Consider the following 50184-nt stretch of genomic DNA (forward strand, 5'->3'; position numbering starts at 1 on the left):
CCCCCCGTCCGTGGGGGCGCCCCTCCTCCTTGCTAGCGAGCGTCCTCGCTGTCGATGCCGAGACCTGGCAGCAGGCCCGGCAGGAGTGGCGGAATGGTCACGTCCGGCACGTCCGAGCCCGACTGGCCGTCCGTCGACGTCGTCGGTGTGCCGGTCGGGGACGGGGCGAGCAGTCCTCCGGTGCTGCCGAGCAGGCCGTCGTCCTCGGGGGAGCCGGTGCCGGTGTCCGCGTTCGGTGCGGCTCCCGTGCTCGAACCGGACGGGTGCGGTGCGGGGACGGCACCCGTGGGGGACGCGTCCTGGGGGGACTGCGGATGCTGGGCGTCGGTGCCTGCGGTGCCCTGCGGGGGACTCGTCCTGCTGCGGGGGCCTTCGGAGCCGACCGCCCCCTTCTCGGGGATGCGGGGAAGGACCGACTGGAGCGGCTCGACCTCTTCGTCTATGGCGTCGAAGACGTCCGTCACCTGGCTGCCGACGTCCGCGAGCTGGACGGGGAGCCGGTCGCGCAGGCCGTTCCAGGTGTTTCGGTGGGACTGGGCGAAGGAGTTCAGCCGGGCCATCGGGCCGATCTCGCCGTCCTGGTCGTACGCCTGCCGGAGCAGTCGGTGTCCCTCGCTGGCGTCGTGCGTCACTCCGCTCAGGACGCGGCGGATCTCGGTGAGGGACTCGTGGTCGAGGTCCCCGGCACGACCGCGCTCCATGAGCCTGCGGGCCTCGCTGAGGCGGGTGGAGGCCTGGTCGAGGTAGATGCCGCCGCGGTCCGCGTCGTCGTCCGCCATGCCCAGCTTGATGTCTTCCATGCCGCGCTTGAGCCCGTAGAGCGAGTCACCGGGCAGGGCGTCGGAACTGGCAGCGGCGACCCCGCCGAAGGCGCCCGCCGCCACACCGACCGTCAGGCCGCCGGCGGCGAGGCCCTTGGTCCAGCGGGAGCGGGGGCGCAGCTTCCGGAAGGGGGACGCCCGGTGGGTCCCCTTGGTGGCGGACGTCCGTTGCTCCGGGACCGTGGCGCCCGCGGTCGCGCCGCCCTCCATGAGCATCGCTTCCATGGCGGCGACCAGCTGTGCTCGCTGCACCACCTTGACCTCGGGGTCGAGCTGTGGCCTCGGCAATTCGTCGAGACCGTTCGCCAAGGCCAACAGTCGATCCGGTTCGGCCGGTTCGGCCGTCTCCGGCGGGGTCTCGGACCATTCGGCCGCCGCGCCCTCGGACGCCCGGTCCTCCAGGGCTTGGGCGAAGGCGTTCGCCCGCCGGTGCGCCGATACGTTCGCGATCACTGGCGGCACCTCCTCTCGTCATGACGGTCGACTCCCCGGGGTGTCCGGAAGGTTGCACGCCTTGAACACATCCACACGAAAGAGTGAGTGGCTGCGGACATGGCGTGACCACAGGGAGCCTGCATCCCGCACAACGAGCGGCGCGGCACTTGGGTTACGCGCGAAAGATGATCGGACCAGTGCGTCATCGAGTCGTCACCGACTGTGAGTTGGGTGGAGGTTGTGGGATGTGGGGGGTAGGGCGGAAGAACGCGTGTGGGGGGCGCGGAGCGGTCAGCGGGCGTCGTCCGGGAGAAGGCGGGCCAGGGTGCGGACGGCCCGGTACTGGAGGGTCTTGATGGCGCCCTCGTTCTTGCCCATGACCCGGGCGGTCTCGGCGACCGAGAGCCCCTGGAGGAAGCGCAGGGTCACGCACTCCTGCTGTTGGGGGTTGAGGCGGCGGACCGCGTCGAGGAGGGCGGCGTTGGAGAGGGACTCCAGGACCGAGTCCTCGGGGCTGCGCTCGACCTCGTTGGCGTCGAGCATCTCGCCGGTCGTCACTTCGAGGCGGAAGCGGCTCGACTTGAAGTGGTCGGCGACCAGGTTCCGGGCGATGGTGACGAGCCAGGCGCCGAAGTCCCGGCCCTGCCAGGTGAAGGTGGAGATCCGGCGGAGGGCGCGCAGGAACGTCTCACTGGTGAGGTCCTCCGCGGTCGCCTTCCCGCCGACGCGGTAGTAGATGTAGCGGTAGACCGTGTCGCTGTACTGGTCGTACAGGCGGCCGAAGGCCTCGGCCTCGCCGGCCTGGGCGCGCTCGACGAGGTCCATCATGCGGGCGCTGTCGCTGTCCGCGGTGGGGCGGCGGGCGGTGGTCGAGGTTCCGGAGCGGGTGCCCCGTCTGCTCACGGCGGCACCGCCGTCGGCCAGGGCGTAGCAAGGGCCGACGGGTGCCGGGGCGGCGAAGGCGAAGGCGGGGACGGGGCCGGCGTACGCGGTGGGGACGAAGCCGCGCAAGTGGTCGAGGACCGTTGCGCGCAGCGTAGCCAGGCCCGAGGTGTCAACCCCGACGTGTGGGTACACGGGACTCCCAGAGGCAGAGCTTCCATCACGTTCAGTGCAGGACCGTTCACCCGTCGTGGCGACGCGAGGGGTCCTTTGTGCGTCTGAGGAGAATAACGCTTCGTACAGGCAGCACTACACCCAGTTGCTCAAATCACCGATTAGGTCGCATCGCTCGCTGCTTGTAGTCGGTTTAAGTCGCGCTTGGTGACCGGTTGTTGATCGTTTCGCTTTCGACTGTGACTGTGCGGGGGATGTGTTGTGCTCAAGTGGGGAGCTGGGGAGTGATCGGGGCCGCTGTGGGGTAAGAAGGCCGGAATGCCTGCGGGGCGACGTGTGCGGAGCTGTTCGACCACGGACGGGTGAGTGGTCGTGGTCCGGGGTTGTCGCAGGCGGTCGCAGCCGAAACGTATCGGCAGAACGGCCGTACTCGATCGGGCGTCCGGTCCCCGTGCTTCCGGAGCGTCAGTGCCGGCGGCGGTGCAGGGCGACGGCGGCGGCGGTGCCGCCGGCCAGCGCGCCGAGCCCCGCGGCGGCGGGGATGCCGACCTTGGCCGCCTTGCGGCCGGTCCGGTAGTCGCGCAACCGCCAGTCCCGGTCCTTCGCGTGCTTGCGCAGCTTGGTGTCCGGGTTGATCGCGTACGGGTGGCCCACCAGCGACAGCATCGGGATGTCGTTGTGCGAGTCGCTGTACGCGGCGCAACGGCCCAGGTCGAGGCCCTCGGCGGTGGCGAGGGCCCGGACCGCTTCGGCCTTGGCCGGTCCGTGCAGGGGTTCGCCCACCAGCTTGCCCGTGTAGACGCCGTCGACGGACTCGGCGACCGTGCCGAGCGCGCCGGTCAGGCCGAGTCGGCGGGCGATGATGGTGGCCGTCTCCACCGGGGCGGCCGTGACCAGCCAGACCTTCTGGCCCGCGTCCAGGTGCGCCTGGGCGAGGCCGCGGGTGCCGGGCCAGATGCGGTCGGCCATGTACTCGTCGTAGATCTCCTCGCCGATCGACATCAGTTCGGAGACGCGATGGCCCTTGACGATGGACAGGGCGCTGTCGCGCGCGTCCTGCATGTGGTCCGGGTCCTCGACGCCGGCGAGCCGGAACCAGGCCTGCTGCCAGGCGAAGCGGGCGAGCTCGCGGCGTTGGAAGAACTTCCGCTTGTACAGGCCGCGACCGAAGTGGAAGATCGCGGCGCCCTGCATCACGGTGTTGTCGAGGTCGAAGAACGCGGCCGCACGCACATCGCCGACGACCGGGAACTCGGGCTCGGCGAGCTCGGTTTCGGCGGCGGCGGACTCCTCGCGCTCCTGCTCCAGTTGGAGAGAGGACTTGCGTGCTGCCTCGGCAGCGGCCTCGCCTGCCAGGACGCTGCGCGCGGTCGCGGAGCGCCTACGGGGGGTGAGCCATCCCAGAGTGGCCATGCCGTTGAGCATAGCCAGTCTGTTCGGTACTTCCCGACTTGTGAGGATGCCGTGGTGTGAACAGTCTGCGCCGAGCGTGTCGCCGGGGTTACCGGGCCGCGCAGAATGGACGACATGTTCGGACGCGCGAAGAAGAAGGACGGCGGGGCGGGACGGGATCCCGGGGCCCGTCTGGTGACGCTGATCGGCAAGCCGGGATGCCATCTCTGCGACGACGCCCGGGAGGTGATCGCGGCCGTGTGTACGGAGACCGGGGCGTCCTGGGAGGAGAAGGACATCACCCGCGACGAGGAACTCCACCGGGCGTACTGGGAGCAGATTCCCGTGGTCCTCGTCGACGGGGAGCAGCACACCTTCTGGCGCGTGGACGCCGGGCGGCTCCGGCGGGCGCTGGGTGCGTGACCGAAAGACGGCCACCGGCACGGGTGTTTTCTTGCATTTCAGGGGTGGGCGAGTGAGGGGAGTGCGTGGCTTTGCCCCCTTCGGAATTCCAACGCGCTGACGTGCTCCGCGGTTCCGTGACGACGCGAACCGGCCGCGTGACCCCGGTCACTTTGGCCGGACAAAACGGACACCATCTTTGTGCACGCGTTCACAAAGACATAGCCTGCATTCGACGGGGCGGTCTTGGGACGCATGGCCGCCTACAGCCCCGCTCATCCCGCAGGAGCACCGTGGCAACTGGCCGAACTCACCGACCGGCGACCCGTAGCCGAGGAATTCCCGAGGCCACCGTCGCCCGCCTTCCGCTGTACTTGCGCGCACTCACCGCGCTTTCGGAGCGTTCCGTACCCACGGTCTCCTCCGAGGAGCTCGCTGCTGCCGCGGGGGTCAACTCCGCCAAGCTGCGCAAGGACTTCAGCTACCTCGGCTCGTACGGCACCCGCGGTGTCGGCTACGACGTCGAGTACCTCGTCTACCAGATCTCCCGCGAGTTGGGGCTCACCCAGGACTGGCCCGTTGTCATCGTCGGCATCGGCAACCTCGGTGCGGCCCTCGCCGGCTACGGCGGTTTCGCGTCCCGTGGCTTCCGCGTCGCCGCGCTGATCGACGCCGATCCCGCCATGACCGGCAAGCCGGTCGCCGGGATCCCCGTCCAGCACAGCGATGACCTGGAGAAGATCATCAGTGAGGACGGCGTCTCCATCGGCGTCATCGCGACCCCGGCCGGTGTCGCCCAGCAGGTCTGCGACCGTCTGGTGGCGGCCGGTGTCACCTCCATCCTGAACTTCGCCCCGACCGTGCTCTCCGTGCCCGACGGCGTGGACGTGCGCAAGGTCGACCTCTCCATCGAACTGCAGATCCTCGCCTTCCACGAGCAGCGCAAGGCCGGCGAGGAGTCGAGCGTCGAGGACCTCCCCGGTGCGGGTGCCGAGGTGGAGCAGACCGCGGCCCCGGCGCCGCCGGCGCCCCGCACCACCACCAACGGCGGCAGCCGCAAGGGACCGGACGGAGACGTGCCCGCGGTGATGCCGGCATGAGCCTCCTCGTCGTCGGACTGAGCCACCGCAGCGCCCCGGTCTCCATCCTGGAGCGGGCCTCGCTGTCGGCGGACACCCAGGCCAAACTGCTCCAGGACACCCTCGCCGCCGAACCGGCGACCGAGGGAACCGTCCTGGCCACCTGCAACCGCATCGAGCTCTACGCCGACGTGGACAAGTTCCACGCCGGTGTCGCCGAGCTGTCCACGCTCCTCGCGCAGCACAGCGGCATCGGCCTGGACGAGCTCACCCCCTACCTCTACGTGCACTACGAGGACCGGGCCGTCCACCACCTCTTCTCGGTGGCCTGCGGGCTGGACTCCATGGTCGTGGGCGAGGGGCAGATCCTCGGCCAGATCAAGGACGCCCTCGCCCTCGGTCAGGACCTCCACACCGCCGGCCGTCTCCTCAACGACCTGTTCCAGCAGGCGCTGCGGGTCGGCAAGCGCGCGCACAGCGAGACCGGCATCGACCGGGCGGGACAGTCGCTCGTCACCTTCGGCCTGGAGCAGCTCGCACACGGCGCCGACGTCGAGACCTGGGCCGCGGGCAAGAAGGCGCTCGTCATCGGCGCCGGCTCCATGTCCTCCCTGGCCGCCGCCACGCTCGCGCGCTCCGGCGTCTCCGAGGTCGTCATCGCCAACCGCACCCTGGCCCGCGCCGAGCGGCTCGCGCAGATCCTCACCGAGCCCGGCGCGGGAACGGGAGTGGCCGCACGCGCTGCCGATATGGTTGCCGTCGGCGACGAACTGACACGTGCCGACGTCGTCATCTCCTGCACCGGCGCCACCGGGCTCGTCCTCACCGGCGAGGCCGTCGGGACCGCCGTGCAGGACCGCACGGCCCCGCTCTTCCTGCTCGACCTCGCCATGCCCCGCGACATCGACGCCGCCGCCCACCGCATCCCCGGCGTCCGGCTCGTCGACATCGAATCGCTCGCCGAGGCCTCCGCCGACGCGCCCATGGCGGCCGACGTCGACCGGGTGCGGGGCCTCGTCTCGGACGAGGTCGCCGCCTTCGGCGCCGCCCAGCGGGCCGCCCACATCACCCCGACCGTGGTCGCCCTGCGCACCATGGCGGCCGACGTGGTCGCCAGCGAGGTCGCCCGCCTGGAAGGCCGCCTCCCCGGCCTCGACGACAAGCAGCGCGCCGAGATCACCCAGACCGTGCGCCGCGTCGTCGACAAGCTCCTGCACGCGCCGACCGTGCGGGTCAAGCAGCTGGCCAGCGAGCCCGGCGGTGCCGGGTACGCGGACGCGCTGCGGACACTCTTCGACCTCGACCCGGAGACGGTGGCTTCCGTCAGCCGGGCCGACCTGAATGACGCCGACGTCAAGAACCGAGGGCGAGTATGACCGAGAGGGCACTGAGGCTCGGGACCAGGCGCAGCAAGCTCGCCATGGCCCAGTCCGGGCACGTGGCCGACGCGGTCCGGCAGCTGACCGGCCGGCCCGTCGAGCTCGTGGAGATCACGACGTACGGGGACACCTCCCGGGAGCACCTCGCGCAGATCGGCGGCACCGGCGTCTTCGTCGCCGCCCTCCGCGACGCGCTGCTCGCCGGCGAGGTCGACTTCGCCGTGCACTCCCTGAAGGACCTGCCGACCGCCCAGCACCCCGACCTGGTGCTGGCCGCGATCCCGACGCGCGAAGACCCGCGCGACGTGCTGATCGCGCGCGAAGGGCTGGCGCTCGACCGGCTGCCCGCGGGTGCCCGCGTCGGCACCGGTTCCCCGCGGCGCATGGCCCAGCTCCACGCGCATGCGCGCAGCCACGGCCTGGAACTCACCTGCGTCCCCATCCGGGGCAACGTCGACACCCGCGTCGGCTACGTCCGCAAGGGGGAGCTGGACGCGGTCGTGTTGGCCGCGGCCGGACTCAACCGCATCGGCGGAACCGATGAGCTCCTCGACGGACTGACGGCCGAGCCGCTGCCCGTCGACACGGTGCTGCCCGCTCCCGGCCAGGGGGCCCTGGCCGTCGAATGCCTGGCGTCGAACACCGAACTCGTCGCCGCGCTCGCGCCGCTCGACGACCCGCGCACGCGGGCCGCCGTGACCGCCGAGCGATCCCTGCTCGCCGCCCTGGAGGCCGGCTGCTCCGCACCCGTGGGTGCGCTGGCCGACCTGCTGGCCGACGGCCCCGGTCTCGGGCAGGTTGTCACCGAAATGCGCCTGCGCGGCGTCGTCGGCACCACCGACGGCTCGACGCTGGTGCAGCTGTCCACCACCGGACCCGTACCCACCTCGCACGACGAGGCCCTGGCGCTCGGACGCGAACTCGCGGACGAGATGCTCGCCAAGGGTGCGGCCGGTCTTATGGGGGAGCGAGCACTTTGAGCCCCACCAGCCCGACCACCAGCCCCCTGTCCCAGGTCTTCGCGGGCCACGGACACGTCACGTTCCTCGGCGCAGGCCCGGGCGACCCCGGACTGTTGACCCTCAGGGCCGTCGAGGCCCTTGCGGGGGCGGACGTCCTGATCGCCGAGCCGGAGGTCCTCGAGGTCGTTCGCGGCCATGCGCGCGTGGGGGTGAGCACGCCGGAGCTGACGGTCGTTGACGAGGCGTCAACAGCCGCCGGCGTCCCCGTGTTGAGGGATGCGACCAATCTTGTCATGGAGGCCGCGAGGGGCGGCAAGCGGGTCGTCCGTGCAGTGACCGGCGACCCCGGACTTGACGGGAACGCCGGAGCCGAGATGCTCGCCTGCGCCGCCGAGGGCATCCCCTTCGAGGTCGTGCCCGGCGTCGCCACGGCCGTCGGCGTGCCCGCGTACGCCGGGGTGCCGCTGCGCGATGCGCAGGGCACGGACGTCCGCTTCGTCGACGCCCGTACCGCCGACGAGCGGTGCTGGGCCGAGGTCGGTGCCTCCGACGGCACCGTCGTCGTCTCGACCTCGCTGGACGCGGTGGCCGCTGCCGCCGGTGAGCTGGTGGCGGCAGGCCGTAAGCCGGACACCCCGCTCACCGTCACCATCGCCGGTACGACCACCCGCCAGCGCACCTGGAGCGCGACGCTGGGCACCATCGCCCAGGTCTTCAAGCAGGGCAAGGTCCTGCCCTCGCCCGAGGGGCACCGGCCGGTCATAGCCGTGGTCGGCGAGCGCAGCGCCCCGGCGCAGCGGGACCAGCTGTCGTGGTTCGAGTCGAAGCCCCTCTTCGGGTGGCGGGTCCTCGTGCCGCGCACCAAGGAACAGGCCGCGTCGCTCTCCGACCAGCTGCGTTCCTACGGCGCGGTGCCGCACGAGGTGCCGACGATCGCCGTCGAGCCGCCGCGCACCCCGCAGCAGATGGAGCGGGCGGTCAAGGGGCTCGTCACCGGCCGCTACGAGTGGATCGCCTTCACCTCGGTGAACGCGGTGAAGGCCGTCCGGGAGAAGTTCGAGGAGTACGGGCTCGACGCCCGTGCCTTCGCCGGCATCAAGGTCGCCGCCGTGGGCGAGCAGACCGCCGCCGCGCTGGTCGACTTCGGTGTGAAGCCGGACCTCGTGCCCAGCGGGGAGCAGTCCGCGGCAGGGCTGCTGGAGGACTGGCCGCCGTACGACCCGGTCTTCGACCCGATCGACCGCGTCTTCCTGCCGCGCGCCGACATCGCGACCGAGACCCTGGTCGCGGGCCTCATCGAGCTCGGGTGGGAGGTCGACGACGTCACCGCCTACCGGACCGTGCGGGCCTCGCCGCCGCCGGCGGACACCCGGGAGGCGATCAAGGGCGGCGGCTTCGACGCCGTGCTGTTCACGTCGTCGTCGACCGTGCGGAACCTGGTCGGCATCGCCGGCAAGCCGCACAACGTGACGGTGATCGCCTGCATCGGCCCCGCCACGGCCAAGACGGCCGAGGAACACGGACTGCGGGTGGACGTGCTCTCCCCGGAGCCGTCCGTCCACAAGCTCGCCGAGGCGCTGGCGGACTTCGGCACGCGGCGCCGGGAGGCGGCGCTGGAGGCCGGCGACCCGGTGACCCGGCCGAGCGAGCGGCGGCCTGGTGCGCGGCGGCGCCGGACGACGTAGGGATGCCCTTCGACGGGGTGCGGGTCCGGTTCGCGGGCCCGCACCCAGGTGCGTGGGGCCGGGGCGTCCGGCCCGGAGGTGAGCGGGCGCCGCGGGGGTCCGGCGGGGCGCATGCCCACAGGGCGTCGGTAAGGGCAGCCCGTCCGCGGGCGTAGCCTCGGAGCCATGAACTCGTACGGATCCTTTCCCGGGGCGCGTCCGCGGCGGTTGCGGACCTCGCCCGCCATGCGACGGATGGTCGCCGAGACGCGGCTGCACCCGGCCGACCTGATCCTGCCCGCGTTCGTGCGGGAGGGGATCACCGAGCCGGTGCCGATCGCCGCCATGCCGGGGGTCGTGCAGCACACCCGGGACACCCTGCGGAAGGCCGCGGTGGAGGCACTGGAGGCCGGAGTCTCCGGGATCATGCTCTTCGGAGTGCCCGAGGACGCGAAGAAGGACGCGGCGGGGACGGCCGGCACGGACCCCGACGGCATCCTGCAGGTCGCTATCCGGGACGTGCGGGCCGAGGTCGGCGACGAGCTGATCGTCATGTCGGACCTGTGCCTCGACGAGTACACCGACCACGGCCACTGCGGCGTCCTGACCGAGGACGGCCGCGTCGACAACGACGCCACGCTGGAGCGTTACGCGGAGATGGCGCAGGTCCAGGCCGACGCCGGGGTCCACGTCGTCGGCCCCTCCGGGATGATGGACGGGCAGGTCGGGGTCGTCCGGGACGCCCTGGACACCATCGGCAAGGAGGACGTGTCGATCCTCGCGTACACCGCGAAGTACTCCTCCGCCTTCTACGGACCCTTCCGGGAGGCCGTCGGCTCGTCGCTCAAGGGCGACCGCAAGACCTACCAGCAGGACCCGGCCAACCTCCGCGAGTCGATGCGCGAGCTGGCGCTCGACCTGGAGGAGGGCGCCGACATGGTGATGGTGAAGCCCGCGGGCCCGTACCTGGACGTGCTCGCCAAGGTCGCCGGGGCCGTGGACGTCCCCGTCGCCGCCTACCAGATCAGTGGTGAGTACGCGATGGTCGAGGCCGCCGCGGAGAAGGGCTGGATCGACCGGGACAAGGCGATCCTGGAGACCCTCACCGGCATCCGCCGGGCCGGTGCGCAGATGATCCTGACCTACTGGGCCACCGAAGTCGCGCAGAACCTGTCCGCCGGACGCTGAGCGCGTGCCGGGCGGACCCGGGTCCCCCGGGGTTCCGCACCGGAGCGTTTCCCGGGGCCCCGGCCGTCGCGCGGGCCGTCGCGCGCCCGGGTCACGCTGCCCGGGCCCCGGCGTCGCGCGGTGCGGCCGGTGGCCCCCGTGCGGGGCGAGTGGTGGGGCGGCGCGGGGCGGCGCACCCTGGAGGGGTAGCCGACAGGTACCTCGGTGGAGGTGGTCCTCATGATGCACACGCTCGTCGGATGGCACGTGGAGATGGAGTTCCAGGAGGAGGGCGACCGGACGCGGGCCGCGGCCATGGTCCGGCTCTCCGACGGCACCGAGTTCCGGGCCCACGGCACCGCGAACCGACACCCCTCCGATCCCGAGCAGTTGAGGGTGGGCGAGGAGATCGCCGGTGCCCGGGCGCTGATGGACCTCGCTTCGCAGCTGCTCCAGAAGGCCCACACGGAGATCGACGAGGTGTCGGGCCGCACCTCGCACGCCATCCGCTGATGACGAAGCCCCCGGCACGGAACACCGTGTCGGGGGCTTCGTTCCGTCGGGCGGTCAGAGGCGCTCGGGCGTCCTGATGCCCAGCAGGTCCATGCCCTGGTGGAGCGTGCGGGCGGTCAGCCCGCACAGGAAGAGACGGTTCTCGACCTGCTCGGGGGTGTCCGCCTTCAGGACGGGGCACTCCGAGTAGAACGTCGTGTAGTGCGAGGCCAGCTGGTACAGGTACGCGGCCAGCTTGTGCGGGGCGTACTCCGCGGCCGTCTCGGCGATCAGCTCGCCGAAGCCGTCCAGATGCAGCCCGAGCGCCCGCTCGGAGGGCGCGAGGGCCAGCTCCCGGTGCGCGGCCGGCTCGGCGTCGCCCGCCTTGCGGAGGATCGACTGGATCCGGGCGTACGCGTACTGCAGGTACACCGAGGTGTCGCCGTTCAGCGAGACCATCTGGTCCAGGTCGAACTTGTAGTCGCGGGCCGCCGAGGTCGACAGGTCCGCGTACTTCACCGCGCCGATGCCCACCTGGGCGCCGCGCTCGGCGATCTCCTCCTCCGTCAGGTCCTGGGCCTTCTCGCGGACCACGGCCGAGGCGCGGTCGATCGCCTCGTCCAGCAGGTCCACCAGCCGGACCGTTTCGCCCTCACGGGTCTTGAACGGCTTGCCGTCCTTGCCGAGGACCGTGCCGAAGGCCAGCTGGACGGCCTTCACGTCGTCGTTCAGCCAGCCGGCCCGGCGGGCCGTCTCGAAGACCATCTTGAAGTGCAGCGACTGGCGGGCGTCCACCACGTACAGCAGGGACGTGGCCTTCAGGTTCTGCACCCGGTCGCGGATCGCGGACAGGTCCGTCGCCGCGTAGCCGAAGCCGCCGTCGGACTTCTGGACGATCAGCGGCGTCGGATTGCCGTCCGGGCCCTTCACGTCGTCGAAGAACACGCACAGCGCACCCTCGGAGCGGACGGCGACGCCCGACTCCTCCAGCAGCCGGCAGGTCTCCGTCAGCATGTCGTTGTAGCCCGACTCGCCGACGACGTCGCCGTCCTGGATGTCCATGTCCAGCTTGTCGAAGACCGAGTAGAAGTAGATCTTCGACTCGTCGACGAACCGCTGCCAGAGCGCGAGCGTCTCCTCGTCACCGGCCTGCAGGTCCACCACCCGCGCACGGGCCCGGGTCTTGAACTCCTCGTCGGAGTCGAAGAGGGCGCGCGAGGCCTTGTAGAGCCGGTTCAGGTTCGACATGGCCTCTTCGCCGGAGACCTCGGTCTCCGAGGAGTGGTCCAGCTCGTGCGGGTGCTCGATCAGGTACTGGATGAGCATGCCGAACTGGGTGCCCCAGTCGCCGATGTGGTGGCGCCGGACCACCGTCTCGCCGGTGAACTCCAGGATCTCGACCATGGCGGCACCGATCACGGCCGACCGGAGGTGCCCGACGTGCATCTCCTTGGCCACGTTCGGCTGGGCGTAGTCGACCACGGTCGTGCCCGCCGACTCGTTGAACGGCACGCCGAGGCGGGCGTCGGCGGCGCGGGCCGCGAGGGTGTCGATGATCGCGGCGTCGGTGACCGTGATGTTCAGGAAGCCGGGGCCGGAGACCTCGATCTCCTTCAGGACGTCGTTGGCCGGGATCGCCCCGACGACCTTGGTGGCCAGCTCGCGCGGGTTGCCCTTGAGCTGCTTGGCCAGCGCCAGGATGCCGTTCGCCTGGAAGTCGGCCCGGTCGCTTCGTCGCAGCAGCGGGTCGGCGGACGCGGCGTCCGGCAGGGCTGCCGAGAGGCCGTCCGCGAGGCGCTGCTGCACGGTCGAAGCGAGGGAAGGGACCGAGGCCATGAGCTTCCGTTCCGTTGTAAAGGTGTCCGGTGGTCTATTTCGCTTGTCAAGTGTCCCATGGGAGAGCAACGTGTTTTCTCCGCCCGTGGACGACCGCGGGCCGTGGACAACCTCGGAGCGCATCGTTCCGTCTGGGACAATGGCAGGCGTAAAGCTGTAAGGCTTCGAGGCATTCGAGGAAGAAGGACGTACCGACCGTGGCTCAGAGCAGCACCGAGACCGACTGGGTCTCCCGTTTCGCGGACGAGGTCATCGCCGAGTCGGAGCGACGTGCGCCTGGCAAACCGGTCGTCGTCGCGTCCGGTCTCTCCCCGTCCGGCCCGATCCACCTCGGCAATCTGCGCGAGGTCATGACCCCGCACCTGGTCGCCGACGAGATCCGTCGCCGTGGACACGAGGTCCGGCACCTCATCTCCTGGGACGACTACGACCGCTACCGCAAGGTGCCGAACGGCATCGAGGGCATCGACGCGTCCTGGGCCGAGCACATCGGCAAGCCGCTGACCTCGGTTCCGGCCCCGGCCGGTTCGGCGCACCCCAACTGGGCCGAGCACTTCAAGGCCGCCATGGTGGAGTCGCTCGCCGAGCTGGGCGTCGAGTACGACCCGATCAGCCAGACCGAGCAGTACACCAAGGGCGCCTACCGCGAGCAGATCCTGCACGCGATGAGGCACCGCGGTGACATCGACGCCGTCCTCGACCAGTACCGGACGAAGAAGGCCCCGAAGAAGCAGTCCCAGAAGCCGGTCGACGAGGCCGAGCTGGAGGCCGCCGAGGGTTCCGGTGCGGCCGGCGAGGACGACGGCTCCGGCGGCGGCGCCGGCTACTTCCCGTACAAGCCCTACTGCGGGCAGTGCGAGAAGGACCTGACCACCGTCACCGCGTACGACGACGAGACCACCGAGCTCGGTTACACCTGCTCGGCCTGTGGCTTCGCCGAGACCGTCAAGCTCAGTGAGTTCAACCGCGGCAAGCTGGTGTGGAAGGTCGACTGGCCCATGCGCTGGGCCTACGAGGGCGTCATCTTCGAGCCCTCGGGCGTCGACCACTCCTCGCCCGGTTCGTCCTTCCAGGTCGGCGGGCAGATCGTCCGCATCTTCGACGGCGTCCAGCCCATCGGCCCCATGTACGCCTTCGTCGGCATCAGCGGCATGGCCAAGATGTCCTCCTCGAAGGGCGGCGTGCCCACCGCGGCCGACGCGCTGAAGATCATGGAGCCCCAGCTCCTGCGCTGGCTCTACGCCCGCCGCAGGCCCAACCAGTCCTTCAAGATCGCCTTCGACCAGGAGATCCAGCGGCTCTACGACGAGTGGGACAAGCTGGAGGCCAAGGTGGCCGACGGCAGCGTCCTCCCGGCCGACGCCGCCGCGCACGCCCGCGCCGCCCGTACCGCGGCCGGCGAGCTCCCGCGCACCCCGCGCCCGCTCCCGTACCGCACGCTCGCCTCCGTCGTCGACATCACCGCCGGCCACGACGAGCAGACCCTGCGGATCCTGACCGACCTCGATCCCGGGAACCCGGTCACCTCCCTCGACGAGGTCCGGCCGCGCCTGGACCGGGCCGAGAACTGGATCACCAGTCAGGTCCCGGCCGAACAGCGCACCATCGTCCGCGAGGAGCCCGACACCGAGCTCCTCGGGACCCTGGACGAGGAGGGCCGCGAGTCCCTGCGGCTGCTGCTGGAGGGGCTCGACACCCACTGGTCGCTGGACGGGCTCACCACCCTCGTCTACGGCGTCCCGAAGGTCATGGCCGGTCTCGACCCCGAGGCCAAGCCGACGCCCGAGCTGAAGCTCGCCCAGCGCGCCTTCTTCGCCCTGCTCTACAAGCTCCTGGTCAGCCGTGAGACCGGCCCGCGCCTGCCCACGCTGCTGCTTGCGGTCGGGGCGGAGCGGGTGCGCAAGCTGCTCGGGGCCTGAGGCCGAGGAAAGGGCCGCCCCCGGATCCTTCCGGAGGCGGCCCTTTCCGCTGTCCTTCCCCCGTCCGGAGCCGTCGGACGCCGTGTTCCGGGCGTCGGTCTCCGGTCGGGATCAGGCGGTGTCGTGCTCGGCCATGGCTTCCTGGACGCGCTTCTGGATGCCCGGGACCAGCCCGTACAGCAGGTCCGTGTCCGCGGCGGGGAACTCCTGGAGGCCGTAGTGGGCGGCCACCAGTTGCGCCAGTTCGGCGTCGCTCGGGAACTGGTCGTTGTCCTGCACGTACGACCACGTGATCTTGAAGACGTCCTCCTCGAACTCGTTCACGGGAGCCTGCGGCTCCTCGACGTATTCGGGGTAGGGGACGAACTCCTCCGGGCCCGACGGCGGAACGTCCTCCGGCCCCTGCGGCACCGGGACCGGCATGGGCTCCAGGCCCTCCACGATCTGCGGGTTGTACGTGCCCTCGTAGGACTCCGGAGAGACGGTCTGGGCCGCGAACCACTGGCTCTCGTGGGTCACCGGGCCCGCGGCCGGCATTCCGGCCGGAGCCTCGGCACCGACCGGGATCGGGGCCTGGACTCCGGAACCGGTTGGGGCCTGGACTCCGGTACCGGCCGGGGCCTGGGCCAGTACCGCCGGCTGTTGGAGCTGCGGAGGCTGGGCGTGGGGCTGTGCCGGCAGCACCGCCGGCTCGATGCCGGCCGCCGCGAGGCCCGCCGGGGCCGTCTCCGCCAGCGGCACGCCGTACCGGGCGAGCCGCAGCGGCATCAGCGCCTCCACCGGGGCCTTGCGCCGCCAGCCCCGTCCGAAGCGCGCCTGCAGCCGGGCCTGGTAGATCAAACGCTCCTGTTCCAGCTTGATGACCTGCTCGTACGAACGCAGCTCCCACAGCTTCATCCGGCGCCACAGCCGGAACGTCGGCACCGGAGAGAGCAGCCAGCGGGTGATCCGGACGCCCTCCATGTGCTTGTCGGCCGTGATGTCCGCGATCCGGCCCACCGCGTGCCGCGCCGCCTCCACGGCCACCACGAACAGCACCGGGATCACCGCGTGCATGCCGACGCCCAGCGGATCCGGCCAGGCAGCGGCACCGTTGAAGGCGATGGTGGCCGCCGTCAGCACCCAGGCGGTCTGGCGCAGCAGCGGGAACGGGATCCGCAGCCAGGTCAGCAGCAGGTCCAGGGCGAGCAGCACGCAGATGCCCGCGTCGATGCCGATCGGGAAGAAGTACGAGAAGGTGCCGAAGCCCTTTTGCAGGGCGAGTTCGCGCACGGCGGCGTACGAACCCGCGAAGCCGATCCCCGCGATGATCAGCGCACCGGCGATGACGAGGCCGATGAGTATTCGGTGTGTGCGTGTCAACTGCATCGCGGCCACCCGCGATCCCCTCCCGTCATTCGACTACCGGCGCGCACAGAGTGGCACACATGTGCGGAGCCCGGCCCTCGGGGGAAGGCCGGGCTCCGCATGTGTGTAGCCGTATGCGCCGTCATGCGGCTAATTGTCCGTGGTTACTTGTTGGCCGCGGCGACCGCGGCAACGGCTTCCTTGGCCGCCTTGACCGCACCGTCCGTGATGGACTTCTCCGACGGGGTGTCAGCGCCCGCGTAACCGGCGCCGTTGTACGAGAGCAGCACCAGCACATTGCCCGTCCGGGCCACGATCGACGCGTAGACGAAGTCCTCGTCGGTCTTGTGCAGCTGGTACACGACCGTCTGCGCCTCGTCGCCGATGCCCGTGGTCGTCGTCGTGCGCAGCTTCTTCGCGCCCGGGGTCTCCTGGACCTTCGTGATCTCCTTCGCCAGGTTCTGCTGCGCGCGCTCCTGACCGCTGCCGAGCGTGACGTCGGAGGCGTAGCGGTAGAAGGACACGTCGAGCCAGCGGTACTGCGAGCCGTCCACGCCCTTGTCGTCCAGACCGTTCCACGAGCAGCCGCCGCGGCTGTTGAGGTCGCTGGAGGCGGCCGGCGTGCCGTTCTTCGTCCTGGCCTTGGGCACCAGCGACTCCGTCGTCTTCGCCGAGATCGCCTTGCAGACGTCCGGCAGCTTCGCGAACTTCGCCGGCTCGACCGTCTTGGTGGACTGTGACGGGGAGGGCGTGGCCGACGCCGGCGCCGATGCGGACGCCTTGTCCTGCCCCTCCTTCCCGTCGGAGTCCGAGGAGCAGCCGGCGGCGACGAGCATCACCGGGACGGCGGCGCAGGCGAGTATGCGGGTGAGGCGCGTTCGCGGAGCTGATCGCTGCATGGTTCCTTCAGTCGCTTGTCGTACGGTCCGGTCTGCGGTCCCGGTCGGCGGTCGGGGACACGGAGCGGCCACGGCCACGGCGACACGTTACGTGGTCGCCGCGTGCTCGCGGAGCGGAGTCGACCGGCTACTCCTCCAGTCGTTCGGCGAGCTTCCGGGCCAGGTTCCGGGCCCTTTCCTGCAGCTCCTGGCTGTCGGGGGCCTCGGCGGAACCCGTGGTCTGCTCCTGGTAGGAGACCGTCACGAGCACGTTCGATGTGCGGAACACCACGTGGACGAGCCGCTGCTGCCTGCTCGTGCCGACCGTGCTGAGGACGTCGTCGACGTACGCGACGTCCCCGAGGCCTTCGAGGACGCGGGGTTCGAGGCCGGTCGCCGTCGTCGTGGCGGTCGGGTCGGCGGCGGGGACGTCGGCGCTCGACGCCGTGCTCGACGCCGTGCTCGACGCCGTGCTCGACGCCGTGCTCGACGGGGTGGCCCCCGTCGCCGGCTGACCCGAGGGGGAGGAGGTCCCGGTGGGGGTGGCTCCGGTGGCGGAAGCGTCCGTGGTGGCGGGCGGGGCCGTGGGCGGCAGCGGGATGCCCGCCGCGAGTTGTTTGCGGAGGTACACCTCCTGCGCACGGTCGTCATCGCTGACGGTCGCGTCGTACGACACCACCCGCTCGATGTCGAGGGAGAGGCGGTGCGAGAGCTCCAGGGTGTCGGCCTTCCAGGTGCAGCCGACGCGTCGGTCCGTGTCGTAGGTGACGGCGGCCACGCCCCGGTACGCCTTGTCGCGCTCGGCCTCGGACAGTTCGGCCGCACCCGGGAGCAGCTCCTTGAGGGTGGCCTGCGGTACGGCGCCGCAGGGCTCGAAGAGGGTGCGGTAGCGGCCGGGAGGTGCGGTGGCGGCGGCCGGGCCGGCCTTGGAGTCGACGGTGAGGTCGTCGGCGGGGGTGCCGGCGGAGCAGGCCGTGAGGCCGGCCGTCAGGCCGAGCGCGAGGAGGGCTGCGGACCGGGCCGTGGACCCGGCGAGGCGGGGCGCGTACCTCTTCAGCTGCACGTTCCCGGGCTCCTTTCGCCGATGCTCTTCCGAAAACTGTTTGCCGTGCGAACCCGGCTGATGGACACAATGTCTACCGCACGCGCAGCCGTTGATGCTGGCCCGCCGTCACCTGTACGGGCTTTGGTTCCGGTTTTGCGTTATTAAACTTATCGGGGGAATTGAGGGATTATGTCTTACGTCGAGGTTCCTGGCGCGAAAGTGCCGATCCGCATGTGGGCCGATCCCGCCTCCGTGGAGGGCGGCGCCATGCAGCAGTTGCAGAACGTGGCGACGCTGCCGTGGATCAAGGGCCTGGCCGTGATGCCGGACGTGCACTACGGCAAGGGAGCGACGGTCGGTTCGGTGATCGCGATGCGGGACGCGGTCTGTCCGGCGGCGGTCGGCGTGGACATCGGCTGCGGCATGTCGGCGGTCAAGACCTCCCTGACGGCCAACGACCTGCCGGGCGACCTGTCCCGGCTCCGCTCGAAGATCGAGCAGGCGATCCCGGTCGGGCGCGGGCTGCACCGCGAGGCGGTGGACCCGAAGCGGCTGCACCAGTTCCCCACGGCCGGTTGGGACGCCTTCTGGGCGGGGTTCGACACGGTCGCCGACCCGGTGAAGTTCCGCCGGGAGCGGGCGGGCCAGCAGATGGGAACGCTCGGCGGCGGCAACCACTACGTGGAGGTCTGCTTCGACGAGGCGGGCGCCATTTGGCTGATCCTGCACTCCGGCTCCCGCAACATCGGCAAGGAACTGGCCGAGCACCACATCGGGGTGGCCCAGAAGCTGCCCCACAACCAGGGTCTGGTCGACCGGGACCTGGCGGTGTTCGTCTCGGACACGCCCCAGATGGCGGACTACCGGAACGATCTGTACTGGGCGCAGGAGTACGCGCAGTACAACCGCGCGATCATGATGGCGCTCCTGAAGGAAGTGATCCGCAGGGAGTTCCGGAAGGCCAAGGTGACCTTCGAGACCGAGATCTCCTGCCACCACAACTACGTGGCGGAGGAGCGGTACGAGGGCGTGGACCTGCTGGTCACGCGGAAGGGGGCGATCCGTGCCGGGCGCGGCGAGTTCGGGATCATCCCCGGTTCGATGGGTACCAGCTCGTACATCGTGAAGGGCCTGGGCAACGAGAAGGCCTTCAACTCCGCTTCGCACGGTGCGGGGCGGAGGATGAGCCGGAGCGCGGCGAAGCGCCGCTTCACGGTGCGGGACCTGGAGGAACAGACGCGCGGGGTCGAGTGCCGCAAGGACTCCGGCGTGGTGGACGAGATCCCGGGCGCCTACAAGCCGATCGAGCAGGTGATGGAGCGGCAGCAGGACCTGGTCGAGGTGGTCGCCAAGCTGAAGCAGTTCATCTGCGTGAAGGGTTGAGGCCCCGGAAGCGTGCGGCGCACGGACCTCGTGGAACGGCCCCCGGCCCCTGCCGGGGGCCGTTCCACGTCGTGCCGCCGTGACGGGGGAACGCGCGGGCGGCGGGGCGCCCGGGCGTGATCAGAGTTCCCGGTGGACCTTCGTGTTGGAGGCCTGGGCGCGGGGGCGGACGACGAGCAGGTCGATGTTGACGTGCGGGGGACGGGTGCAGGCCCAGGTGATGGTGTCGGCCACGTCGTCGGCGGTGAGGGGTTCGGCGACGCCGGCGTAGACCTTGGCCGCCTTGTCGGCGTCGCCGCGGAAGCGGGTGGTGGCGAACTCGTCGGTCTTGACCATGCCGGGGGCGATCTCGATGACGCGGACCGGGGTGCCGACGATTTCCAGGCGGAGGGTCTCGGCGAGGACGCGGGCGCCGTTCTTGGCGGCGACGTAGCCGGCGCCGCCTTCGTAGGTGGAGTGGCCGGCGGTGGAGGAGAGGACGACCACCGTGCCGTCGCCGCTGGCGGTGAGGGCGGGCAGCAGGGCCTGGGTCATGTGGAGGGTGCCGAGGACGTTGACCTCGTACATCCGGCGCCAGTCCTCGGGGTCGCCGGTGGCGACGGGGTCGGCGCCGAGGGCGCCGCCGGCGTTGTTGACGAGGACGGCGAGGGTGCGGAAGGCGGTGGCGAACTCGTCGACGGCGGCGCGATCGGTGACGTCGAGGGCGTAGGCGGTGGCCTGGTGTCCGGCTTCGTTGATCTCGGCGGCGAGGTCTTCGATGCGGTCCTTGCGGCGGGCGGTGAGGACCACGCGGTAGCCGGCGGCGGCCAGCTGTCGGGCGGTTGCGGCCCCGATGCCGCTGCTCGCTCCGGTGACGACGGCGATGGGGGTGCCGGGGCCGGTCATGAGGTGCTCCTCGCGCAGGTGGTCGATGACGTCGATCGCCCGGTCAGGATAGGGCGGCGGTGGAATCGGCGGTCTCGCGGGGCAGGTGGGGTCAGGGCCGCCCCGACGGCACGGACGGGGGCCGGGTGACGTTCCTGCGGTCGGGGTGGCGGCCGTCGTCGCCCTGTCCCGGGAGGGGGCGGTCGGGGTGGCGGAACGGGCGATCGGCCGGGGGAGAGGGCAGGGACACGCGGGCTGATGAATCATCAGAATATCTGATGATTCATGGTTATTTTGGGTGTATGCGTGGATTGAGGAAGGTCGTGCTCGGGGCCGCCCTGGTGATCGCGGCGGTGGTGGGAGCGGGTGGAAGTGCGGGTGCCGTGGGTCCGGAGGGCGAGGCGGACCTGTCCCATCACGGACACGTCTCCCTGTGGGACGGGAAGGTCGGGGTCTGGTTGGTCAGTCAGAACCACGGCCCCTCCGACCTCCGTCAGGCGACGGTCCGGCTCGCCTTCTCCGAGCGGATGGCGGGCGGTCAGGAGCTGCCGCCGGCCTGTCTGTGGAGCAGTGACCGGGTGGTGTCCTGTCGGACGGGCGAGCTCCTGGCCGCAGGGGGCGCCGGCGAACTGGACCTCGACCTGTGGACCGCGGGTTTCCCGGACGAGATGACGGTCGAGATCACGACGGCCTGGCGGGACGGGGTCGCGGACCGGAACCCGGGGAACGATCGCCATCGGGTCCTGGTGCTCGCGACCGGTGACCCCTACGTCTTCTGAGTCCAGGGGCGTCCGGGCCCCGATCAGCGGCTCGCCCAGTGGACGTACCCGTCGGGGCGGACCAGGAGGGAGGCGCGCTTCGCCGGGTCCGTCCAGGTGGCCCGCACGAGGTGCTTCGGGGTGACGGGGGCGCTCGGGGGCAGGGCCGGAGCGGCTCCCTGAGGAGCGACGAGGACGAACTCGCCCCGGCGGAGGAGCTCGTAGAGCCGCCCCTCGCGCAGCTGGACGTCGGGGGCGCGGCGCCCCGAGGGGCGGTCGGCGCCGGGCGCGGGGGCGTAGGAGATGCCGATGCCGCTGATCATGCCCGCGGCCCGGCCCGAGGCGGGCGGAACCGCGTCGACGAGACGGGTGACGAGGGAGCGGGCGGCTCGGGTGAGTCGGGTGTGGGCCATGGCGAGGCGCACGATCGCGCCGCTGCTGCGGAGCACCATGGCGCCGACGGGGTGGCGCTCCGACTGGTAGCTGTCGAGGAGCGCCTCGGGGTCGGGGGCCTCGCCGCGGAGCGCGGCGGTGAGCTTCCAGGAGAGGTTGGCGGCGTCCTGGAGGCCGGTGTTCATCCCCTGGCCGCCGGCGGGGGAGTGGACGTGGGCGGCGTCTCCGGCGAGGAAGACGCGGCCCACGCGGTAGGCGGGGGCCTGGCGCTCGTCACTGTGGAAGCGGGAGATCCAGCGGGCGTCGTGCATGCCGTAATCGGTGCCGAGGGCCTGGCGGGTGATCTCGCGGACTTCGTCGAGGTCGACGGGGTCGCCGTCGGAGGCCTGGTGGGTGCGGTTCCAGCCCATCACCCGGTACCAGCCGTCGCCGAAGGGGGCGATGAAGGCGAAGGAGTCCCCGGAGCCGCTGACGGTCAGCGCCTTGGCGGGCTCCCGGGCCAGGCGGACGTCCGCCAGGACGATGGAACGGATCACCGAGCGGCCGGGGAAGGGCAGGCCGAGGGCGGTGCGGACGAAGCTGTGGACGCCGTCCGCGCCGACCAGGTAGCGGGCGCGGAGGGTCAGCGGGGTGCTGTCGGGCTCGGTGAGCTCGGTGGTGACGGCGTCGCCGTCCTGGTGCAGCGCGTGCAGCTCCGTGTCGTACCGGAAGGTGACGCCCGCGTCGATCGCCCGGCGCTCCAGCAGGCGCTCGACCTCGTACTGCGGGGTGACGAGCAGTTGGTTGAAGCGGCTGGGCAGCCGGGTCAGGTCCAGGGCCAGGTGGTCGAAGAGGGTGGCCTTGGTGAGTGCGGTGCCGGTGGTGAGGAGTTCGTCGGCGAGGCCGCGGGCGTCGAGCTGCTCCAGGGTCCGGGCGTGGACGCCGAAGGCGCGGGTCATGTTGCCGAGGCCGTGCGGCCGGCGCTCGACGAGGGTGACGTCGATGCCGCCGGCGGCGAGGTCGCCGGCGAGCAGGAGGCCGGTGGGGCCCGCGCCGATGACGAGTACGTCCGTGTCCGTGGTGCTCATGGCTTCCTCCAGGGTGCCCACGATCGTTTGCCAACAGTTGTTGGTCAACGCTTGTTGGCAACGGTAGGGCGCTCCTGATGGCCTGTCAACAGGTGTTGGCCTACAGTTGTTGGTATGACGACCGTCCGCCGCTCCGACACCACTCGGGCCGCCATCCTGGAGGCCGCCCGCGAGCGCTTCGCCTCCGACGGGTACGAGCGCGCCACCATCAGGGCCATCGCCCGCGACGCCGGGATCGACCCGTCGATGGTGATGCGCTACTACGGCAACAAGGAGGGGCTGTTCGCCGCCGCCTCCGAGGTCGACATCGACCTCCCCGAACTGTCCGCGCTGCCCGCCCGGCACATCGGGGCCGTCCTGGTCGCCCACTTCCTGGAGCGCTGGGAACGGGACGAGGTCCTCACCGCGATGCTGCGGGTGGGCGTGACCAACGATGCCGGGGCCGCCCGGATGCAGGCGATCTTCGCCGAGCAGCTCGGCCCGATCGCCCGGGGAGTCTGCCCCGACCCGGCGCAGGCCCCGCGCCGTGCGGCGCTCGTCGCGTCCCAGGTGCTCGGCATGGCGCTCGCCCGCTACGTCCTGCGCCTGCCGCCGGCCGTCGAGATGTCCGCCGACGAGGTCGTGGCCTGGTTGGGGCCCACCGTGCAGCGCTACCTGGTCGACGAGGCGCCCTGACCGGTGGGCACGCGGTGGGGTGCTCCGCGGTTCCCGCGGCTGCCGTGCGGCGGGACGCGACCCCCGTGTGACGCCACGCCCCCGTGCGGCGGACCTGCTGTGGCGGAGCCCGGCAGGCCGACCGGCCGCGTGGAGGCTCCCCGGCCGACGGGGGCCGGGGCGCGTTGCGAAGGAGAGCGGCTCCGTCCGCCCGGAGGGCGTCGCGGGCCGGGAGGGAGCGGCGGGACGCGTCCTAGCGGGCCGCCGCCCCGCCGAACTCCCGCACCGCCTCGGAGACGATCGCCTCCAGGCGGGCGTGGTGGGCGCCGCGCCAGTAGACCCGGCCGCACTCCACGCACTGCGCGAACACGTCGTAGGTCTTCTCGGTCCCCTGCTCCAACCGTTCGCGCACCGCGTCCTTGTCGGCCTCGCTCAATTCCCCGTTGCAAGCCGTGCAGCGGGTCCACGGCGCGAGCTGCGGTGCGAACCGTTCCAGTACGTCGCGGAGCTGGTCCTCGGGCCGGTCACTGTAGACGTAGGCGCCCGCCCACAGTTCGCGCCGGCGCAGCAGGCCGCGGTCCCGGGAGAGCATCACGCGCCGCTCGCTCGCGGAGAGCGCGGCGAGGGCGGGGTCGCCGATGTCCTCGCTCTCGTACGCCGCGTCCACGCCGAGCAGCCGCAGCCGCCGGGCCAGGGTGCCGAGGTGCACGTCGAGCAGGAACCGGAGCGGTGCGCCCGGCACCGGCTGCGGGCGGGCGACGTCCTCGACCTCGACGGTCTCGCCCGCGCCGGGGACGTGCGAGGCGTCGACGGGCCGGCCGTCGACCAGGAGCCGCCCGGCCTCGGTGAGCGGCACGCCCAGCGACTCCACGACGTGGCCCAGGGACGAGGCGCCGTCGGTCGTCAGGGAGGTGCGGCCCGAGCGCCGCTCCGCCGAGACGAAGACGTGCAGGCCGGGGGCGAAACTGATCTGGATCTCCGGTCCGTTCACGGGGAACAGGATGGCACCGGCCCCCGGCGGGCGGCCAGGGAATTCGGACGTGCGGCCGGCCGCCGACCGGCGCGCGGGCGCACCCCGCCGGGGAGAGCCGGGGAGAGCCGGGGAGAGTGCCGCGTCGGGGCGGAGGGGCCGCTCCCCGCCCCGGCGCCTCCGGGCGGCCGGGCGGTAGTGTCCCTGCATGAAGATCATCGATCTTGAGCAGGGGGACCCGCGGCTGGAGCGCGATCTCCTACCGGTCCTCCGTGAGCTCCGCCCCCATCTGACGCCCGGGCTCTTCCGCGAGGTCTACGAGGCCGGACACCCCCAGGGCTTGCGGTTCACCGCCGCCTACGCGGACGACGGCCGCTGCGTCGGTGCCGCCGGCTGGCGGATCGTCGTGAACACCAGCTCCCTGCGCCAGCTCTACGTCGACGACCTGGTGACGGCCGCCGCCGACCGCTCCGCTGGTGTCGGGCACGCGCTCCTCGACCATCTGGAGGGCCGTGCCCGCGCAGCCGGCTGCCGCGAGCTCAACCTGGACTCCGGTACCCAACGGACCCGGGCCCACCGCTTCTACCTGCGCGAGCGCTTCGACATCGTGGCCTTCAACTTCGCCCGGTCGCTCACTCCCCGGAACGACCCCCGCCCCGGGTAGCACCGCCGGTCGTCACGGCGTGACGGGCGCTCCGGCGGAGGAAGCGCGCTCCGGGCCGCGGTCCGGACCGCGGCGTGACGGCACCCGTCCCCGTGCCGCGGTTCAGCGCACCGACAGCCCCCGGGCGTAGGCGGTCGGTGACGCTCCGATCGTCGTCGTGAAGTCCCTCACCAGATGGGCCTGGTCGCTGTAGCCCAGCTCGGCGGCGAGTGCGGACCAGTCGGGGGCGCCCGTGGTTTCGGCGCGTTCCAGGGCCTCGTGGATCCGATAGCGCAGGATCACCCACTTCGGACCGACGCCGACGTGGCCGGCGAACAGGCGCTGGAGCGAGCGGGCCGACAGGCCGCTCGCGGAGGCCAGCCGGGACACCTTGCGGACCGTCCGGTCCGAGCGGATGAGGTCGACCAGTTCCATGGCCCGGGCGGCTGCCGGATCGGCTGCCGGGCCGCGGGCCAGCAGGAAGGCGTCGAGCGCCGCCACGCGTGCGCGGTCGTCGTCGGGGGAGAGCACGGCGCTCAGGGAACACGGATCCCCGGCCGCGGGGAACGCCTCGGCCAGCGGTACCCGGCGGCCTGTCCAGGTCGACACCGGCCGCTCGGGGGCGAAGGGGCGGAAGCCGCCGGGACGGAACTGCACCCCGCAGACCCGGCCCGCTTCCGTCAACTCCTGGGTGAACAGCCCGAGCCCCACCCCCGACACCTCGGCCGAGGAGCGGGCAGCCGCGGGGGCGGCGAGCGGTCCGTACCGCTGGAAGACGACGTTCACCGAAGGGTGCGGAACCACCTGGCTCGCGTACGGCTCCGGCAGTTCCCAGTCGATCAGCCAGTAGTGCTCCAGGTAGGGCCGCAGCTCCGGCGCCGGCGCGTACCGGCGGAAGCGCACCCGGGAGAACAGCTCGGCGGGATCGACGATGCCCCGGGTGTCCCGGCGCGGGCGGGGCGCGGAGGCGGACATGGTCCGCATGCTAGGCCGCGCCTCGGACAGCTCCTCCCGGCCCGCGACGCCCGGCCCGCGACGCCCGGCCCGCGACGCCCGGCCCGCGACGCCCGGCCGGCACGCCCGCTGCCTCCTCGGAGCCGTCCGGGGCGCGGGTCCCCCGGCCGCCGCGGTCAGCGCAGGCGGTCCGCCGTCCCCGGGGCGAGCCGGGAGACGACCTGGCCGAAGGCGCGCTCCTCCGCCGGCGTCAGCTCCACCGATTCCTGCGGGTGCCAGACGCGCGCCAAGGGGGCGCTCGCCCGCTCGCGACGGGCGTGGGCGCGCAGGCTCCAGGTCAGCCACGTCACCGTCGAGACGGCGAGCAGCCCGAAGAGGGTGATCACACGGGGATCCGAGAACGGGCCTGGCACGGACATGGCTCACTCCAGGGCGCGAGGGCCACCCGTACCCGGCGCGCCCCGGCAGGTGGCGTGCGTGCACGGAGGCATCGAAGGTTCCTAGTGCTTCCTCCCGACTTGTTCAGTTAACACCACACTGGGGGGCTTTCGGCAGGGGGCGAAACGGGCGCGGAGGGCCGACCGGTCGGCCGCTGCTCCGGGAGGCCCTCTTGTGCGGGCCGGGGAACCGCTCCAGGGTGACGGGCGAGGGAGGTTCCGGCCGGGGAGGGAGCAGGCGGATGTCCGACACGCAGGCGTGGGGGTTCACGGACGACAGGGGTGTGGAGCTGGGGGCGGCCCGTGCGCCGCAACGGGTGGTGGCGTACGCGCGGGCCGGTGCGGCGCTGTTCGACCTGGGGGTGACCCCGATCGCGGTGTACGGCTCCGGACACGACGGTGCGGCGCTCGACCCGGCCAAGGCGGGCGGTCTCGGGGCGGCCGGGGTGCCGTACCTCGGGCCGGGCCGTGCCCTGGACGAAGCGGTGCTGGAGGAGTTGCGCCCGGAGGTCATCGTCGACGTGACCTACGACGGCAAGAGCCCCTATGCGCTCGACGAGGCGGTCGCCGGGCGGCTCGGGGTCCCGCTCGTGGTGCTCTCCGTCGGCAACGAACTCGCCCTGCCGGCGATCCTCGGCCGTTTCGCCGCCCTGGGCAGGAGTCTGGGCATCGAACCGGCGGGGTCCGTTCCGGACGCGGAGCTCGATGCCGCCGAGGCCGCCCTGAGGGGCGTCGCCGCCCGGTCGGGGCTCGCGGTGCTGGCGCTCTCCGGGGCGGGGCCCGAACAGGTGCACCTGGCCCGCCCGGAGGCCTGGCCGGAGCTGGCGCGCCTCGCCGGGCTCGGCGTCCGCCTGCTCGATCCCGGCCCGGGGCCCGGTGCCAACTGGCTCACCGCGGACCGGTCCGCGGCCACCGGACTCCGCCCCGACCTGGTCCTCTTCGACGCCCGGGAACACGCCACCCCGCCGTGCGGGTTCCCGGCCGGAGTGCGTCTCGTCCCGTGGAGCCCGGAGATCCCGCCCAGCGCCGCCGGGTACGCCCGCTTCTTCCGCTTGCTGGCGGATGCGCTGGCGGCTTAGGGGGATCCTGAACGCCTTGCCCCGACCGACCGACCGACCGACCGTCCGTCCGTCCGGTCGGCCTTGGGTACCCCGGCACGTGCCGATCGGGCCGGGCGGGTGCCGGCCGGGCGTGCCTTCCGGGCCCCCTGCGGGCCCCTAGGGGGTGCCGAGGGGGACGCGGAGGGAGTCGGCGAACTCCTCCGCGCGGGCGAGTTGGGTCCGCAGTTCGGCGACCCGCTCCGCGGCGGCCCGTTCGTAGCGGCGGATGCGGGCCACGAGCGCGGCCCGCTCGTCCGGTTCGAGCGCGGAATCGGTGCCCGGCCGGTCGGCGGAGAGCCGGTCCAGGGCCGTGAGGAGTTCGCGGGTCTCGTCGAGGGTGAAGCCCAGCGGCTTCATCCGGCGGACCACCATCAGCCGCGAGACGTCCGCGTCGGTGTAGAGGGGGAAACCGCCCGGCGACGCCGCGGACGGGACGACCAGGCCGCAGTCCTCGTACTGGCGGATGGTCCGCAGGGACAGTTCGGTCCGTGCGGCGACCTCGCCGATCTGCATGGGCCGGCCGGTCGTGCGTACTGCACTCACGCGTCTGGTCCTTCCTCGAGCGGGGGTTCCCGGGGCGTGCGGGCTCCCCTCGGGCGCGGCTTCCGCGCATTACATACCATTCGTCCTAACTTCATCACTTATGAGGGCGAGAAGCGTGGCGAAACGCCTGCTCACGGGTGGTCGGTTGGACGGCCCGGGAGCGCGGAGGCCTCACTGCCCGGCGATCCGCCCCGACGAACCGCCCCCGGCCCGGCGATCCGCCCCGGCAGGCGCTGCCGGGAAGTCCGCCGGCCCCGGCGGCCCCGCCCGATTCCCACGGTCCGGCGTGCGGGCGGTCGGTACGACGCCCTCCGGCCGGTGCTGGAGGTCCTCCCGCACCCCGCCTCCGTCCGCGCCGGCAGAGGCGCACGGGGGCGGGGGCGTCAGCGGTGCGCCGGGCGGGCGCTCACGGCCACACCAGGCAGTACGGCTGGTGTCCCGCCTCGTGGAGGCGGACCGAGAAGTCCTGCCACTCGTGGAGCAGCTGGTACACGTCGAAGGCATCGCGCGGGCCGCCGCGGTCCGGCACCGTCGACCAGATGAAGGCGGCGGCGCCGACCGATTCCTCACCGATGCCGCGCAGCGGATCGACCACGGTCATCGGCAGCTTCACCACCGCGTAGTCGGGGTGCAGCACCACGAGCTCCAGCGGCGGCACCTTGTGGAGCGGCATGCCCTGTATGCCGGTCAGGACCATGGCGGCTATGGTCTCCGGCTTGATCTTGGTGAACATGCCGCCCATGCCGAGCTCGTCCCCGCCGAGCTCTTCGGGGCGCATCGAGATCGGGACCTGGGCCGCCGTCGCACTGTTGGGCGCGCCGAAGTACTTGTACGTCACCCCCAAGCTCCGGCCTCCGGTCGCAGGGGCCGATTCCGCGGCGGGTTCGGTCGTCGGCCGGCGCTCGGGCGCGGGGGTCTCCTCCCCCCGCCGGCGCCGGTGCCTCCCCCGCCGGGCAGACTCCGGACCCAGGTCGCCCGTCCCCTCGCCCGGTCCGCCACCGCGATGCATATCTCCACCCGACTGCTTTTTCTCGGCAACACGAACTCGCCGCGCAACCCGATCATCGTGTCAGTGACCTCCCCCGCGTTCGTACGGTGAAACACCTGTCCGCAAGAACGCCGTGGCCTCTGACACCATGGATTCCGTGAGTCATCCCTATGACGCCCCAGTTTCGCAGACGCGGAGGGCGAACGCCCCGGCGTAATACAGAAGATGTCCACCACCGTCCCTCCGTTCCCGATGTCGTGCCCGAAGTCGTTCTCGCAGGTCAGGATCACAGTGCCGTATTCATACGAAGCCCCAGTCTCACAGACGCTTTTCGACCGCGCTTCCCTCGTGACGCCCGGCGGCGTGAACTCACCGGTGCGTGCCTTCCGGGCCGTGGGTGGAACGCCCCGGTTCATGGTGTCCGGTACCGGTCCGTACCTCACGGATGCGGACGGTCGTGAGTACGTCGACCTCGTTTGCTCGTGGGGACCGATGATCCTCGGCCACGCGCACCCCGAGGTCACCTCCGCCGTGCAGGCCGCGGTGGCCCGCGGGACCTCCTTCGGCACGCCCGGCGAGGGCGAGGTCGCGCTCGCCGAGGAGATCGTCGCGCGGATCGAGCCGGTCGAGCAGGTGCGCCTGGTGTCCTCCGGCACGGAGGCCACGATGTCCGCGATCCGGCTCGCCCGCGGCTTCACCGGGCGCGCCAAGGTCGTCAAGTTCGCGGGCTGCTACCACGGTCACGTGGACGCGCTGCTCGCCGCGGCCGGTTCCGGCGTCGCCACCTTCGGCCTCCCCGACACGCCCGGCGTGACGGGCGCCCAGGCCGGGGACACCATCGTGCTGCCGTACAACGACCTGGAGGCCGTGCAGGAGGCCTTCCACCGGTACCCGGGCGAGATCGCTTGTGTGATCACCGAGGCGTCCCCGGGCAACATGGGCGTCGTTCCGCCGCTGCCCGGCTTCAACCAGGGCCTGAAGGACGCCTGCGCGAAGAACGGCGCGCTCTACGTCTCCGACGAGGTGATGACCGGTTTCCGCACCTCGCGGGCCGGCTGGTACGGCGTCGACGGGGTGAAGCCCGATCTGATGACCTTCGGCAAGGTCATGGGCGGCGGCTTCCCGGCGGCTGCCTTCGGCGGGCGTGCGGACGTCATGGGTCACCTGGCACCGGCCGGGCCGGTCTACCAGGCGGGCACCCTCTCCGGCAATCCGATCGCGACCGCTGCCGGCCTCGCCCAGCTGCGGCTGCTCGACCAGGCCGCGTACGACACGGTGGACGCGGTCTCCACGGAGATCCAGGGGCTGGTCACGGAAGCGCTGACCAAGGAGGGCGTGGCGCACCGCCTGCAGACCGCCTCCAACATGTTCTCGGTGTTCTTCACCGCGACCGAGGTGCGGAACTACGAGGACGCGAAGAAGCAGGAGGCCTTCCGCTTCAACGCCTTCTTCCACTCGATGCTGGCCGACGGCGTGTACCTGCCGCCGTCCGCCTTCGAGTCCTGGTTCGTGTCGACCGCGCACGACGAGCGGGCGATCGAGCGGATCGCCGCCGCCCTGCCGGCCGCCGCCCGCGCTGCTGCGGAGGCTTCGGCATGAGCGACGCGACCGAGGCGCCGAAGGGCGACCAGGACATCACCGTCGTCCATCTGATGCGGCACGGCGAGGTCCACAACCCCGACGGGGTGCTGTACGGCCGGCGGCCCGGATACCACCTCTCCGAGCTCGGCCGGCAGATGGCGGACCGGGTCGCCGAGCACCTGGCCGACCGGGACGTCACGCACGTCGTCGCCTCTCCGCTGGAGCGGGCGCAGGAGACGGCGGCGCCGATCGCGAAGACCCACGGGCTGGACCTGGCCACTGACGGGCGGCTCATCGAGGCGGCGAACGTCTTCGAGGGCAAGACCTTCGGCGTCGGTGACGGGGCCCTGCGCAAGCCGGGCAACTGGAAGCACCTCACCAACCCGTTCCGGCCGTCCTGGGGCGAGCCGTACGTGGAGCAGGTCGTCCGCATGATGGGCGCGCTCGATGCGGCGAAGGACGCGGCACGGGGGCACGAGGCGGTCTGCGTCAGCCACCAGTTGCCGATCTGGATCGTGCGCAGCTTCGTGGAGAAGCGGCGGCTCTGGCACGACCCCCGGCGGCGGCAGTGCACGTTGGCCTCGCTGACCTCGTTCACCTACCGCGGCGACGAGATCGTCTCGGTCGGGTACAGCGAGCCGGCCCGGGACCTCGTCCCGGCGCACCTCCTCGCCGGTGCGAAGCCGGTCAAGGGGAAGTCCAAGGCCTTCGGGGCGTAACCCCTCCACGGGTGCGCGGCGCCTCTGGACGGGGTGGCGCCGAAGGGGCACAGTCAGGGCGATCGGATGGTGATGTCCATGCCATCCGATCGCCCTGAAATTTTTATGTGATTTTCAGGAACCTCCGTGTTCCTCCCGGCATCTCACTCATTGTCGGTTTGGATGACGTTTCGGTCATACGTCAGCGCGAATGGGGATGTCATGCGCGGGATCAACGGGATCAGTCGAAGGGGGCTTCTCGGGGCGGGCGTTGGGGCCGCTGCGGCCATGGGCCTCGCTGCGTGCAGCGGCAACGATCGGGACCAGCCGGGGCGTTCGGGGCCCGGCAAGGGGGGAGGCGCCTCGACCGACCCGAGCGCACCCGCCCCGACCAAGAACGACGCCCGACCCATCGGCGACGGTTCCACCGCCGACACCGGCAAGCAGCCGCACCAGCCCGACACCCCGATCCCGCTCGAACCCGGCCAGACCCCGCCCCAGTTCGTGATCTTCTCCTGGGACGGCGCCGGCGAGGTCGGCAACGGCCTCTTCCCCCGCTTCCTCGAACTCGCCAAGAACCACGACGCGGCGATGACCTTCTTCCTCTCCGGGATCTACCTCCTCCCCGAGTCGAAGAAGGACCTCTACCGTCCGCCGAACAACCGGGTCGGCGCCTCCGACATCGGCTACCTCACCGACGCGCACATCAGGGACACCCTGAAGTACGTCCGGCAGGCCTGGCTCGAAGGCCACGAGATCGGCACCCACTTCAACGGGCACTTCTGCGGCGGCTCCGGCTCCGTCGGCAACTGGACCCCGGCCCAGTGGCAGAGCGAGATCGACCAGGCGGTGAAGTTCGTCACCGAGTGGAAGACCAACAGCGGCTGGACCGACCTCGACCCGCTGCCCTTCGACTACTCCAAGGAACTCGTCGGCGGTCGCACCCCCTGCCTCCTCGGCCAGGACAACCTGCTCCCCACCGCCAAGCGCCTCGGCTGGCGCTACGACGCCAGCTCGCCCGGCGGGCGACAGACCTGGCCGGTGAAGCGCCGGGGCATCTGGGACCTGCCGCTGCAGGCCGTGCCCTTCCCCGGGCACTCCTTCGAGGTCCTCTCCATGGACTACAACATGCTCGCCAACCAGTCGAAGAACACCACCAAGGGCATGCCCTCGCGCTATCCGGGCTGGCGCCGACAGGCGACCGACGCCTACCTCGCCGGTTTCCGCCGCGCCTACGAGTCGAACCGCGCCCCCTTCTTCATCGGCAATCACTTCGAGCAGTGGAACGGCGGCATCTACATGGACGCCGTCGAAGAGGCGCTCAAGGAAATGGCCGGAAAGAAGGAGGTCCGGCTCGTCTCCTTCAAGCAGTTCGTGGATTGGCTCGACGTCCAGGACCCGCTGATCCTCGAAAAGCTGCGCACCCTGGGGGTGGGCCAGAAGCCGGACGGCGGATGGAACGCCTTCCTCAGGCCCGCCGCTCCGGGCGCCCCTTCCACCCCGACCGCTTAGCCGATCTTGACAAGGGGCTTTACGGGCACGTAGGGGGGTGCCCAAGATCCCCCAAACGCCCATGCGAAACTTTTCACATGAGCCCTAGCCGCGCCCCTCGACGCACCCTGATCGCCGTCGGAGTGCTGACCGCCGCCCTCGCGCTTTCGGCCTGCGGCGGCAACAACGGCACCTCCGGCGGTGGCGGCAGCACCAACTTCGTCACCAACACCGGCGGCATCTCCACCGCTCCCCAGGGCAAGCGCGCGGCCACCGGGAAGCTCGCCGGCGAAACCCTGGACGGCAAGCAGCTCGACGTCGCCGACCTCAAGGGCAAGGTCGTCGTCCTCAACGCCTGGGGCTCCTGGTGCAGCCCCTGCCGGGCCGAGGCCCCCCACTTCGCGAAGGTGGCCGAGGACCTCAAGGGCCAGGGCGTCGAGTTCGTCGGCATCAACACCCGCGACGCCAACAAGCAGCCCGCGATCGCCTTCGAAGAGGACTACGGCATCCCGTACCCGAGCCTCTACGACCCGCAGGGCAAGCTGATCCTCTTCGGCTTCCCCAAGGGCACCCTCAGCCTCCAGGGCATCCCCTCCACCGTCGTGCTGGACAAGGAGGGGAAGATCGCCGCCCGTTCCCTCATGGCGCTCAACGAGGAGAAGCTCCGGTCGATGATCGAGCCCCTCCTCAAGGAGAAGTGAGCCCGTGAACGAGACGGTCACCAGCGGTGCCCTGCTGCTCGCCGTACCCCTCGCGGTCCTCGGCGGCCTGGTCTCCTTCTTCTCGCCGTGCGTGCTCCCGCTCGTCCCCGGCTACCTCTCCTACGTGACCGGCGTCACCGGCACCGACCTCGCCGAGAGCCGTCGCGGCCGGATGACCGCCGGTGCCGTCCTCTTCGTGCTCGGCTTCAGTGCGGTGTTCGTCTCCGGCGGTGCGCTCTTCGGCTACTTCGGCTCGACCCTCCAGGAGTACCGCGGGACGCTCACCACCGTGCTGGGTGTGCTCATGGTCCTCATGGGCGTCTTCTTCCTCGGTCTGATGCCCTGGTTCACCCAGCGCGAGTTCCGCTTCCACAAGAAGCCCGCCGCCGGACTGATCGGCGCCCCGCTGCTCGGCGCGCTCTTCGGCATCGGCTGGACCCCCTGCATCGGCCCGACCCTCGCCTCGGTCAACGCGCTCGCCCTGGAGCAGGCCAGCGCCGGGCGCGGAGCGATACTCGCCCTCGCCTACTGCCTCGGCCTCGGCGTGCCCTTCGTGCTCGCCGCCATCGCCTTCCGCAAGGCGCTCGGTGCGTTCGGGTGGGTCAAGAAGCACTACGTGTGGGTCATGCGGATCGGCGGCGGCATGATGATCGTCACCGGTGTCCTGCTCCTCACGGGCGTGTGGGACAGCATGGTCTCCACGATGCAGAGCTGGTCCAGCGGTTTCACGGTGGGGATCTGAGTTCCATGAGCAAGACCGATACGACGGAGCAGCAGGAGAACCTCGGCGAGGCCGGGGCCCAGCTCTCCACCGCCCCCACCGAAGACCGCGGCGAGACCGTCCTCGGCGGCCCCACCCTCGGGGTGGTCGGCTGGATCCGCTGGTTCTGGCGGCAACTGACCTCCATGCGGGTCGCGCTGATCCTGCTCTTCCTGCTCTCCCTGGGCGCCGTCCCCGGCTCCCTCATCCCGCAGAACAGTGCGGACGAGCTGAAGGTGCAGGCCTTCAAGGAAGCCCACGAGACCCTCACCCCGCTGTACGAGAAGCTCCAGTTCTTCGACGTCTACAGCTCGGTGTGGTTCTCCGCGATCTACATCCTGCTGTTCGTCTCCCTCATCGGCTGCATCGTGCCGCGCAGCTGGCAGTTCGTCGGACAGCTCCGCAGCCGCCCGCCGGGCGCCCCGCGGCGGCTCGACCGGCTCCCCGCGTACGCCACCTGGCGCACCGGGGCGGAGCCCGAGCAGGTCCGGACCGCTGCGCTCGCCGTCCTCAAGGGCCGCCGCTTCCGCGCCCACCCGGCGGAGAACGCGGTCGCCGCCGAGAAGGGCTATCTGCGCGAGGCCGGGAACCTGGCCTTCCACGTCGCCCTGATCGTCATGCTGGTCGCCTTCGCCTGGGGCCAGCTCCTCAAGTCCGAGGGCGGCAAGCTGATCGTCGAGGGCGACGGCTTCTCCAACACGCTCACCCAGTACGACGACTTCAAGTCCGGCTCCTTGTTCGGCATCGACGAGCTGGAGCCCTTCAACTTCACGCTCGACTCCTTCACCGGCACCTATGAGAAGAGCGGACCTCAGCGCGGCACCCCGCGCACCTTCGAGGCGGCCGTCACCTACTCGCGGGGCGGTGCGGACGAGAAGGCGGTCATCCGGGTCAACGAGCCGCTCAAGGTGGGCGACTCCAAGGTCTATCTGATCGCCCACGGGTACGCGCCCGTGGTCACGGTCAAGGACGGCCGCGGCAAGACCGTGTTCCACGGTGCCGTGCCGCTGCTCCCGATCGACAACAACATCACGTCGACCGGCGCGATCAAGGTCATGGACGGCTACCGCGACAAGAACGGCAAGAAGGAGCAGCTGGGCTTCCAGGCCTTCTTCGTGCCGACCTTCGCCGGTGCCGGCAAGGGGACGATGTTCTCCCAGTTCCCCGCCCTCGACTTCCCGGTCATGGCGCTCACCGGCTTCCACGGCGACCTGCGCGTGAACTCCGGGCTGCCGCAGAACGTGTACCAGCTCGACAAGTCCAAGATGACCCAGTTCACGGACGCGTCCGGGAGCAAGCTCGCGCAGCGGCTGCTGCCCGGCGAGACCATGACGCTGCCCGACGGAGCCGGCTCGATCACCTTCGAGAAGGACGTCAAGGAGTGGGCGAGCTTCCAGATCTCGCAGCAGCCGGGCAACGGGCTCGCCCTCGCGGGCGCGATCGCCGCGATCGCCGGTCTGACCGGTTCGCTGTTCATCCAGCGGCGCCGGGTCTGGGTCCGGGCCGTGCGCGGTGAGGACGGCGTCACCGTCGTCGAGATGGCCGGGCTCGGCCGGAGCGAGTCCGCCAAGCTCCCCGAGGAGCTCGGCGACCTCGTGGTCGCGCTCACCGCGGAGGCGCCGCCCGCCCCGGCGACGCCGGAAGACGGCCGGGACACCGCTCCGGCCACCGCACCGGAACCCGCGGACGAATCCGCGGAAGACCCTGCCCCTTCTGGAGAGGCCGACAAGTGATCCTCGCCGCCACGACCAACGAGAGCCTGGCGCAGACGAGCGACCTGCTCATCTACTCCTCGATGGCCGTCTACACCCTGGCCTTCTTCGCCCACATCGCCGAGTGGGTGTTCGGCAGCCGCAGCAAGGTCGGCCGCACCGCCGCCGCCCTCACGCAGCAGGCGTCCGCCGCCCCGGCCGCTTCCGTGGCCGTGCAGGTCAAGCACGCCGGAGGAACGGCCGTCCTCGACAAGCCGAAGGTGGTCACGCGGACCGCGGCCGGCACCCGTGACGTGCCGGACGGTCCCGGCGCCGCCGGTGGCACGGCCCAGGGCGACCTCTACGGCCGCATCGCCGTCTCGCTCACCGTCCTCGCCTTCGCGATCGAGGCGGCCGGCGTGATCAGCCGGGCGCTCTCCGTGCAGCGGGCCCCCTGGGGCAACATGTACGAGTTCTCCACCACCTTCTCCACGGTGGCGGTCGGCGCGTACCTCGGCTTCCTGCTCGCCAAGAAGAACGTCCGGTGGATCGGCCTCCCCCTGGTCACCACCGTCCTGCTCGACCTCGGCATGGCCGTCACCTGGCTGAAGACCCCCAGTGACCAGCTCGTGCCGGCGCTCGACTCGTACTGGCTGTGGATCCACGTCTCCACCGCGATCTTCTGCGGCGCGGTCTTCTACCTGGGTGCGGTCGCCACCCTGCTGTACCTCTTCCGCGACTCGTACGAGAACAAGCTCGCGACCGGCGGCAACCCCGGCTCCTTCGCCCGCTCCGTCCTGGAGCGGCTGCCCGCCGCGGCCTCGCTCGACAAGTTCGCCTACCGGGTGAACGCGGCCGTCTTCCCGCTCTGGACCTTCACGATCATCGCCGGCGCGATCTGGGCCGGGGACGCCTGGGGCCGCTACTGGGGCTGGGACGCCAAGGAAGTCTGGTCCTTCATCACCTGGGTCGGCTACGCGGCGTACCTGCACGCGCGGGCGACGGCCGGCTGGAAGGGGCGGAAGGCCGCGTACATCGCGCTCATCGCCTTCGCCTGCTTCCTGTTCAACTACTACGGCGTCAACATCTTCGTGAACAGCAAGCACTCGTACGCGGGCGTCTGAGCTGGCAGCCGCCGTGCCCCGGGGTCACGCTGGAGACATGAGCGAGATACCCCGGGGCAACAGCCGGACCCGCGACGGAGACGTGCACCTCCTGCGGTTCGTGGTGGACCTGCCGCATCCACCGGCGGTGGTCTGGGCGGCGGTCGCCTCGCCCGAGGGGCTCCCGAGCTGGCTCTGCGAGGCCGATCCGCTGGAACCCCGGCTCGGCGGCCGGGTCACCCTCCGCCGGCTCGCCGCGTCCGACCGAGCGGTTCCGCTCCCCGGAGACACCGAGGTCTCGGGGCGGGTGACCGCCTGGGACCCCGATTACGTGGCCGAATACACGGTCGCCCCGGCGCAGGGCCGCATCCGGTTCCACCTGGAGCCGGGAACCGGGGCCGAGGCCGCCGCCGGTGGCGGGGCGACCGTGCTGCGCTTCACCAACGAGCTCCAGGGGTCGAAGGAGACCCGCCTGGACAACCTGGCCGGCTGGCACGAGCACTTCGAGCGGCTCGCCGCCGCGCTCGACGGGCACCCCACGGACTGGCGCGACTGGTCCTCCGCGCGGTGGCAGCACCTGAGGGACCTCTACGAGCGGGACGAAGCCGCCTGGCCCAAGTGGGAGCCGTAGGCGCCGGGCGCCGTCCCCGCCCGCTCCGCGCCCCGCAGGAGCGCCGCCCGGCGGTCACCCCTGCTTCGGCGGCAGGCAGGAGGCGCTCGGCGGCTCGCCCTCCGGCCAGGCGATCCGGACGAAGCGCTGGGTGCCGTCCTGGGCCAGTTCCACGATGGGGACGGCCTTGTTGTACGGGTTGCCGTAGTTGTCCAGACAGATCCACCCGCTGGCACCCTGCACCCGCAGCGAGCCCTTGACCTGGGGCCACTGGGTGACCACGTCCGCGAGCGCGGGGTACCGGGAGCCCCGCGGGGTGGCCTGGCGGATCGCGTGGACGGCCATCGCCATCGCGTCGTACGCGATGATCGCCTGCCCGTCCGCGAGCGGCACCGGCTCCTTCGACGTGCGCGCGAGGTCGTCCAGGAAGGTCGTGTAGGCGACCACGGAACCGCCCGTCGTGGGGACCTCCCGCCCCGGCGCGGGGCGCCAGGCGTCCGGATGGGCGAGCGCCGCGTACCGCACGGTCAGCCGGGCCTTCAGCGCCTTCCGGTCGAGCAGCTCGTCCGACCCCAGGTAGGACCCCTCGTCGCCGGTCAGGACGGTGAAGGAGCGGTCGATGCAGCCGCGGGCCCCGAGGGCGTTGATGAACTGGCGCAGCTGGGTGTGGCGGCCGGCGAAGAAGACGGTCTCGGCGCGGGTGTCGCAGATCAGGTGGGTGATCTGCTGGAAGGTGTTGGCGGTGGTGCCCTCCTCGGTGGGGTCGGCGGGCGAGGTGAAGAGCTGCGCCTCGTGGGGCGCCCCTTCGAGGGAGGCGGCGAAGGCGGCCTTGAGGGTGTCCGTGTAGTGGTCGCCGCTGCGGGTGTCCTGGACGAGGAGCGCCTTGGCGGGGTCCACCCTGCCGAACTTCGCGAGCGCCCTGGCCTCGTCGGTGTTGGTGGGGGAGACCCGGGCCAGGCCCGGGTAGCGGTTCCCCGTGGTCGGGCCGTTGGCGATGTCGTCGGCGGTGATCGTGGTGCCGACGACGGCGATGCCCGCCCCGGTGAGGGCGGTGACGGCCTTGCGGATCTCGGTGGAGGAGGTGCCGATGCCGGAGACGGCCCGCAGCCGGTCCGGAGCGCCGGTCATGGTCGCGAGCTGTCGGGTGGCGGTCTCCCAGTGGGCGTTGCCCTTGCCGCTGTTGGCGAGCACCAGGCGGATCTTCGGGGTTTCGCTGTTGGAGTCGTGGTTGGCCCGGTACTGGTGGGCGTGGGCGCCCTGGAGTTCGTGCAGCACCTTGACCCGGGTGCCGCCGTCGGCGGCGGTCAGCGGCAGGAGGACGGCGACGGTGGTGTACTCGCCGGGCTTGAGGGTGGCGTTCTCGCGGCCGATGGAGCCGGCGACCTCGGCGAAGTCGGGGACGCCGAAGTCATAGCCGTCGCCGTTCACGCCGATGCACTCGTCGGTGCCGGCGGGTCGTGCGACCCCGGTCGCGCAGGAACGGTCCTCCGGTTCGGTCAGCTCGGAGACCCCGTACCAGCCCAGACCCGCGACGAGGGCCGTCACGGCGATCCAGGTGAAGAGCTTCTGGCGGGGCGTCCAGTAGAGGTGGCGGCGCAGCCGTTCGAGCATGGCGTCAGACTCCGTCCTCGCTGCCCGGCGGAAGCGACGGCCTCCGCCAGGAGCGGATGTCGCGCGGCCAGTGGGTGGCCGCGTCCCACAGCGGACCGCTGCCCGTCAGATGACGGCCGGAGAGCCGGCGCAGCTCGTGCGCCAGCCGGTCGACCACCTCCTCCTCGGGCAGCGCCAGCGGATCGGTGAGCAGCCATACGGCGTGCAGCAGGCGCCGTACGGACAGGTGGAGCTCGGTGCCTTCGGTGTCGAGTCCGTCCGGCGGCGGTGCGCCCGGGTCCTGTCCGAGGGCGACCGCCCGGCGCGGATCGGGCCCGGCCCGGTGCCTCTCCCGCGGAGGGGGTGCCGCTGCGACGAACCGCAGCCGGCCGAGCCAACCGAGGACGTCGGGCTCGGGGAAGGTGTGGCGCAGATGGGTGACGGCGGGCTCGGTCCGCCCCAGGGCCAGGTCGTGATGGAGCCGGTACGGGCCGGGCTCGGGCCCGTAGTGACGGTGCAGGGTCTCGTGGACGGCTCGCCAGGCCGCGTAGCGCGGTGCGTCGTCGTCCTCGAAGCGCAGCCGGTGCAGCAGCAGGGTGCGCAGCAGGGGGTCCGCGACGAAGTGGTCCGGTCCCTCGGGCCAGTTCTCCTCCCGCAGCCGGTCGCGGACGCGCAGTGCGACGTCCCCGTCCAGCGACTCGCCCTGGAGGCGGGCGTGGGCGAGCATCCTGGCCGACTCCTCGTCGTGGGTGGCCGCGAGCACGGCGTACGGGCCCGGCCGGGGCACGGGCAGGAGCTCGGAGAGGAGGGCGTGCGCGACGGGCACCGGCGGGGAGTCCTCGCGCAGTTCCACCGTCAGGTCGAGGAGGGCGCCGGGGGTGAGCGCGGTGCGGGCCGCCTCCGGGGCCTCGCCGGCGGCCCGGGCGAGGAGCGCCACGCCGAGGGGACGGCCGTCGGCCAGCCGGTGGACGGCGCGGGCGAGTTCGGCGGGGGTGTGGCCGGCCGGGTCGTGGTGGTCGAAGACGGAGCGGGCCTGGGTGGCGGAGAGGGGGGTCAGTTCGACGGCGAGGATGCCGGATCCGATGTGCGTCCCGCGCGGGCAGGGCGCCCGGTGCGCCGTCTCCGGGAGCCGGGTGCGGGTGGCGTGCCGCATCGCCCGGTACACCGGGTCCCGGGAGCTGGCGAGGACCACGATCCGGTCGCGGTGCCCTTCGGCGCGGGCCCGCAGGATCGGTTCGACGAGCTGTCTGCCGAGCGGTTCGTGGGCGTTGTCGAGCAGGAGCAGGGGGCGGCCGATGCGGGCGCCGCGCTGGCGGAGGCCGGTGTAGGCGCGCAAGAGGTCCTCGGCGAGCGCGCCGACGAGGTGGGACTCGGCCTCCCGGCGGCGCTCGCCGCCCTGCTCGAAGTCGATCGCGAGTTGCTGGAGCCCGGCCTTGCCGCGTCCGCCCGCGTTGCGGTAACCGCCGTACCAGTTCTCGGAGGTGCGTTGGAAGCGGCCGAAGACCTCCTCCAGGACGGTCTCCACGGTGGCCTCGGCGAGCAGTCCGGCGAGCGGGGCGGTGGCCTCGGCGAAGGTGGCGGCGAGCTTGGTCAGGACCTTGCCGACCCAGTTGGCGGCGGCGCCCTTGGTCGCGTCGACGGTCGCCAGCAGCGGCCCGAGCCGCTGGAGGTCGCGCCGGGCCCGCTCGTCGTCCTCCCGGGACCAACCGAGCGAGGCGACGGCGACCAGCCCCAGCGACAGTCGGGGGAACCGCACGGCACGGACGACGGTGCCCTTCGGCGACAGCTGTACGGCGAGTTCGGCGAGCGCGCCGGTGACCGGGGTCCAGCCGGGGCCGTGGTCGGCGGGCGCCACGACGTCCGCGCAGTCGAGGAAGGCGAGGGGGGTGAACCCCCGGTAGCGGTTGCGGACTTCCTTGAGCAGGGCGGTCTTCCCCATGCCGCGCCCGCCGGTGAAGACGGTGACCGGAGGGTCGTCCCCGTGCTCGTAGGCGACGCGGGCCCCGCCCCGCCCGGTGAGTCCGATCAGTCGCGCGGCGAGTCCGCCGTCGTGCAGGACCGGCTCGCGACCGTACAGCTCCCTTTCCACGCGGAACCCCCCGATTCCCCCTGGATGCGCCCTGTCACATCGTCAAGTCCAGGATATATACCGGGGGTTGGTATGCATCAACCCTTCGACGGGGTGCCCGTGGGCGGGGGCCGGGGTCGGTTCCGTGGTTTTTGGGCCGGTCTTCGAAAGGCCCGACGGACGGGGACCGCCCAGGGGCGATCACACTCCTGCCGGCGGGATGACCGTCGTCGAGCCCTTGCCCTTGCGCGGGCAGTGGACTCGATCGTCCGAACCCGTCCGGGTGCGTCCGCCCGCCCCTCGTCGGCACCGGCACCGGCATGGGCACGTCGTCGCCGGCTTCGGCTGCCGGCAGGCCGACGGGGGACCGTCACCCGGTCGCGATGGCGTCGAGCTGGGCCCTCAGATACGCGTGGGACTCGATGCCGTGGATCGTGGTCCCCGGGGTGCACTCGTAGAAGTACACCAGCGACATCAGTTCCTCCGCGGGCGCATCGGCCGGCGGTGGTAGCACCCGATGACGCCCCGACCGCCATCGTCCCCCGGTCCATCCCGCCATCAGATCACCGATGTTGACGGTGAAGGCGGCCGGATCGTACGGGGCGTCCTGCCAGCCCCCGGCGTCGGTGAAGACCTGGAGTCCGCCCTTGCCGGCCTCCCGGTCGAGGACGGTGACCGTGCCGAAGTCCGTGTGCGGGCCGATCCGGAACTGGCCCGGCTCCGGAGTGCCCGTCCGCTCCCGCCCCGGGTACCAGTTGACGTTGAAGCCGAACGTGGGGTGCCCGGTGTGCCGGGTGAAGAAGTCCCGCTCCTCGCCGAGCGCCACCCCGAGCAGGTCGAGGACCCCGTCCGAGAGCTCCTTCATCTCGGCCAGGTACGCCGCCACCAGCGGTCTCAGCTCGGGCACCTCGACGGGCCAGGCGTTCGGCAGGAACCACTCGGAGTCCACCGCCGGGTCCCCGGTCGGCTCCTCCGCCGCGAAGGACAACGACTCCTTCAGGTCCGGTGGGGTCGCCGTGCCCTCCGCGTACCCGTTCGCCTCCGCACCCGGCCCGAGCCACCCCCGTCCGCCGACCCGCACCGCGTACCGCTCCTTGGCGGACGCCGGCAGGTGGAAGAACCGCCGCGCCACGGACCGGATCTCCGCCCGCAGCCCCGGGGCGACCCCGTGGCCGGTGACCAGCAGGAACCCGGCCTCGCGCAGGGCGCGGTCGACGGCGGGCAGTTGAGGGGCGGGATCCCTGCCCAGGTCGATGACCGGGAGGCTCGCTTCACTCATCCCCGATGTCCTCGTTCCACAGTTCCGGACGGGCCGTGACGAACGCGCGCATCAGGTCGATGCACTCGGGGTCGTCGAGCACCACGACCTCGACCCCGTGTTCCGCGAGCCAGTCGTGTCCGCCGTGGAAGGTCTCCGCCTCGCCGACGACCACCCGCGAGATCCCGAACTGTCGGACGAGACCGGAGCAGTACCAGCACGGCGAGAGGGTCGTCACCATCGTCGTCCCCCGGTACGAGCGCTGCCGGCCCGCCGCCCGGAAGGCCTCGGTCTCCGCGTGCGCCGAGGGGTCCCCGTCCTGCACGCGCCGGTTGTGCCCGCGTCCGAGCAGTGCTCCGTCCGCCCCGTACAGGGCGGCCCCGATCGGAATCCCACCCTCGTCGAGCCCGGCCCGCGCCTCGTCGACCGCGGTGCCGAGCCACCTCCGTGCCAGTTCCTGATCCATGGGGGGAACCTTCCCCGCAGGATCCGGACCGTCACACCCGGCGCCGTCCCTCTTCCGTGGGGAGGGGGTCGGCCACGAACGTGCCCCTGCCGTGCACGGTGAGGACCAGCCCCCGCTCGCGCAGGACCTGGGCCGCGCGCCGGACCGTCGGGCAGGCGACTCCGTGCTCCTCGGCGAGGTCCCGCCCGCGCTCCGCCCGTCGGGCGCGGTCCCCGTCCATCGGCCCTGCCGATCGGCACCATCGGCAGGACGCCCCACTGGGCCGTGGACCGGCTCGGGGCCCGTTCGTAGCGTCGGAGGCATGAGAAACGAGACCAGGGGAACCGTCGAACTGACCCTCGCCATGGTGCTCTCCGGCACCCTCGGCGTCTTCGTCGTCGAGTCGGGGGCGTCGCCCTTCGAGGTGGTGTTCTTCCGGTGCCTCTTCGGGGCCGTCGCGCTCGGGGCGTACGGCCTGGCGCGGGGGTTCTTCACCGGGCACGGGTTCACCCGGGGGAAGCTGGGGCTGGCCGCGCTCGGCGGGGTGTTCATCGTCTTCAACTGGGTCTTCCTCTTCGAGGCCTACCGGGCCGCCTCGATCTCCCTCGCCACCGTCGTCTACCACACGCAGCCGTTCTTCCTGGTGCTGCTCGGGGCGTTGTTCCTGCGGGAGCGGATCTCCGCGGGGAAGCTCGGCTGGCTGGTGCTCGCCTTCGCCGGGCTCGTCCTGGTCTCCGGCGTGCGGCCCGGGGACACCGCCACCCTCGCCGGGCTCGGGTGTGCGCTCGCCGCCGCCGTGCTCTACGCCCTCGCCACCTTCGTCACCAAGCGGATCACCGGAGTGCGCCCCCACCTGGTGGCCTTCGTGCAGGTGCTCGTGGGCATCCCGCTGCTGCTGCCGTTCGTCGACTTCGGCGCAGCCGCCGGGCTGGGGGGCGGGTGGTGGTGGCTCGTGGGCCTCGGCTTCCTGCACACCGGGGTGATGTACGTGCTGATGTACGCGGCCTACAACAAACTGCCCACCGCCAAGATCGCCGTGCTCGCCTTCGTCTACCCGGCCGTCGCCATGGGGGTCGACTGGGCGGTCTACGGGCACCACATCGGGCTCGTCCAGGCGCTCGGCGTCCCACTGATCGTCCTCGCCGGGCTGAAGGTCACCCGTGCTGCTCGGACACCAGGCGCCGGGCCTGCTCCACGAACAGCCGGACGTGCGGCGGAAGCCGCTTCCCCCGCCGCCACGCGAGCTGGGTGAAGAGGGTGAAGGGGGCTTCCCAGGGCAGTGGGAGCAGCGTTCCGGCCCGTAGTTCCTCCGCGACCGCCACCCGGGGGAGCAGCGCCACCCCGAGGCCCGCGGCGACGCCCCGCTTCGTCGCCTCGATCGTGCCGAACTCGATGAAGGGCGGTGCCCACTCGCGCAGCTCCGCCTCGAAGAGGTCGCGGTACGGGCAACCGGGCTCGGTGCCCACCAGCTGCGCCCCGGCCAGGTCGGCGCCGGTCAGCTCGGTGCGCCCCACCAGGGGGTGTCCCGGTCCGGCGACCAGGACCAGCGGTTCGGGTGCGAGGACCTCCGACTCCAGGCCCTCGTGCTCGGTGTCCGGTTCCATCAGGAAACCGACGTCGTAGGTCCCCCGGCGCAGCGCCCGTCGGGTCTCGTCGCCGAGGGTGGGCCGCAGCGCGAGCCGCACCTTCGGGTAGCGGTGGTGGAAGTACTCCAGGAGCGGCGGCAGCCGGTAGGAGGTGAGGGACTCCATCGTGCCGACGGCGATCGCCCCCGACGGTTCCTCGGCGCCGGTGACCGCGGTGCGGGCCTCCTCGGCCAGCTCGGCCATCCGGCGGGCGTAGGGCAGGAGCCGCTCCCCGGCCCCGGTGAGTCGGATGCGGCTGCCGAGGCGCTCGAAGAGCTCCACCCCGAGCGAGGACTCCAGGGCGCGGATCTGGCCGGTGACGCTGGACTGGGCGTATCCCAGCTCGGCGGCGGCCCGGGTGAAGGAGAGGACGTCGGCCACCTTCTCGAAGGTGGCCAGGAGCCGCAGCTCCATCAGGCCTCGGTGTCCTCGCCGCGTTCGCGCTTCTTCAGCTCCTCCTCGCGGCGGCGCAGGTCCGCCTCCCAGTCCTTGAGGAGCGACTCGTCCTTCTTGTTCTCCTCGCGGAGGGACTTCAGGAACTCCGGGTTGTCGTCCGGGGCCACCCACTCGTTCCGGTGGTTGCGGTGCCACTCGGAGGGCGTACGGCCGCCGGCGGGCGTGCGGCGCGTCTTGCCGGCGACGAACCAGACGATCGGGCCCACGATCCAGAACAGCAGGATGATGATGACCCAGACCACCTTGGGCAGGTGCTTGACCTCGTCCTCGGGGGTGTTGAGGCAGTCGATCAGCGTGTAGATGACCAGCGCCAGCGGCAGGATGAACATCAATGCCCTGAGCATGCGGGACGGCCCCCTGGGAGTGAGCGCGGGCCGTTCAGTGCGGCCCCGGTGACGGGTCCAGCGTAGCCGGTGACGGATACTGGCCCCTATGGCTTACGACGATCTCCGCTCGCTGCTCAGGGCCCTGGAACGCGAAGGCGACCTCAAGCGCATCAAGGCCGAAGTCGACCCGTACCTGGAGGTCGGGGAGATCGTCGACCGGGTGAACAAGGCGGGAGGCCCGGCGCTGCTCTTCGAGAACGTGAAGGGCTCCGCCATGCCGCTCGCGATGAACGTGTTCGGCACGGACCGTCGACTCCTCAAGGCGCTCGGCCTGAAGTCGTACGCAGAGATCAGCGAGAAGATCGGCGGGCTGCTCAAGCCGGAGCTGCCGCACGGTTTCGTCGGGGTCCGCGAGGCCTTCGGGAAGCTGGGCTCGATGGTCCACGTGCCGCCGAAGAAGGTGAAGCCGGAGAACGCCCCCGTCCAGGAGGTGGTGCTCACCGGCGACGAGGTCGACCTGGACGCGCTGCCGGCGCTCTTCACCTGGCCGAAGGACGGCGGCTCCTTCTTCAACCTGGGGCTGACCCACACCAAGCACCCGGAGACCGGTGTGCGGAACCTGGGCCTGTACCGGCTCCAGCGGCACGACAAGCACACCATCGGCATGCACTGGCAGATCCACAAGGACAGCCGTAACCACTACGCGGTGGCGGCGGAGCGGGGCGAGCGGCTGCCGGTCGCGATCGCCTTCGGGTGCCCGCCGGCCGTCACGTACGCCTCGACGGCGCCGCTGCCCGGTGACATCGACGAGTACCTCTTCGCCGGCTTCGTGCAGGGCAAGCGGATCGAGATGGTCGACTGCAAGACCGTGCCGCTCCAGGTCCCCGCCCAGGCCGAGGTGGTGGTCGAGGGCTGGCTGGAGCCGGGCGAGATGCTGCCGGAGGGGCCCTTCGGCGACCACACCGGCTTCTACACCCCGCAGGAGCCGTTCCCGGCGCTGAAGATCGACTGCGTCACGATGCGGAAGCGCCCGCTGCTCCAGTCGATCGTGGTCGGTCGGCCGCCGACCGAGGACGGGCCGTTGGGGCGGGCGACGGAACGCTTCTTCCTGCCCCTGCTGAAGATCATCGTGCCGGACATCGTCGACTACCACCTGCCCGAGTCCGGCGGCTTCCACAACTGCGCGATCGTCTCGATCGACAAGAAGTACCCGAAGCACGCGCAGAAGGTCATGCACGCCATCTGGGGTGCGCACATGATGTCGCTGACCAAGCTGATCGTCGTGGTCGACAAGGACTGCGACGTCCACGACCTGCACGAGGTGTCCTGGCGGGCCCTCGGGAACACCGACTACTCCCGTGACCTCACCGTCGTCGAGGGGCCGGTGGACCATCTGGACCACGCCTCGTACCAGCAGTTCTGGGGCGGCAAGGCGGGCATCGACGCGACGAAGAAGCTGCCCGAGGAGGGCTACACCCGCGACGGCGGCTGGCCGGACATGGTGGAGTCCGACCCGGCGACGGCGGCCCTGGTGGACCGCCGCTGGAAGGAGTACGGGCTGTGACCACGGCCGCGGTGCCCGGCGCCCAGCCGGGACGGACGAAGGCCTTCCTGCGCCTGGTGATGATCGAGCACTCGGTCTTCGCCCTGCCCTTCGCGTACATCGCCTCGCTCACCGCGATGTACCGGACGGACCGGAACATCCACTGGTGGACGCTGTTCCTGGTGACCGTGTGCATGGTGGGGCTGCGGACCTTCGCCATGGCGTGCAACCGGATCATCGACCGCGAGATCGACGCCCGCAATCCGCGCACCGCGAACCGGGAACTGGTGACGGGCGCGGTGTCGGTGCGGTCGGCGTGGACCGGTGCCGGGGTGGCCGTGGCGGTCTTCCTGGGTGCCGCGGCGCTGCTCAACCCGCTCTGCCTGGCGCTCGCGCCGCTCGCCGTCATCCCGATGGTCGTCTACCCGTACGGCAAGCGGTTCACCAACTTCCCGCACGCGATCCTGGGCCTCGCCCAGTCGATCGGGCCCATCGGCGCCTGGCTCGCGGTGACCGGGGAATGGTCCTGGGACGCCGTGGTCCTGGGGCTCGCGGTGGGCGTCTGGATCGGTGGCTTCGACCTCATCTTCGCCTGCCAGGACGTGCAGGCGGACCGCGCCCAGGGCGTCATGTCGGTCCCGGCCCGCTTCGGCGTGCCGGCCGCGCTGTGGGGCGCCCGGGCCTCGGCGGTCGTGACGACGGGGCTGCTCGTCTGGTACGCCCTGCTGACGGACGCCGGCCTCTTCTTCTGGGTCGGCCTGGTGATCGTGGCGGTCGCCTTCTGCTACGAGCACACCATCGTGAAGCCGCACGACCTGTCCCGCCTGAACAGGGCGTTCTTCACGACGAACGGTTTCATCGGGATCAGCCTGTTCGTGTGCGCGCTGCTCGACCTGCTGGTCCGAGGACTCACTCCGTAGGACTGGCGGATAGGGTCGACGGCATGAACGACGGCAAGCGCACCCCCTGGATCGTGGGCGTATCGGGGGCCTCGGGCACGCCGTACGCCGCCGCCGTGCTGAGGGGCCTGCTCGCCGCGGGGGAGAGCGTCGACCTCGTCGTGTCGCGGGCCTCGCGGCTGACGCTGCTCGACGAGACGGGCCTTTCCTTCCGGGACGCGCACTGGCGCGAGGACCTCACGACCTGGCTGGCGCGGGGGGCGGACGGGAAGCCGGACGCCTTCGACGTCTCCGGCGCCCTGGACGACGTGCGGTACTGGGCGGCCGGGGACCTGGCCGCGGGGCCGTCCTCCGGCTCGTACCCGGCGAAGGGGATGTTGGTGGTGCCGGCCTCGACCGCGGCGGTGGCGGGAGTGGCACTGGGGCTCTCGAAGGACCTGCTGCAGCGGGTCGCGAGCGTGACCCTGAAGGAACGCCGTCCGCTGGTGGTCGCGGTGCGGGAGACGCCGCTGAACGGGCAGACGCTCAAGCACATGGTGGCGCTGGACGAGGCGGGCGCCGTGGTGCTGCCCGCCTCTCCTGCGTTCTACGCGGGGGCGACGCACATCCAGGATCTGGTGGACTTCGTCGCCGGGCGGGTGCTGGACGCGGCGGGAGTGCCGCACCAGCTGTACCGCCGGTGGGAAGGAGAGCTGGGTGCGGCTCTCCCCGCTGGTTAGCGCTTCTTGGCGCGCTTCTTCGGGGCGCGCTTCGAGGCTGCGGTCGGCTGGTGGGCACGCGAGCGGCTGGCCAGGTCCTGCAGCTCGCGCATGCGTGCGTAGGCCATCTCGATCGTGTACACGGTGAACACCACTCCTGAAAGATCGTCTTTGATCAGCTGAAAGATTCACAGGGCTTCGACCCCTGTGTACCTTAGATTCTATACCTAAACTCGCGGTACCGCTGGACAATGGAAGGTTTTTCCCTATGGACGCCGTGGACAGGCAGCTCATCCAGGCTCTGCGCGAGAACGGCCGTGCCTCGTACGCCGAGCTCGGCCGGCTCGTCGGGCTCTCCGGCCCCTCCGTCACCGACCGCATCAACCGCCTGGAGGCCGCCGGGGTCATCACCGGGTACCGCGCGACCGTCGACGCCGCCTCGCTCGGCCTCGGCGTCACCGCCCTCATCGGCATCTCCCTCTCCGACGCCGCCGACCACGAGGACGTGGCCCGCCGTCTGAAGGACCTGGCCGAGATCGAGGACTGCTGGTTCATCGCCGGCGACGACTCCTTCATGCTCAAGGTGCGCGCGAGCGACGTCGACGGCCTGGAGAAGACGATCCGCCGGCTCTCCGGCACCAAGGGCGTCTCCCGGACCCGCACCACGATCGTGCTCTCCACGAAGTGGGAGAACCGGGTCGGCGAGCTGCCCGAGGAGGAGTGACCCGGAGCGGCGACGGTGGTGCCCTCCGCCGGGAGGGCGGGGAGTACGGTGGGTGGAGCCTGATTTCGGAAACATGGGAGGCGGCCGGATGGACGCGGGGCTCAAGCGGGAGCTGGAGCAGAAGGTGCTCGCCGGTGAGCGGCTGAGCCGTGAGGACGGCATCGCCCTCTACGACTCCGACGACCTCGCCTGGCTCGGTGGGCTGGCCCACGAGGTCCGGACCCGCAAGAACGGCGACGTGGTCCACTTCAACGTCAACCGGCACCTGAACATGACCAACGTCTGCACCGCCTCCTGCGCCTACTGCTCCTTCCAGCGCAAGCCGGGCGAGAAGGACGCGTACACCATGCGCATCGAGGAGGCCGTGCGCCTCGCGAAGGCGATGGAGAACGAGAACCTCACCGAGCTCCACATCGTCAACGGGCTCCACCCCAACCTGCCCTGGCGCTACTACCCGCGCTCGCTCTCCGAGCTGAAGAAGGCGCTGCCGAACGTCTCCCTCAAGGCGTTCACGGCCACCGAGATCCACCACTTCGAGACGATCTCCGGCCTCTCCGCCTCCGAGATCCTCGACGAGCTGATCGAGGCCGGCCTGGAGTCCCTGACCGGCGGCGGCGCCGAGATCTTCGACTGGGAGGTCCGGCAGCACATCGTGGACCACCGCACCCATTGGGAGGACTGGTCCCGGATCCACCGTCTGGCCCACGAGAAGGGGCTCAAGACCCCCTCGACCATGCTGTACGGGCACATCGAGGAGCCCCGCCACCGGGTGGACCACGTGCTGCGGCTGCGCGAGCTCCAGGACGAGACCGGCGGTTTCCAGGTCTTCATCCCGCTGCGCTACCAGCACGACTTCGTGGACATGCAGGACGGCAAGATCCGCAACAGGCTCCAGGCGCGGACCACGATGGCGACGGGTGCCGAGGCCCTGAAGACCTTCGCGGTCTCCCGGCTGCTCTTCGACAACGTGCCGCACGTCAAGGTCTTCTGGGTCATGCACGGCGTCCAGACCGCGCAGCTCGCGCTCCAGCACGGTGCCGACGACATGGACGGCTCGGTGGTCGAGTACAAGATCACCCACGATGCCGACAACTACGGCACGCCGAACAAGCTGAGCCGCGACGACCTGCTCGAACTGATCCGGGACGCGGGCTTCCGTCCGGTCGAGCGGAACACCCGGTACGAGGTCATCCGCGAGTACCCGGGTCCGGACGCGGGACTGCGGGAGTCGCCGCAGCCGATGCGGGTCTGAGACGGACCGTCCCGAAGGGCCGGCGGGGGCGCACCCC

49 protein-coding genes are annotated in these 50184 nt (G+C 71.4%); 27 read left to right on the forward strand and 22 right to left on the reverse strand.

Annotated features, from left to right (window positions below; translation table 11 throughout):
- Positions 1 to 32: 32 nt before the first annotated feature.
- From ACFW2Y_RS11490 to ACFW2Y_RS11500, 3 genes are all read right to left on the reverse strand, one after another.
- Complete coding sequence (locus tag ACFW2Y_RS11490) at positions 33 to 1274, reverse strand: DUF5667 domain-containing protein (protein ID WP_384876630.1); 1242 nt, start codon at positions 1272 to 1274, stop codon at positions 33 to 35.
- A gap of 273 nt (positions 1275 to 1547) precedes the next feature.
- Complete coding sequence (locus ACFW2Y_RS11495) at positions 1548 to 2333, reverse strand: ECF subfamily RNA polymerase sigma factor, BldN family (protein WP_384876632.1); 786 nt, start codon at positions 2331 to 2333, stop codon at positions 1548 to 1550.
- 444 nt (positions 2334 to 2777) lie between these two features.
- Positions 2778 to 3725 carry an HAD family hydrolase gene (locus ACFW2Y_RS11500; protein WP_384876634.1) on the reverse strand — a complete coding sequence of 316 codons (948 nt, stop codon included), beginning with the start codon at positions 3723 to 3725 and terminating at the stop codon, positions 2778 to 2780.
- A gap of 105 nt (positions 3726 to 3830) precedes the next feature.
- Here ACFW2Y_RS11500 and ACFW2Y_RS11505 point away from each other — a divergent pair, with 105 nt between their 5' ends.
- From ACFW2Y_RS11505 to ACFW2Y_RS11535, 7 genes are all read left to right on the forward strand, one after another.
- A complete protein-coding gene (locus ACFW2Y_RS11505; protein WP_384876636.1) occupies positions 3831 to 4127 on the forward strand; it encodes a glutaredoxin family protein in 297 nt (98 codons plus the stop codon).
- Positions 4128 to 4399: 272 nt separating this feature from the next.
- Positions 4400 to 5206, forward strand: a complete 807-nt coding sequence (locus ACFW2Y_RS11510) for a redox-sensing transcriptional repressor Rex (protein WP_384876638.1) — start codon at positions 4400 to 4402, stop codon at positions 5204 to 5206.
- Entirely contained in the window at positions 5203 to 6561 is a 1359-nt protein-coding gene (locus ACFW2Y_RS11515) for a glutamyl-tRNA reductase (protein WP_384876640.1), read from the forward strand. The genes ACFW2Y_RS11510 and ACFW2Y_RS11515 overlap by 4 nt, the downstream gene beginning before the upstream one ends.
- Positions 6558 to 7544, forward strand: coding sequence for a hydroxymethylbilane synthase (hemC, locus tag ACFW2Y_RS11520; protein WP_384876642.1), 987 nt, complete (start codon positions 6558 to 6560; stop codon positions 7542 to 7544). The genes ACFW2Y_RS11515 and hemC overlap by 4 nt, the downstream gene beginning before the upstream one ends.
- Entirely contained in the window at positions 7541 to 9211 is a 1671-nt protein-coding gene (locus tag ACFW2Y_RS11525) for a uroporphyrinogen-III synthase (RefSeq protein WP_384876644.1), read from the forward strand. Before hemC ends, ACFW2Y_RS11525 begins: the two co-directional genes overlap by 4 nt.
- Positions 9212 to 9376: 165 nt before the next feature.
- Positions 9377 to 10378: a porphobilinogen synthase gene (gene hemB, locus ACFW2Y_RS11530; protein ID WP_384876646.1), complete on the forward strand. Its 1002-nt coding sequence runs from the start codon at positions 9377 to 9379 to the stop codon at positions 10376 to 10378.
- A 222-nt stretch (positions 10379 to 10600) separates the two neighbouring features.
- A complete protein-coding gene (locus ACFW2Y_RS11535) occupies positions 10601 to 10870 on the forward strand; it encodes a DUF1876 domain-containing protein (RefSeq protein ID WP_384876716.1) in 270 nt (89 codons plus the stop codon).
- Positions 10871 to 10924: 54 nt separating this feature from the next.
- On the opposite strand, the gene argS is transcribed toward ACFW2Y_RS11535, so the two are convergent.
- Positions 10925 to 12685: an arginine--tRNA ligase gene (argS, locus tag ACFW2Y_RS11540; RefSeq protein WP_384876648.1), complete on the reverse strand. Its 1761-nt coding sequence runs from the start codon at positions 12683 to 12685 to the stop codon at positions 10925 to 10927.
- Between the two features lie 197 nt (positions 12686 to 12882).
- Between argS and lysS the strand changes: the two genes are divergently transcribed.
- Positions 12883 to 14604 carry a lysine--tRNA ligase gene (lysS, locus tag ACFW2Y_RS11545; RefSeq protein WP_384876650.1) on the forward strand — a complete coding sequence of 574 codons (1722 nt, stop codon included), beginning with the start codon at positions 12883 to 12885 and terminating at the stop codon, positions 14602 to 14604.
- 111 nt (positions 14605 to 14715) lie between these two features.
- Here lysS and ACFW2Y_RS11550 read toward each other — a convergent pair whose 3' ends face one another.
- The 3 genes from ACFW2Y_RS11550 to ACFW2Y_RS11560 form a co-directional block, all read right to left on the reverse strand.
- Positions 14716 to 15981, reverse strand: coding sequence for a DUF2637 domain-containing protein (locus tag ACFW2Y_RS11550; RefSeq protein ID WP_384876652.1), 1266 nt, complete (start codon positions 15979 to 15981; stop codon positions 14716 to 14718).
- Between the two features lie 134 nt (positions 15982 to 16115).
- Positions 16116 to 16850: a DUF3558 family protein gene (locus ACFW2Y_RS11555; protein ID WP_384876654.1), complete on the reverse strand. Its 735-nt coding sequence runs from the start codon at positions 16848 to 16850 to the stop codon at positions 16116 to 16118.
- 127 nt (positions 16851 to 16977) lie between these two features.
- Complete coding sequence (locus tag ACFW2Y_RS11560) at positions 16978 to 17892, reverse strand: DUF3558 domain-containing protein (protein WP_384876656.1); 915 nt, start codon at positions 17890 to 17892, stop codon at positions 16978 to 16980.
- Between the two features lie 171 nt (positions 17893 to 18063).
- Here ACFW2Y_RS11560 and ACFW2Y_RS11565 point away from each other — a divergent pair, with 171 nt between their 5' ends.
- A complete protein-coding gene (locus ACFW2Y_RS11565; protein WP_384876658.1) occupies positions 18064 to 19257 on the forward strand; it encodes an RtcB family protein in 1194 nt (397 codons plus the stop codon).
- A 120-nt stretch (positions 19258 to 19377) separates the two neighbouring features.
- On the opposite strand, the gene ACFW2Y_RS11570 is transcribed toward ACFW2Y_RS11565, so the two are convergent.
- Positions 19378 to 20142, reverse strand: a complete 765-nt coding sequence (locus tag ACFW2Y_RS11570) for an SDR family NAD(P)-dependent oxidoreductase (protein WP_384876660.1) — start codon at positions 20140 to 20142, stop codon at positions 19378 to 19380.
- Between the two features lie 281 nt (positions 20143 to 20423).
- On the opposite strand from ACFW2Y_RS11570, the gene ACFW2Y_RS11575 reads away from it, so the two are divergent.
- Entirely contained in the window at positions 20424 to 20900 is a 477-nt protein-coding gene (locus ACFW2Y_RS11575) for a hypothetical protein (protein ID WP_384876662.1), read from the forward strand.
- 23 nt (positions 20901 to 20923) lie between these two features.
- On the opposite strand, the gene ACFW2Y_RS11580 is transcribed toward ACFW2Y_RS11575, so the two are convergent.
- Positions 20924 to 22339, reverse strand: coding sequence for an FAD-dependent oxidoreductase (locus tag ACFW2Y_RS11580; RefSeq protein WP_384876664.1), 1416 nt, complete (start codon positions 22337 to 22339; stop codon positions 20924 to 20926).
- Between the two features lie 114 nt (positions 22340 to 22453).
- On the opposite strand from ACFW2Y_RS11580, the gene ACFW2Y_RS11585 reads away from it, so the two are divergent.
- Positions 22454 to 23014, forward strand: a complete 561-nt coding sequence (locus ACFW2Y_RS11585; RefSeq protein WP_384876666.1) for a TetR family transcriptional regulator — start codon at positions 22454 to 22456, stop codon at positions 23012 to 23014.
- Between the two features lie 232 nt (positions 23015 to 23246).
- On the opposite strand, the gene ACFW2Y_RS11590 is transcribed toward ACFW2Y_RS11585, so the two are convergent.
- The gene (locus ACFW2Y_RS11590; protein WP_384876668.1) at positions 23247 to 23984 is read right to left on the reverse strand and encodes a Mut7-C RNAse domain-containing protein; all 738 of its coding nucleotides are present in this window, start codon (positions 23982 to 23984) and stop codon (positions 23247 to 23249) included.
- 187 nt (positions 23985 to 24171) lie between these two features.
- Between ACFW2Y_RS11590 and ACFW2Y_RS11595 the strand changes: the two genes are divergently transcribed.
- Positions 24172 to 24627, forward strand: a complete 456-nt coding sequence (locus tag ACFW2Y_RS11595; protein ID WP_384876670.1) for a GNAT family N-acetyltransferase — start codon at positions 24172 to 24174, stop codon at positions 24625 to 24627.
- Positions 24628 to 24729: 102 nt separating this feature from the next.
- Here the strand turns inward: ACFW2Y_RS11595 and ACFW2Y_RS11600 are convergent, their stop codons facing one another.
- Together ACFW2Y_RS11600 and ACFW2Y_RS11605 are read right to left on the reverse strand one after the other, a co-directional pair.
- Positions 24730 to 25581, reverse strand: coding sequence for a DUF6597 domain-containing transcriptional factor (locus tag ACFW2Y_RS11600; protein ID WP_384876672.1), 852 nt, complete (start codon positions 25579 to 25581; stop codon positions 24730 to 24732).
- Positions 25582 to 25736: 155 nt separating this feature from the next.
- A complete protein-coding gene (locus ACFW2Y_RS11605) occupies positions 25737 to 25979 on the reverse strand; it encodes a hypothetical protein (protein ID WP_384876674.1) in 243 nt (80 codons plus the stop codon).
- A 260-nt stretch (positions 25980 to 26239) separates the two neighbouring features.
- On the opposite strand from ACFW2Y_RS11605, the gene ACFW2Y_RS11610 reads away from it, so the two are divergent.
- Complete coding sequence (locus tag ACFW2Y_RS11610; protein ID WP_384876676.1) at positions 26240 to 27076, forward strand: ABC transporter substrate-binding protein; 837 nt, start codon at positions 26240 to 26242, stop codon at positions 27074 to 27076.
- A 138-nt stretch (positions 27077 to 27214) separates the two neighbouring features.
- Here ACFW2Y_RS11610 and ACFW2Y_RS11615 read toward each other — a convergent pair whose 3' ends face one another.
- Positions 27215 to 27610 (reverse strand): MerR family transcriptional regulator, encoded by a 396-nt coding sequence (locus ACFW2Y_RS11615; protein ID WP_384876718.1) that lies wholly within the window; start codon positions 27608 to 27610, stop codon positions 27215 to 27217.
- A gap of 436 nt (positions 27611 to 28046) precedes the next feature.
- Positions 28047 to 28649, reverse strand: coding sequence for a hypothetical protein (locus ACFW2Y_RS11620; protein ID WP_384876678.1), 603 nt, complete (start codon positions 28647 to 28649; stop codon positions 28047 to 28049).
- A gap of 231 nt (positions 28650 to 28880) precedes the next feature.
- Here ACFW2Y_RS11620 and hemL point away from each other — a divergent pair, with 231 nt between their 5' ends.
- From hemL to ACFW2Y_RS11660, 8 genes are all read left to right on the forward strand, one after another.
- Positions 28881 to 30227 carry a glutamate-1-semialdehyde 2,1-aminomutase gene (gene hemL / locus ACFW2Y_RS11625; RefSeq protein WP_384876720.1) on the forward strand — a complete coding sequence of 449 codons (1347 nt, stop codon included), beginning with the start codon at positions 28881 to 28883 and terminating at the stop codon, positions 30225 to 30227.
- Positions 30224 to 30928 carry a histidine phosphatase family protein gene (locus ACFW2Y_RS11630; protein ID WP_384876680.1) on the forward strand — a complete coding sequence of 235 codons (705 nt, stop codon included), beginning with the start codon at positions 30224 to 30226 and terminating at the stop codon, positions 30926 to 30928. Before hemL ends, ACFW2Y_RS11630 begins: the two co-directional genes overlap by 4 nt.
- A gap of 210 nt (positions 30929 to 31138) precedes the next feature.
- Complete coding sequence (locus tag ACFW2Y_RS11635; protein WP_384876722.1) at positions 31139 to 32419, forward strand: hypothetical protein; 1281 nt, start codon at positions 31139 to 31141, stop codon at positions 32417 to 32419.
- 77 nt (positions 32420 to 32496) lie between these two features.
- Entirely contained in the window at positions 32497 to 33099 is a 603-nt protein-coding gene (locus tag ACFW2Y_RS11640) for a TlpA family protein disulfide reductase (protein ID WP_384876682.1), read from the forward strand.
- A 4-nt stretch (positions 33100 to 33103) separates the two neighbouring features.
- Positions 33104 to 33841, forward strand: a complete 738-nt coding sequence (locus ACFW2Y_RS11645) for a cytochrome c biogenesis CcdA family protein (RefSeq protein WP_384876683.1) — start codon at positions 33104 to 33106, stop codon at positions 33839 to 33841.
- A 5-nt stretch (positions 33842 to 33846) separates the two neighbouring features.
- Positions 33847 to 35592 (forward strand): cytochrome c biogenesis protein ResB, encoded by a 1746-nt coding sequence (locus ACFW2Y_RS11650; RefSeq protein WP_384876685.1) that lies wholly within the window; start codon positions 33847 to 33849, stop codon positions 35590 to 35592.
- On the forward strand, positions 35589 to 36674 hold the full coding sequence (gene ccsB, locus ACFW2Y_RS11655) for a c-type cytochrome biogenesis protein CcsB (protein WP_384876687.1): 1086 nt from the start codon (positions 35589 to 35591) through the stop codon (positions 36672 to 36674). The genes ACFW2Y_RS11650 and ccsB overlap by 4 nt, the downstream gene beginning before the upstream one ends.
- A gap of 37 nt (positions 36675 to 36711) precedes the next feature.
- The gene (locus ACFW2Y_RS11660) at positions 36712 to 37284 is read left to right on the forward strand and encodes an SRPBCC domain-containing protein (RefSeq protein WP_384876689.1); all 573 of its coding nucleotides are present in this window, start codon (positions 36712 to 36714) and stop codon (positions 37282 to 37284) included.
- Positions 37285 to 37338: 54 nt separating this feature from the next.
- On the opposite strand, the gene ACFW2Y_RS11665 is transcribed toward ACFW2Y_RS11660, so the two are convergent.
- The 5 genes from ACFW2Y_RS11665 to ACFW2Y_RS11685 form a co-directional block, all read right to left on the reverse strand.
- On the reverse strand, positions 37339 to 38874 hold the full coding sequence (locus ACFW2Y_RS11665) for an ABC transporter substrate-binding protein (protein ID WP_384876691.1): 1536 nt from the start codon (positions 38872 to 38874) through the stop codon (positions 37339 to 37341).
- 4 nt (positions 38875 to 38878) lie between these two features.
- Positions 38879 to 40942 (reverse strand): hypothetical protein, encoded by a 2064-nt coding sequence (locus tag ACFW2Y_RS11670; protein WP_384876693.1) that lies wholly within the window; start codon positions 40940 to 40942, stop codon positions 38879 to 38881.
- A 349-nt stretch (positions 40943 to 41291) separates the two neighbouring features.
- Entirely contained in the window at positions 41292 to 42200 is a 909-nt protein-coding gene (locus tag ACFW2Y_RS11675) for an isopenicillin N synthase family dioxygenase (RefSeq protein WP_384876694.1), read from the reverse strand.
- Positions 42193 to 42645, reverse strand: a complete 453-nt coding sequence (locus ACFW2Y_RS11680) for a nucleoside deaminase (RefSeq protein WP_384876696.1) — start codon at positions 42643 to 42645, stop codon at positions 42193 to 42195. Before ACFW2Y_RS11680 ends, ACFW2Y_RS11675 begins: the two co-directional genes overlap by 8 nt.
- Before the next feature lie 31 nt (positions 42646 to 42676).
- A complete protein-coding gene (locus ACFW2Y_RS11685) occupies positions 42677 to 42865 on the reverse strand; it encodes a GntR family transcriptional regulator (RefSeq protein ID WP_384876698.1) in 189 nt (62 codons plus the stop codon).
- Between the two features lie 81 nt (positions 42866 to 42946).
- Here ACFW2Y_RS11685 and ACFW2Y_RS11690 point away from each other — a divergent pair, with 81 nt between their 5' ends.
- On the forward strand, positions 42947 to 43876 hold the full coding sequence (locus ACFW2Y_RS11690; protein ID WP_384876700.1) for a DMT family transporter: 930 nt from the start codon (positions 42947 to 42949) through the stop codon (positions 43874 to 43876).
- On the opposite strand, the gene ACFW2Y_RS11695 is transcribed toward ACFW2Y_RS11690, so the two are convergent.
- Together ACFW2Y_RS11695 and ACFW2Y_RS11700 are read right to left on the reverse strand one after the other, a co-directional pair.
- A complete protein-coding gene (locus tag ACFW2Y_RS11695; RefSeq protein WP_384876702.1) occupies positions 43779 to 44663 on the reverse strand; it encodes a LysR family transcriptional regulator in 885 nt (294 codons plus the stop codon). The two genes, ACFW2Y_RS11690 and ACFW2Y_RS11695, sit on opposite strands and share 98 nt — an antisense overlap.
- Positions 44663 to 45049, reverse strand: coding sequence for a PLD nuclease N-terminal domain-containing protein (locus ACFW2Y_RS11700; RefSeq protein WP_384876704.1), 387 nt, complete (start codon positions 45047 to 45049; stop codon positions 44663 to 44665). The genes ACFW2Y_RS11695 and ACFW2Y_RS11700 overlap by 1 nt, the downstream gene beginning before the upstream one ends.
- 88 nt (positions 45050 to 45137) lie before the next feature.
- Here ACFW2Y_RS11700 and ACFW2Y_RS11705 point away from each other — a divergent pair, with 88 nt between their 5' ends.
- The 3 genes from ACFW2Y_RS11705 to ACFW2Y_RS11715 are packed head-to-tail and all read left to right on the forward strand — an operon-like array spanning position 45138 to position 48192.
- Positions 45138 to 46595, forward strand: a complete 1458-nt coding sequence (locus ACFW2Y_RS11705) for a menaquinone biosynthesis decarboxylase (RefSeq protein ID WP_384876706.1) — start codon at positions 45138 to 45140, stop codon at positions 46593 to 46595.
- A complete protein-coding gene (mqnP, locus tag ACFW2Y_RS11710) occupies positions 46592 to 47494 on the forward strand; it encodes a menaquinone biosynthesis prenyltransferase MqnP (RefSeq protein WP_384876708.1) in 903 nt (300 codons plus the stop codon). Before ACFW2Y_RS11705 ends, mqnP begins: the two co-directional genes overlap by 4 nt.
- Positions 47495 to 47517: 23 nt before the next feature.
- The gene (locus tag ACFW2Y_RS11715; protein ID WP_384876710.1) at positions 47518 to 48192 is read left to right on the forward strand and encodes a UbiX family flavin prenyltransferase; all 675 of its coding nucleotides are present in this window, start codon (positions 47518 to 47520) and stop codon (positions 48190 to 48192) included.
- On the opposite strand, the gene ACFW2Y_RS11720 is transcribed toward ACFW2Y_RS11715, so the two are convergent.
- Positions 48189 to 48326 (reverse strand): hypothetical protein, encoded by a 138-nt coding sequence (locus ACFW2Y_RS11720; protein WP_384876712.1) that lies wholly within the window; start codon positions 48324 to 48326, stop codon positions 48189 to 48191. The two genes, ACFW2Y_RS11715 and ACFW2Y_RS11720, sit on opposite strands and share 4 nt — an antisense overlap.
- A 113-nt stretch (positions 48327 to 48439) precedes the next feature.
- On the opposite strand from ACFW2Y_RS11720, the gene ACFW2Y_RS11725 reads away from it, so the two are divergent.
- Positions 48440 to 48895: an Lrp/AsnC family transcriptional regulator gene (locus ACFW2Y_RS11725; protein ID WP_384876714.1), complete on the forward strand. Its 456-nt coding sequence runs from the start codon at positions 48440 to 48442 to the stop codon at positions 48893 to 48895.
- Between the two features lie 88 nt (positions 48896 to 48983).
- Positions 48984 to 50147 (forward strand): aminofutalosine synthase MqnE, encoded by a 1164-nt coding sequence (mqnE, locus tag ACFW2Y_RS11730; protein ID WP_384876724.1) that lies wholly within the window; start codon positions 48984 to 48986, stop codon positions 50145 to 50147.
- Positions 50148 to 50184 lie beyond the last annotated feature (37 nt).

The organism is Streptomyces sp. NPDC058877, assembly GCF_042742855.1.
Taxonomy (GTDB): domain Bacteria; phylum Actinomycetota; class Actinomycetes; order Streptomycetales; family Streptomycetaceae; genus Streptomyces.

Excerpts from the sequence above, each read along its gene's own strand:
- ACFW2Y_RS11500 (WP_384876634.1), bottom strand. The coding sequence starts at position 3,725 with ATGGCCACTCTGGGATGGCTCACCCCCCGTAGGCGCTCCGCGACCGCG.
- ACFW2Y_RS11505 (WP_384876636.1), top strand. The coding sequence starts at position 3,831 with ATGGACGACATGTTCGGACGCGCGAAGAAGAAGGACGGCGGGGCGGGA.
- ACFW2Y_RS11515 (WP_384876640.1), top strand. The coding sequence starts at position 5,203 with ATGAGCCTCCTCGTCGTCGGACTGAGCCACCGCAGCGCCCCGGTCTCC.
- hemC (WP_384876642.1), top strand. The coding sequence starts at position 6,558 with ATGACCGAGAGGGCACTGAGGCTCGGGACCAGGCGCAGCAAGCTCGCC.
- hemB (WP_384876646.1), top strand. The coding sequence starts at position 9,377 with ATGAACTCGTACGGATCCTTTCCCGGGGCGCGTCCGCGGCGGTTGCGG.
- ACFW2Y_RS11535 (WP_384876716.1), top strand. The coding sequence starts at position 10,601 with ATGCACACGCTCGTCGGATGGCACGTGGAGATGGAGTTCCAGGAGGAG.
- argS (WP_384876648.1), bottom strand. The coding sequence starts at position 12,685 with ATGGCCTCGGTCCCTTCCCTCGCTTCGACCGTGCAGCAGCGCCTCGCG.
- ACFW2Y_RS11555 (WP_384876654.1), bottom strand. The coding sequence starts at position 16,850 with ATGCAGCGATCAGCTCCGCGAACGCGCCTCACCCGCATACTCGCCTGC.
- ACFW2Y_RS11565 (WP_384876658.1), top strand. The coding sequence starts at position 18,064 with ATGTCTTACGTCGAGGTTCCTGGCGCGAAAGTGCCGATCCGCATGTGG.
- ACFW2Y_RS11570 (WP_384876660.1), bottom strand. The coding sequence starts at position 20,142 with ATGACCGGCCCCGGCACCCCCATCGCCGTCGTCACCGGAGCGAGCAGC.
- ACFW2Y_RS11575 (WP_384876662.1), top strand. The coding sequence starts at position 20,424 with ATGCGTGGATTGAGGAAGGTCGTGCTCGGGGCCGCCCTGGTGATCGCG.
- ACFW2Y_RS11580 (WP_384876664.1), bottom strand. The coding sequence starts at position 22,339 with ATGAGCACCACGGACACGGACGTACTCGTCATCGGCGCGGGCCCCACC.
- ACFW2Y_RS11585 (WP_384876666.1), top strand. The coding sequence starts at position 22,454 with ATGACGACCGTCCGCCGCTCCGACACCACTCGGGCCGCCATCCTGGAG.
- ACFW2Y_RS11595 (WP_384876670.1), top strand. The coding sequence starts at position 24,172 with ATGAAGATCATCGATCTTGAGCAGGGGGACCCGCGGCTGGAGCGCGAT.
- ACFW2Y_RS11600 (WP_384876672.1), bottom strand. The coding sequence starts at position 25,581 with ATGTCCGCCTCCGCGCCCCGCCCGCGCCGGGACACCCGGGGCATCGTC.
- ACFW2Y_RS11605 (WP_384876674.1), bottom strand. The coding sequence starts at position 25,979 with ATGTCCGTGCCAGGCCCGTTCTCGGATCCCCGTGTGATCACCCTCTTC.
- ACFW2Y_RS11610 (WP_384876676.1), top strand. The coding sequence starts at position 26,240 with ATGTCCGACACGCAGGCGTGGGGGTTCACGGACGACAGGGGTGTGGAG.
- ACFW2Y_RS11615 (WP_384876718.1), bottom strand. The coding sequence starts at position 27,610 with ATGCAGATCGGCGAGGTCGCCGCACGGACCGAACTGTCCCTGCGGACC.
- ACFW2Y_RS11620 (WP_384876678.1), bottom strand. The coding sequence starts at position 28,649 with ATGCATCGCGGTGGCGGACCGGGCGAGGGGACGGGCGACCTGGGTCCG.
- hemL (WP_384876720.1), top strand. The coding sequence starts at position 28,881 with ATGTCGTGCCCGAAGTCGTTCTCGCAGGTCAGGATCACAGTGCCGTAT.
- ACFW2Y_RS11630 (WP_384876680.1), top strand. The coding sequence starts at position 30,224 with ATGAGCGACGCGACCGAGGCGCCGAAGGGCGACCAGGACATCACCGTC.
- ACFW2Y_RS11640 (WP_384876682.1), top strand. The coding sequence starts at position 32,497 with ATGAGCCCTAGCCGCGCCCCTCGACGCACCCTGATCGCCGTCGGAGTG.
- ACFW2Y_RS11650 (WP_384876685.1), top strand. The coding sequence starts at position 33,847 with ATGAGCAAGACCGATACGACGGAGCAGCAGGAGAACCTCGGCGAGGCC.
- ACFW2Y_RS11660 (WP_384876689.1), top strand. The coding sequence starts at position 36,712 with ATGAGCGAGATACCCCGGGGCAACAGCCGGACCCGCGACGGAGACGTG.
- ACFW2Y_RS11665 (WP_384876691.1), bottom strand. The coding sequence starts at position 38,874 with ATGCTCGAACGGCTGCGCCGCCACCTCTACTGGACGCCCCGCCAGAAG.
- ACFW2Y_RS11675 (WP_384876694.1), bottom strand. The coding sequence starts at position 42,200 with ATGAGTGAAGCGAGCCTCCCGGTCATCGACCTGGGCAGGGATCCCGCC.
- ACFW2Y_RS11680 (WP_384876696.1), bottom strand. The coding sequence starts at position 42,645 with ATGGATCAGGAACTGGCACGGAGGTGGCTCGGCACCGCGGTCGACGAG.
- ACFW2Y_RS11685 (WP_384876698.1), bottom strand. The coding sequence starts at position 42,865 with ATGGACGGGGACCGCGCCCGACGGGCGGAGCGCGGGCGGGACCTCGCC.
- ACFW2Y_RS11690 (WP_384876700.1), top strand. The coding sequence starts at position 42,947 with ATGAGAAACGAGACCAGGGGAACCGTCGAACTGACCCTCGCCATGGTG.
- ACFW2Y_RS11695 (WP_384876702.1), bottom strand. The coding sequence starts at position 44,663 with ATGGAGCTGCGGCTCCTGGCCACCTTCGAGAAGGTGGCCGACGTCCTC.
- ACFW2Y_RS11700 (WP_384876704.1), bottom strand. The coding sequence starts at position 45,049 with ATGCTCAGGGCATTGATGTTCATCCTGCCGCTGGCGCTGGTCATCTAC.
- ACFW2Y_RS11705 (WP_384876706.1), top strand. The coding sequence starts at position 45,138 with ATGGCTTACGACGATCTCCGCTCGCTGCTCAGGGCCCTGGAACGCGAA.
- ACFW2Y_RS11715 (WP_384876710.1), top strand. The coding sequence starts at position 47,518 with ATGAACGACGGCAAGCGCACCCCCTGGATCGTGGGCGTATCGGGGGCC.
- ACFW2Y_RS11725 (WP_384876714.1), top strand. The coding sequence starts at position 48,440 with ATGGACGCCGTGGACAGGCAGCTCATCCAGGCTCTGCGCGAGAACGGC.
- mqnE (WP_384876724.1), top strand. The coding sequence starts at position 48,984 with ATGGACGCGGGGCTCAAGCGGGAGCTGGAGCAGAAGGTGCTCGCCGGT.